Below are 57,671 nucleotides of genomic sequence, written 5' to 3'. Positions count from 1 at the left end.
CAGCCATTGCACTTGACGCCTCAGGCACACCCGACAGTCAGCGTGTCTCATCCAACGTATTGTGCTTTATGCACAGCATCAGTTGTTCTGTCCGAATAACGCGCAAAGCAGGGTATTAAGTAAAAGCCCTTGTTAGACGTGTTTGCCTTGAGGGCTACTCCCGTTTGGTTTTGACGTGACGCTCTTTTTCTGCCGCTTTCCTGCGTTTTGAATCCTCAATTTCACTGCCAGCCAGCCTGCTTTTTTGTTTGTCGTCTGTTTTATCTTTACGATCCACGGCATAGGGCTGTGGGCTGATGGTGTGGCGAGTCATGGGAATCTCCTTTCGCGTTGTCCTTATCCTTAAGTGTAGCAGCCCCCTTAAGCATCCAACCCATCAACCAGGCGTTTAACCAAACCCGGTCCCTGGTAAATCAAGCCCGTATAGATCTGCAGCAACGAAGCACCTGCTGCCAGCTTTTCACGGGCCATTTCAGGACTGTCAATGCCCCCAACCCCGATTAGGCAGACATCTTTGCCGGCCACTTCATTTAACAGGCGCAGGCAGGCGGTTGATCGCAAGGCCAAAGGCCGCCCGCTTAAGCCACCTGCTTCCTGACCATAAGGTAACGAAGCCACCGTCTCCCGTTCGGCGGTGGTATTGGTGGCGATGATGCCGTTAATTCCCTGACTGACGACTACCTCAGCCATTTGCTTTAAGGCCTCGTCTGTTTCGTCAGGGGACACTTTGACCAAAAGAGGTATGGTGCGTTGGTATTGATCTTCAAGCCGCTTTCGTTCGTCAGTTAATTGCATTAACAAATCAATAAAAAAGTCACCCCGTTGCAGCAAGCGTAAATCGGGGGTATTGGGAGAGGAGATATTAATGGTGACATAAGAAGCCTGCTTGAACACTTTTTGCAGGCAATAGCGATAATCATGAGCCGCGTGCGTCAGCGGCGTATCTTTGTTTTTACCAATATTGATGCCAAGAATGCCCTTATAATCTGCCCGGGCAACATGCTTGACCAACGCATCCACACCCTGATTGTTAAACCCCATGCGGTTAATGATGGCGTTGGCTTCTGGCAGGCGAAACAGACGGGGCTTCGGGTTACCGGGTTGCGGCTTTGGCGTGACAGTCCCCAGTTCAATAAATGAAAAACCCAGTTTGGCCAGTGCATCGAGGTGCTCGCCATTTTTATCAAATCCCGCGGCCAAACCGATTGGGTGGGGAAACTCAAGGCCCAAGGCATGAATGGGCCGTTGTTCAGGGCGTTTAAAACAGGCCGAAGGCATAAAGCGCAGGGCACGCAAGGCCAGCGCGTGCGCGCGCTCCGTGTCCAGTTTAAACAGCAGCGGGCGAATCAGATGATACATATAAGCAGACTCCAGCTAATTCAAAAAGAAAGGCAAACTGGGGTAATATAATACCCGCTTTAAGACTACGCCAGAAACCTGACTTAAAAAAGGATACTCATGATTACCATTGACCCCACCCAACTCGACGCAGCTGGCAAAAAATTGCTTTTTGATTTAATCAATCAAGCAGAAGATAATGAAATTGCTGCGGGGAAACACACCTTGTCTTGCAGTGAAAACACGCAGGATATTTTTCTTGTGCACCCCCTGCTCATTACTGAAAAAACTGCAACCTGTGTTCATGCAGAGGTATTGGCTAAACCATTTGAAAGCGGAAGTTATGGTTCGGTCATGTTAAGTCTTGGCAAAATCAAGAGCGAAAATGACATGTCGTTTCAGGAGCGGGCGCCTGAAAAGCAACAAGTCATCAAACGCATTGCCTTAAGTCGGATGCCCGAAAAGCGAATCCATAAAGAAGCGCTGCGTACGCAGTTGGCTAATGAATCGTTACGGTGTAAAGAACCGGTATTCAGTCAGGCGTATGGATTCCTGCGCATGCGAAAGGCGGGTGATATGGACTTGTTTAAACTGCACCGGCGCCTCCTAAAGAATAGAATTGAATTAAGTCTGCTTCAATACCTGGATATTTCCTTAGCGCTTGTCAAAGCGGTGGACGAACTCCATGAGAAAGGCCGTATTCATCGCGATCTTAAACCAGAAAATATTATGATTACCCTCTCGCCCCTAACCGTCAAATTAATTGATTTTGCCTTCTCCTGCCCCAAGAGTAAAAAAGAGGGTAAAACCATAAAAGGCACGCTCCCCTTCCTACCGCCAGAGGCATTTTATAAGATAAAGGTTAGCGTAGCAGGCGATATTTTTTCACTGGGCATGACCCTCGCCGAATTCTGGGGTGACTGCTCCCTGGATCATATCAAAGAACGGGATTTCGACTGTTTTGAAAAATACTACAGCCACCGCAAAGCAGAGAAGCTTAAACTCTTTACCGGGATGACCGTGCCGTCAGAAATTGCTGACCCATTAAACGAGCTACTGCATGGTATGATCCGTTTTGATCCGGACAAACGCCCCCCCCTTAAAACCGTTATGAGCACCCTGGCAAGTCTCATTGAACTCGAAAAACAATACCTGGCGCAACAGTCAGACCATCAAGACGATGTGCAGGAGGTAAGCGAGAAAGACGAAACGCCTGGCCCTGAATTGCCTGTTCGAGTCGGTTAAACAGGGCATTCCTGCGCCCAGACACGCAGCATGGCATTGCCGCTGGGTTGCAGATGATAATTGACGCTGCGAACCTCGACCCCATAGTTATGCTGCTGCAGTTCAAGCAGCACAGGCCCCAACAAAGGCGAGGGTTGGCCGTGGCGGTCGATTAAAGGAAAAATTCGCACTTCTTTAGCGACCCGTGCCAGCTCTTCAATAGCCTGTGCATGGAACGCCACATCCTGATTGTCGAGTTCGGCAAACAGATAATGCGAGCTTAAGGCATAATCGAAGGTAAAATCTTTAAAGGGCAACTTGATTTCGGTGATGCCGATGTAGCGCTTTTCCTCTTTGCCGCGTAAATAGTCTGCGAAAAAAGCAGCGAGGCCGCTGCGTCTTTTTTCAACCAATTCATTGAGACTATTTTCATAGCGGCTAAAGTCAAACTTCTCTTTTTCCTGCGTTACTTTTTTAAGCATATCGGCAAAAATCAGGGATACTTTGGAGTTGAGCGTATCGATGTCCAAGCTGAAAAGAGGATCGCAACTGACGCACTGGGCGGCTTTTCCAGTCAATTCGGCATTGATTGCGCTGGGGCCGCAGCCAAATTCAAGGATTTTTCCCTGCAAGTCCGCTTCGGTTAAGTCAAACATTTCCCTGTATTCATCGACATGATGACCCCAGATTACCAGCTTGTTCATAAATCTGCCCCTTAATGCCCAATGCCTGCTAAAAATGAAGTTGCAACTTGATTTTGATTGGGTATAGTCTAGCCTATTTGTTTAAGTAACAGGAAGTCAACTATGCATACTGGATTACACTACTCACTCGGCGAGACTTATGATCTGTTACGCGACAGCGTCCGTCAGTTCGCGCAACGTGAAATTGCTCCCCTTGCCGCACAAATTGACGCGGACAATGCGTTCCCCAATCACCTCTGGCGAAAATTGGGCGAGATGGGGCTGTTAGGCATTACGGCCAGCGAGGAATACGGCGGGGCCAACATGGGTTATCTGGCGCATGCCATTGCCATGGAAGAAATTTCCCGCGCGTCAGCCTCCGTGGGCTTAAGTTACGGCGCTCATTCCAATCTCTGCGTCAACCAGATTTATCTTAATGGCAATAACGAGCAAAAACGAAAGTATTTGCCTAAACTTATAAGTGGAGAGTATGTCGGCGCGCTAGCCATGAGTGAATCCAACTCAGGCTCCGATGTGGTGAGTATGCAGTTAAACGCCCAACCCCGGGGTGATCATTACCTTCTCAACGGCACGAAAATGTGGATTACCAACGGCCCGGATGCCGATGTTTTAGTCGTTTATGCCAAAACTGACAAACAGGCCGGCAGCAAAGGCATTACCGCCTTTCTGATCGAGAAAGGCATGGACGGTTTCAAAACAGCGCAGAAACTGGATAAATTGGGTATGCGCGGTTCCAATACCTGCGAACTGGTTTTTGAAGATTGCCGGGTACCGGCTGAAAATATTCTTGGCGACTTAAACCGCGGGGCTCACGTGTTGATGAGCGGTCTTGACTATGAGCGAACCATACTGGCTGCAGGCCCCGTGGGCATCATGCAGGCCTGCCTTGATGTGGTGATCCCTTATGTTCACGAGCGTAAGCAATTCGGCCAGCCCATTGGTGAGTTCCAGTTTATCCAGGGGAAACTGGCCGATATGTATACTGGATTAAGCGCCTCGCGCTCCTACCTTTATACGGTGGCAAAAGCCTGTGATCAGGGCTTGGTGAATCGGATTGATGCAGCCGGTGTCATCCTTTATACCGCCGAGAAAGCCACACAAATGGCACTGCAAGCTATTCAAACTCTGGGCGGGAATGGCTATATTAATGAATACCCCACGGGGCGTTTATTGCGGGATGCCAAACTGTATGAAATTGGCGCAGGTACCTCCGAGATACGGCGCATGTTAATTGGTCGTGAACTATTTAAAGAAACTTCATAAGGAAAAGGAAAATGAGTATGGATCAGAATGATATCGTCATCGTTGCTGCCAAACGCACCCCCATGGGTAACATGCTGGGCGCCCTGTCAGCATTGACAGCACCGGAATTAGGGGCCATTGCTCATCGTGCAGCACTCGAACAGGCTGGCCTTTCTCCCTCTGATATTGATGAAGTCATCACCGGTTGCGTTTTGCAGGCAGGGATAGGGCAAGCACCCGGACGCCAGGCAGCGATTGGCGCTGGCATTCCTCATTCTACCGGAGCAACAACAATCAATAAAATGTGCGGTTCTGGCATGAAAGCGGTGATGTTTGGTCATGATTTAATCAAATCCGGCTCCGCCAATATTGTATTAGCCAGCGGCATGGAAAGCATGAGCAATGCCCCTTACCTGCTTGACAAAGCTCGGTCCGGCTACCGTTTAGGTCATGGTCAGATTAAAGATCACATGTTCCTCGATGGGTTGGAAGATGCGTATCAGCGCGGCCAGTTAATGGGCTGTTTCGCGGAACAGACTGCTGAACACTTTGGTTTTACCCGCGCAAAGCAGGATGAATACGCATCCCGCTCATTGACTCGTGCCCTGCAGGCGCAACAGGACAATGGCTTTACTGATGAAATCGTACCCGTCACCATCGCGGACCGTAAGGGTGAGATCATCGTGTCCAAAGATGAAAGCCCCGACGCCGGCAAATTGAACAAGATTGCCACATTACGCCCCGCCTTTAAAGCCGATGGCACCGTGACCGCTGCCAATTCAAGTTCCATTTCCGATGGCGCGGCAAGCCTCATCCTGATGACGGCTGAACAGGCAAAAAAACGCGGTGTGAAGCCCCTGGCACGCATCGTTGCCCATGCAACCCATGCCCAGGCGCCCGAGTGGTTTACAACGGCCCCGGTGGATGCTATCCGTAAGGTCATGAGCAAAGCCGGCTGGACTAAAAATGAAGTCGACCTGTTTGAAATCAACGAAGCCTTTGCGGTGGTTGCCATGGCGGCCATTACTCAGCTTGAACTGGATGAAGACAAGGTCAATATTCATGGCGGCGGCTGTGCTTTGGGACATCCCATCGGCGCATCGGGTGCACGCATTTTAGTCACGCTTATCCATGCGCTGAAACAACGCCAGAAAACCCGCGGCATTGCGGCCCTTTGCATTGGCGGCGGTGAAGGAACGGCCATGGCCATTGAACTGGTTTAGTTCCCGCCTCTAATCCGATAGACTATGCCCGCCTTGCGACTGATGCGGGCATACAAAATAAAAATAACAAAGGATGTACATGCTTCGTCAAAGTCTTATTTATCTTGCCTTAAGCATTCTGGTCATTGTCTTTGCCAAATATGCCCACCTGCTTATTGTCTACATCGATATGTTTTATGCCTATGTGAATTTTAAACTCGCCGCCGTTTTCAATCATACCGGCATTGGTTTATTGATTCGCAAAGTGATTCTTCTGACCATGATTCCAATCCTTTTAGCCTTGGTTCCTGCGCTTATTTATCGACCGATACGGGGCAAACCCATGCCTTATCTGATTGAGTTGACCTGGTGTCTTTGGTTAATTATTGCACTCAGCAACATACTGATTTATTAAGGATTATCATGGCAAAAATAGTCAGCCAGATTAATACGGCAAATCCCGAATATAAACAAAACGCCGCGGCCATGCAGACGCTGGTTATCCAGTTACGCGACATCGTTGAACAAATCGCCCGCGGCGGCGATGACAAGGCACGGTCCCGCCATTTAAAGCATGGCAAGTTGTTACCGCGCGAGCGGCTTCAACAATTGTTAGACCCAGGCAGTCCCTTCCTGGAATTATCGCAGCTTGCCGCCTACCAGGTTTATGACGACTTAGTCCCTGCCGCAGGCCTCATTACCGGCATAGGACGGATTAACGGCACGGAATGCATGATTGTGGTCAACGACGCCACCGTCAAAGGTGGAACCTATTACCCGTTAACGGTTAAAAAGCATTTACGGGCACAGGAGATTGCGCGCCTCAATCACCTGCCGTGCATTTATCTGGTGGATTCTGGCGGTGCGTTTCTGCCGCGTCAGGACGAGGTATTCCCCGATCGCGATCATTTTGGCCGCATTTTTTATAATCAGGCCACCCTGTCTGCTGAAAACATCCCCCAGATTGCGGTCGTCATGGGATCTTGTACCGCCGGCGGCGCTTATGTGCCAGCCATGGCCGATGAGTCGATCATGGTTCGCAATCAGGCCACTATTTTTTTAGGCGGTCCGCCGCTGGTAAAAGCCGCAACCGGTGAGGTCATCAGCGCCGAAGAATTAGGCGGGGCCGATGTCCATTGCCGGCAATCCGGTGTGGCTGATCATTATGCCGAAAATGATGCCCACGCCTTATTCCTGGCGCGTCAGGCCATTGCCTTTCTGAACCGCAAAAAGCCGGATCAGCTAGCCCGCATGGCAAGCCGTGAACCCCTTTACGCCGCTCATGAACTCAATGGCATCGTCCCCGTGGATCCGCGTAAACCCTTTGACATCCGTGAAATCATCGCCCGCTTAGTCGATGCCTCCGAATTTGATGAATTCAAAGCCCTGTATGGCACGACTTTAGTCTGCGGTTTTGCGCACCTGTTTGGTTACCCGATTGGCATTGTCGCCAACAATGGCATTTTATTCGGTGAAAGCGCGTTAAAAGGCGCTCATTTTATCGAACTTTGCACACAACGCGGCATCCCTCTGCTGTTTTTACAAAACATTACCGGCTTCATGGTGGGCAGCAAATACGAAGCCAGCGGCATTGCCAAGCATGGCGCCAAAATGGTGACCGCTGTTGCGAATGCCAACGTGCCTAAATTCACCGTCATTGTTGGCGGCAGTTTTGGCGCCGGTAATTACGCGATGTGCGGACGGGCCTACGATCCTCGTTTTTTATGGAGTTGGCCCAATGCCCGCATTTCAGTCATGGGCGGCGAACAGGCGGCCAATGTGCTGGCCCAGGTTACTCGCGACAAACACAATAAAGCAGGCACCAGTTGGTCAACTGAGGCGGAAGAAGCCTTTAAAGCCGAACTTCGCGACCAGTATGAAGCGCAAGGCAATCCCTATTATGCCAGCGCCCGTCTATGGGATGACGGCGTTATCGCACCGGAAGATACCCGTACGGTGCTGGGGTTAAGTTTGTCTGCGGCCTTGAATGCCCCCATTTCACCGACGCGCTTTGGCGTATTTCGTATGTAAAAGGATAAAACCATGAGCCACCTGCTGCATGAATTGCATGACCGCGTGTCGGTGATTACCTTAAACCGGGTTGAGAAACACAATGCGTTTGATGACGCCCTCCTTAACGACTTGCAAACGGCATTAGACGAAGTCATCGCTAATCCTGACATCAGGGCCATTATTTTAAAAGCCAATGGCAAACATTTTTCGGCAGGCGCCGATGCCGGCTGGATGCAGAAAATGGCCCACTACAGTGAAGAAGAGAATGTCCAGGATGCCCTGGTGCTTGCGCGGCTGATGCATACCCTGCACAAAAGCAGCAAACCCACCATTGCCATGGTGCATGGTTCTGCTTTTGGCGGCGGTGCCGGGTTAGCAGCCGCCTGTGATATCGCCATTGCCGCTCACTCGGCCCGCTTTTGTTTTTCCGAAGTTAAACTGGGCCTTGTGCCCGCCGTCATCAGCCCTTACGTGGTCAAGGCCGTGGGCGCACGCGTGGCGAAATGGTTATTCATGAGTGCAGAAATGATCGATGCCGAGCGCGCCAAACAGCTTAATCTGGTCCATCATTGTATTAATGATGATGAATTATGGGACTATACCTTGGCTTACGCCCAAAAGATGACGGCGCTTGCCCCTGAAGCCGTCTCCGCATGCAAGCCCTTGGTTGACTGCGTTGACGGCCAACCCATTGACGAGGCATTAATCGCCAAAACCGCCGCCATTATTGCAAAAAAACGGGTCTCTGCTGAAGGGCAACGCGGGCTTCGCGCGTTCCTCAACAAAGAAACCCCTAACTGGAATTAAGGATTTTCATGTTTAACCGCATTCTTATTGCAAACCGCGGCGAAATTGCCTGCCGAGTGATTCGAACCGCTAAAAAAATGGGCATTGAAACCATTGCCGTTTATTCGCTGGCCGACGAGAATAGCCGGTTTGTGCAACTCGCCGACCAGGCTTACTGTGTGGGCGATGCCAGCGCCAAAAACAGTTACCTGAATATAGATGCTATCATCGAGGCGGCTAAAGCATCGGGAGCTGAGGCGATTCATCCCGGCTACGGTTTTTTGTCAGAAAATCCTCAATTTGCCCGTGCCTGCGAACAGGCCGGGATTGTTTTCATTGGCCCCAGTGTCCCAGCCATGGAAGCCATGGCATCAAAGCAAGTGGCCAAGCAATTATTGGAAAAAACATCCGTACCGCTGACGCCAGGCTATCATGGCCGCGAGCAAAGCGATACGCATCTGCTGAGTGAAGCTTGCCGTATTGGCTTTCCGGTTTTACTCAAAGCGGCAAGCGGCGGCGGCGGTAAAGGCATGCGTGCCGTCCACCAGGAAAACGATTTTCTGCAGGCGTTGGCAGGTGCCCGGCGGGAAGCCATGGCCAGTTTCGCCGATGACACCATGATCATTGAAAAACTGGTGTTAAACCCGCGTCACGTGGAAGTGCAGGTAATGGCTGACAATCATGGGGGGGTCGTGCATCTTTTTGAACGGGATTGTTCCATTCAAAGACGGCACCAGAAAATCATCGAAGAAGCCCCGGCTCCCCGTTTAAATGACGCCTTACGCCAACGTTTGGCGGCAGCTGCCTGTGAAGTCGCGCGCTCCATTGATTATCGCGGGGCAGGTACGGTTGAATTCCTGGTGGATGGCGATCACGATTTCTATTTTATGGAGATGAACACTCGCCTGCAGGTCGAACACCCGGTCACTGAAATGATTACCGGCTTTGATCTGGTGGAATGGCAGATTAAAATTGCCGCCAATGCCCCGCTTCCTGCCACCCAGGACGCCATTCGCCAGCACGGTCACGCCATGGAGTGCCGTATTTATGCGGAAGACCCGCATCAGGGCTTTATTCCCTCCATTGGTCAGATTCATTTTCTAAAAGAGCCTCACGGAGACAACATTCGCATTGACAGCGGGGTCATCTGCGGTTCGAGCATTACGATGTATTATGACCCCATGATTGCCAAGTTGATCACCTGGGGAAATACCCGGGATGAAGCCATTCAGCACATGCAAAGAGCACTAGGCCATTACGCTATTGGCGGTGTGAAAACCAATATCCCTTTTCTTCAGGAAATAGTGGGTAATGACGCATTCATTGCTGCCAACTTAAGCACCGACTTCCTGCAAAAACAAGCCATTAACCTGGCTGTCCCGGATAAAAAACAGGCCTTGCTCATGGTTGCCGCCTATGAGTATCTAGAGCTGCATCGTCACGAGGATCCAGTATTGCGTCAGAGCTTTGCCTGGCAGTCGCATTTACGCAGTCACTGGTACTGCCGCTATGTGATAGACGGACAGCCCTATTGCCTTAAAATGGAAGCGGTCAATGAGACACAATACCAGGTGACCCTGGAAAACGAAGCGCCCCTGACATTAACCGTACGCCTTGATGGCGATTGGCTAACCCTGGATGACGGAAAGCATCAGCAATCAGCCTGGATTAATCACGAGCAGGGCAAATTTTATTGCTACATCAAAGCTGGCCCGGTGATAATCAGCCCCTACCATTGGGAAGAATTGGGCCAACAAGCCGGCCCCAAAGGCCAGCTGACAGCACCCATGCCAGCGACCGTGGTGGCCATTCTTAAAAACAAGGGCGACAAGGTGAAAGAAGGCGAGCGCCTGATTGTGCTGGAAGCGATGAAGATGGAACATACCATTCACGCTCCGAAAAATGGCACTCTGGCCGAATTGTATTACGAAGTGGGATCTCAGGTGCAGGAAGGCGCGCAATTATTGGCATTACAGGATTAATCAGGCATTTACAGATCGGCGCTGTTCACTCAAAATGAAAAGAACCGTGCCATCATGTCTAAAAACCGGAATGAGCATGAACTACCCAAAACAAGTGACCATCGTTGAGGTAGGTCCACGCGATGGACTGCAGAATGAAATTACCTTTGTCTCGACACGAAAAAAAATTGAACTGATTAATCAACTCAGTCAAAGCGGCTTAAAGCGGATTGAAGCCACCAGTTTTGTTTCACCCAAAGCCATCCCACAACTCTCCGATAATGTCGATGTTTATACTGCCATTGAAAAACCGGCTGGCGTTCAATTTTCAGCCTTGGTCCCCAATACAAAAGGCTTGCAACGCGCCATTGAAGCCGGGGTTAAAGAAATTGCTGTATTTACCGCAGCCAGTGAGGAATTTAACCGACGCAATATTAATTGCTCCATCGCTGAAAGCCTGGGACGTATTGCCGACATTGTTCCTCTGGCAAGAGAACACCATATCAAAATACGGGGTTATGTTTCCTGCGTTGTCGGCTGCCCCTATGAGGGAAAAATTGCCCCTGCAAAAGTACGGGAAGTGACCCAGCAATTGGTTGAACTCGGCATTTATGAGGTAAGCCTCGGCGATACCATTGGTGTAGCAACCCCTCACCAAACGGAAGACCTTCTTGAAGAAATTTTAGATCACCTTCCCAGCGATAAAATTGCCATGCATTTTCATGATACCTACGGTCAGGCCATTGCCAATATCCATACCTCCCTGCAATACGGCATTAACTGCTTTGACAGTTCCGTCGCCGGGTTGGGCGGCTGCCCCTATGCCCGCGGCGCCAGCGGCAATGTGGCCACAGAAGATGTGCTTTACTTGATGCATGGGTTAGGGATTGAAACCGGCGTGGACATTTACAAAATTGTCCATGCCGGCGATATGATTTGCAAAGCCATGTCACGAAAAAATCAATCAAAAGTAGCCAATGCTCTCTTAGCCAATCCCTGTTAAAAGCAGAACGACGCAAAAAGCAAAATCGGGTCTATTGTTAGGTTTATCGTCTAAAATGTACGACCTGAAGGCAAAAAACGCCGATTGGTTATTCAATAAACTTTTTTTTTATTCTAATATACCTCGCTTAAGACGAAGAGCCGACCAAAAACGATCGGCACTTGAAAACCCCACGCCCCTCTTTGAACTACCTATCGGTGAAACATGATGACCAGTAATACGTTGACAATTGGTTTGGTACAGGAAAAATGGTACAGCAACCCGGATGAGCATCGCGACCGCCTCGCTTCTGGTATCGTCACAGCCGCAAAAAAAGGGGCTGAGCTCGTTTGCCTGCAGGAATTAACGTTATCGCCCTATTTCTGCACCCGCTCAGACGTGGACGGCAAACCGTACATGGAAGATATTCACACCGGACCGACAGTACAATTTGTCAGTGAAATGGCCAGAACTGCGAACGTATGCATCACCGCCTCGCTGTTTGAACAGGCTGGTTATAATACCGCGGTGGCTTTCAATGAACGGGGTGAACTCATCGCTGTTACCCGCAAACAACACATACCCAGTGGCGAAAAATACCACGAAGATTATTATTTTAAACCGGGTGATTCAGACTACCCTGTTCATACCATTGCCGGGCATCGTGTGGGTTTGCCCACCTGTTATGATCAGTGGTTTCCGGAATTATCGAGAATTTATGGTTTAAAGGGCGCTGAAGTCCTGGTTTATCCCACCGCAATTGGCGGCGAACCCACGGCACCGGGGTTTGACAGCCAGCCCATGTGGCAAAAAGTCATGGTGGCTCAGGGGATCATGGCTAATACCTTTATGGTGGCCGTGAACCGGATCGGCTGTGAAGATGATTTGCAATTTTATGGCAGCAGCTTCATCAGTAACCCGCTCGGCGAAATTTTGGTCCAAGCCCCTCGCCATGAACCAGCCGTGCTGGTGGCGCAACTGGATTTCAGTCAACGCGACCTGTGGGGTCGTCTGTTCCCTTTTGCAAGGCAGCGTGAACCTGATACTTACCATGTGTTGACCAAGCCCCGCGGCTTTTTTGAAGGAGAATTAACCTGATGACACACCAAACCTCAACGGACAGCAATTTTTATAATATTTCACATTGGGGTGAAGGTTATTTCACAATCAATCAGCACGGGAATATCGAAATCAGTAAAAACCCGGATGAAACCGGTGTTGAACTGAAAGCGATCGTCAATGCGGCTAACCGCGCCGGCTTGCAGCTCCCCCTGCTGATTCGCTTTACAGACATTCTTCGCGATCGGGTGGCAAAAATTTATGAAGCCTTCACGCAGGCCATTGATGAGATTGATTACCAGGGGCGCTACACGCTGGTCTACCCCATCAAAGTCAATCAGGAATGCTCGGTGGTTAAGGAACTGCTGAAAGCGCCGGATCATCAGGTTGGGCTTGAAGCGGGGAGTAAACCGGAGCTGGTGGCGGTCATCGGCCTTTTAGGCGAGAAGCCCTCCACGATTATTTGTAACGGCTACAAAGACGCCTGCTACATCCGCACGGCCCTGATTGCCCAACAAATGGGCCATCAGGTTTTTATCGTCATTGAAAAGCAATCCGAACTGGAAACCATTCTTAAAGAATCCGCTAAAATGGGCATTCGTCCGCGAATTGGCATCCGCATCCGCTTAGTGACGAAAGGCGCGGGTAAATGGGAAAATACTGGCGGGGCCAAATCGAAATTCGGCTTAAATGCAGAGCAGGTTTTAACCATTGTCAATCAGTTAAGAGACCGTGGCTATCTGGATTACCTGCAATTAATGCATTGTCATCTGGGTTCACAGATAGCCAACATCCTCGATATCCGGCAGTGCATGCTCGAGGTGGCGCGCTATTATGTGGAATTGCGGCGTATGGGCGCCTCCATTGCGACCGTCGACGTCGGTGGCGGCTTGAGCGTCGATTACGAGGGCACGCGCTCCAGTACCGGCTGCTCAATGAATTACAGCCTGAAAGAGTACGCGACCAACATCCTTCTGGCTATGCGCCATCTTTGCGAAGAAAGCGGCATGCCGGAGCCTCATATTATTTCTGAATCCGGGCGCGCCCTAACCGCCCACCATGCCACCTTGGTCACCAATATCACGGATGTGGAACAGATTAAGCGAAAACCGACGCTGCCGCGCATTGCTCCTGAGGACTCTCACGTTATCCACGACATTTGGAATACTTACCTGTCCATTGCCGACAGTTCGCCGAGCGAGGCCTTTAACTACGCCTCCCACTCGCTGGATGAGGCACACTCCATGTTCAAACATGGCGTCATGACCCTTGAAGAAAAAGCCAAAGTCGAGGAACTGTTTACAGCCATCTGCCTTGAAATTCAACAACAGCCCCTCGATGAGAATACGCCAGCTGACAGTGAGCTGCTGGATCTTATCAATGAGCGTTTGGCAGCTAAAATATTTTGCAACCTGTCTTTTTTCCAATCCATGCCGGATGCCTGGGCCATCGGGCAAATTTTTCCGGTGACGCCGATATCTCACCTTAATCAAGAACCGAGCATGCACAGCATCCTGCAGGATTTGACCTGTGACTCCGACGGCACCCTGAAGCAATACACTGGACGCGACTGGATATACAGCACACTGATGCTCCCGCCCTACGATCCCAATAATCCCTATGCCATTGCCTTTTTCCTGGTGGGTGCCTATCAGGAAATTTTAGGGAATCTTCATAATCTTTTCGGGGACACCAACTCCCTGGATGTTAAACTAACTGGCAATGGACAATTTGAAATCAAGGATCTTGTCAGCGGCGACACGGTGACCAATGTGCTGAATTACGCCCATTTTGATACCAAAAAGCTATTGTTATCCTATGAAAAGCAGTTGCTCAATACGGATCTGTCCGAGGAGACCATTCAATTGTATTTAAATGAATTACGCAGTATTTTTACCCAGCAAACGTATCTTGATGGCAATAAAAACAAAGGATAATTATGTCGACTCCAAAACATGATGGTTTCATGATGCCGCCTGAATGGTATCCTCATGCCGGCTGCTGGATGGCCTGGCCCTGCCACCTTGAAACCTGGGAAAAAATAGGCCTTGAACGTGCCCGTCATGCCTATGCCAGGGTTGCCAATGCCATTGCCGCCTTCGAACCGCTGACCATGATTGTCAATCCCGGTGATGAGGATGGGGCACGCGCACTCTGCGACAAAACGATTCGATTGATGACCTTGCCCATCAATGATTCCTGGACCCGCGATACCGGCCCGACGTTTTTGCTGGACCGCGAAAAACAATTAGCCGGTGTCGACTGGATTCACAATGCCTGGGGTGAAAATTACGAGCATTATGCCCTGGATAACCGCATTGCCGGCGCCATTATTAACGCGACCACAGCCCGCTCGTTTAAAGCACCGCTGGTTATGGAAGGCGGCTCCTTTCATGTTGATGGTGAAGGCACCGTATTGACCACTCGCGAATGTTTGCTCAATACCAATCGCAATCCCCATTTAAATGAGCAGGACATTGAATCGTACCTTAATCATTATCTGGGAACTGAAAAAGTCATCTGGCTCAATCGCGGATTGATAGGCGATGAAACCGATGGCCATGTCGACGAAATTGCCTGCTTTATCGCGCCGGGCAAAGTCCTGTGCCTCATTACTCATGATCGCCGGGATGAAAATTACGACATCCTGCATGAGAATTTTGAAGCATTACAATCCGCAGTCGATGCACGCGGCCGCCGCCTTCAGGTTTTCACCGTTGAGCAACCCCCAGCCACTTACTTAAACGGCGAGCGTCTGACTTTATCCTACATTAATTTTTATTTAGCCAATGGCGGCATTGTCATGCCGGCTTTCGGCCATGACAAGCAGGATAAAGCGGCCTACGACCTCTTTCGAGACCTCTTCCCTCACCATCGCATCAGCCCGATTGATGCGCTGGATGTCTTTGCCGGCGGCGGCGGGATTCATTGCATTACCCAGCAGCAACCACGGAGTCAATAATTCTGTTGAGATAGGCCGGAGTATCGTAAACTGATACTCCTGGCCTTCTGGACTTTACGAAAGGAAATCGAACATGAGCAGCATCGTCTGGCAGCCTAAACATCCTGAAACAAGCCGCATGTGGCATTTCATGCGCTTTGCTGAACAAAAGCATCAATGCCGCTTTGCCGACTATCAGGCCCTGCATCATTGGTCCACTACTGAACCGGCCCTTTTTTGGCAAACGCTTTGTGATTTTTTAGCGTTTACGTTCGATACACCACCTGCACAAACAGTAAATGATTATCAGCACTTTCTTGAAGCGCGCTGGTTTGAGGGAGCCACGTTTAATTTTGCAGAAAAACTGCTTAGACGCCGTGATCATCACCCAGCCCTGATCAGTTTGAATGAAGCGGGTGAACGCCAGGCTATCAGTTACCAGGCATTGTACGAGGCGGTTGCGCAATGCGCTGCAGGCCTGAAACAGATCGGCATCAAAGCCGGCGATCGGGTTGCAGCGATTATGCCTAATGTACCCATGACCATTATCGCCATGCTGGCTACGGCGTCCCTAGGCGCAATCTGGTCATCCTGCTCGCCTGATTTTGGTGCTCAGGCAGCTATCGATCGGCTCGGACAAGTCGAACCCAGCGTATTATTTATGAGCGATGGGCACCAGTACATGGGAAAACAGCATGACGCCGCAGCTAAAATCAAGGCCGTCTGTGAGGCTATTCCCTCTCTGAAACACGTTATCCTCTGCCCCATCATTGGCAGCCGCCCGGCGGTTGATGTGAATATACCCCTGGTGAACTGGGATGACTTTCTCGTTGAGAGCGATGTCTGCGACTTTGTTTCCCTCCCTTTTGCTCATCCTTTGTACATCCTTTTTTCGTCAGGTACTACCGGTAAGCCCAAATGCATTGTCCATGGTGCAGGCGGGACATTACTCCAGCATTTAAAGGAACTGGCCCTGCATTGCAACCTGGATGAAAACAGCAACCTCAGTTTTTACACAACCTGCGGCTGGATGATGTGGAACTGGATGGTGTCGGTGCTGGCTTTGGGCGCTACTCTCACCCTGTATGAAGGAGCCCCCTCCTACCCCACCCCTTACCGCCTGTTTGAATTGATTGCAGAGGAGAACATAACAGCCTTTGGTACCAGCGCCAAGTTTTTATCCGCGGTCGAAAAGGCGGATGCCCGGCCTAATCAACACCTGCGGTTCCCTGCCTTGCAAACGATCCTTTCAACAGGCTCTCCCCTGCTGCCGAAAAATTATGATTTTGTCTATGAATCCATCAAAGCGGATGTACAGCTTTGCTCCATCTCCGGCGGCACCGACATCGTTTCCTGCTTTGCCTTGGGCAATCCCCTGTTGCCTGTTCATCGTGGTGAACTGCAATGTTTCGGTTTGGGTATGGCTGTCAATGTCTTTAATGAGGATGGCCAGGCCGTGAGGAAAGAACGTGGCGAACTGGTCTGCACGAAACCCTTCCCCTCCATGCCGATTTATTTTTGGAATGATCCGGACAAGAAAGCCTATCACCATGCTTATTTTGAACGCTTTGACGGTGTCTGGGCCCATGGTGATTTTGCTGAGATAACCGCTCACCACGGGTTAATTATTTACGGCCGCTCCGATGCCGTCTTAAATCCAGGCGGTGTGCGTATCGGCACTGCTGAAATATACCGGCAGGTCGAGCGCATCCCTGATGTCGTCGACAGCATTGTCATCGGTCAGGATTGGGAAGATGACGTTCGCGTGGTCCTTTTTGTTAAATTACGCGAAGGTCTGGTATTGGATGAAGCGCTTAAAACCACTATTCGCCAAACGATTCGCCATCATGCCTCCCCCCGCCACGTGCCTGCCGTGATTCTTCAAGTCCCTGATATCCCTCGCACCATGAGCGGTAAAATTGTGGAGGTGGCTGTTAGGCAAGTCGTCCATGGCCAGACTATTAATAATTTGCAATCACTGGCTAACCCTGAATCACTGGCTTATTTTAAAGATCGGCCTGAACTGAAATAATCAGATTCAGGCCTGAATGGTTCAACAATGTGATAAAATAATTTCCATGTTTCACTTGAGATCATCATCGTGCCTGAAATTCAATACAAAGGAAAAACCGTGGTTGTTGCCAATGAAGAAACGACCGAGACAGATTGGGTCATCGACATCCCATTGAAGGATTTGTTTATTTCGAACGCCAATAAACTGGGTAAACGATTTGCTTTCAGCCTGATTGAAATAGAAAATTATGTTAAGGAGCATGGCCAATTAATAAATTTTTACACCATTCCACGAACTGCTTTTTCAGTCAGTGAAACAAAGGAATTAATGCAAAGAAGCACTTTAATCACACAATTTATTAACCAGTATATTGAGAACAGCCAGGCGCATGCAGCGTTAATCAGCGAAGAAACACTCAAACAAATGGAGTCCCTGGTAGACCATTCCTCCCAGGTTATTAACGATCCCCAATTCCTCAAGGCAATTAAACAAAACTATACCGAGGAGGAGTTGGAGGAATTACAAGAAAATGGCATCAGCATTCATGATCTGGCGCGAGGTCTGGCATTTCAGCAGTTTAAAAGCTATTACCAGGCTTTATCCGTGAAAGAGCAACATGCCATCGATCACTTGCCCGGTATCGCCCAAAAATTGCAACAATATGGGTTGAAAGACAGTTTAAAGACAATTTTTAATCTGCACAGCGACGCCTGCCTTGGCGGTTCGGCTGGCGTCTGCCGCGAAATCATCGAGCGGATGAAGTTGTTCAGGCTGGCGAAAGAAGCATTAGCGGCCATGATTCCCGATGAGGAAATCATGGATAGCGACAGTGAGGTCACTATCCGCTACCTGAATCCCTGAGTTCTTCACCAAGGCTGCTTTATTTGGTGAAAACCTTAAATCCCTTACCCAACTCGCAACGCATTTGGAATTCACGCACCTTGCTGTAATCGGCCGCGCGAAGCAAGGTGATTTTAACTGTAGCGGCGCCACTGGCATGGATTTCAAATTTACTGTAACCAAAAACCGCTATCCCGGGTAAAGCAGGATCGTTTAAGGTGAAATGCCTATCTGACGCGGTTACTTTACTGCCATTCACCAGCATCACGGCATTGGGTGTAATCGATGTCGTGATATCAGCTGATGGGATATCCGCCTCGCAGGCATTCAAGGATGTCACAAAACTCAAGGTTTTGCCCTGCTTGACCGCCTCAGCCACTTCGGCAAAGGAAGATAAATCAGAAGCCTCTGCGGATAAAGCCAACATGGCCGCTGCCAATCCAATCGCCCGTTTCATTCAGTCATTCTCCCTATCACATGAAAGGGTCCTAGACTGCCAAAAAGGTTTATTGCTGTCAAATACTTAAAAAAATGAATGTTCAATGCCATGACGCCTCTGATCAAACGACGCAGTGCATTCAGGCTGAGCCTCGCTATCGACTCTATTTTCGCCTGGGTTTAATACCTGAAAGATTGCCCTGACAACATTTTTTTCAACCGCAGGAAGCTCATTCAATAACTCGATTACTGCCGGTATCGACAGTCTTTTTTCGGGATAAGGATTTAATAGGCCGGCAATAATTATACGCATCTGCAAAGGAACATTATTCGTGACAAACAAGCTTTGCAACTCCTGCTTGATGCGTTGATGAAGCACATCCAGAAAGGCTGTAAAACCGGTTGGGAAATGCAATTCCCCACCCCAGTAAATAACATGGCCAGGAGAGGCTGACCGGAGAACATAATCCAGTATGTCGGAACCTTGAAGAAAAGTTGACAATAACAGACCTAAACGCCACTCATCGATCGCACGGCTGGCATTTAAATGCCCCAGATCCGCGTCCTTTCGATACAATTCTGGGGCTATTGGCTTCGATAAAACCGAACTTTTGTAAAAATCCTGAGACGTATAATGAATGGCACAGCCAAAATCACCTAAAAATACATCCCCCTCGTGAGTTAACAATACATTTTTAAGCTGGATATCGCGATGATAAATGCCTTGTTGATGCAGTATCGATAAGGTTTTAGTCAATTGCCGCGTGATATAAATCAGCAGCAAATTGCTCATTTTTAATTGCAAATCCTGTTTAAACGTCAAGCCAATTTCTACCCGACACCCGCTCTCCACCCAGGCGTCTTCACTATCCTGATTTAAACATGGTGTGATGGGGTGCGACTCATTGAAGGCTTTGATCAAATTCTCAGGCAACTCATATTCGGTGACAATGTCAAATTCTGGCGGCGCTGTCGTGTAACCGCTTACCGGGGTTTTTGATGAGCGGACGGGGTTGGCCTGATAAACGCAGCTGAGCAGTTCATTTTGCAGGGCATAAGGTAAGGGACGACTAACCCGGGCTTGTTCATACAGGATTCGCATGAGATTTTCAGCATCGCCGAAATTAGCCAGGGGCATGATGCTGACAATCACATCGCTGCCAGCCTTATCCTCCACAACAAAGATTTCAGTCGGGATAATGACCCCGTCGATACCCTGCAGGTGCTGGATTAAGTGGTTCTCAAGCTCGGCAATTTCCTTGACATTGAATCTGGAGTGGACCCTGCCATAAGCCTTTTTCATCTTTTTAATCACGAGATAGGTGCCGTCGTTTCGACGGGCTAACCGAACCCGCCCAAACGAGCCCCGTCCCAACTCCACTTTTCCCATTTTTTCCAAACCCGCTTGCTGTTTAAGTTGCCGGGCTTCTTCCCCATCCAGGGTGCCCATTAATTCATATCGCTTGCCTGCGGGTGAAATAATGCAGGTATGGGGCAGGCCATGATGTGTCCTTTTATCCAGGCGCTCTCCGCGTTTAAGGGGCAGGCAGGGGGTAAAAAATGTTCCTTTTCTCATTAACCTCTAACCAAAGACTCACCACGCATGGATTACACGCCTGGCAAGTTAAAAACCATGATGATTGAGTTTTATCATTGAACCAGCCGTATTAAAAGGGTTAAAGCAATAAAAACCTGTTAACTGGGTTTCATCTTGCTTGCTTCCTCAAGAAGAAGGTCTGCCTCTTTGGCAATGTTGCTTTTAAACAGAGAGAACTTACTTTTTTGATAATTTTCAGCCGAGTTCTGGACATTTTTTATTAATTGAATGAACGCTTCTTTCTTTTCTACATGCTCATACTTACTTTCCTGCATGCCATTTAAGGCATCCGCCAGTTTTTGTAAATCCTGGTGCTTTTCCTGATATTTTTTTGCAAGATTATTACTGATATGGCTTTTTACCAGTTCATCCGGTTTAAGTTGCCATAATCCTGTTTCTTTATCTTTTTGAAAATGCCCTTTGATTAACAATTTCTCTGTGGCCTGTTTTAATTTTAAAAAATCCCTGCATTCCTGAATAAGATTCTGCAATACCTGTTGAGATTCCTGGCTTAATGATTCATTTTTTTCCAAATAGGTTTGTAATGTTTTTTCAGCCTTGTCCGGGTATTGAGCGATGAAATCTTTATTAAGGTATATGGTGGAGCCCGAAAAATTAAATTTATCCGGCGGAACCTGGCGAAACCCAATGATGTCAATGGCATCGATGCCGCCCGGCAAGCTGTACTCTTTTTCCTTGGCAGCAAATTGAATGGGAGAGATAGCGCCTGTCCCTTTAACCAGATAAACATAGCCGCCGCCAATTCCCGGACCGCCTTGACTAAAGCTTTTTGCTACCTCCATGCTTTTTGTGCAGGACAATACGCCGGAACCTTCCGATGTCACGCGATGACTGGCTACATCTAAAATTTTCTGGTCTTCTTTAAATTTTTCTTTCAAAATGCCGTTAGGAAGCATACTTCCTGCTTCAAAAAGCTGTTCTGGCGGCGTAATATCGCCTCTGGCGAGAACAATGCATTGATTAACGCGATGGCCACCAATCTGCTCTAAATAAGCCTCATCATAAAACTCATGGTAGGGTAATTTTTTAGGCTCAATTGCCTTGCCAAGAGGGATATCGATATTTGTTTCTGCCGAATTATCTTTTTTGGGTTCAGAGGTGATAGAAACGGTTAACCCAATAAAACCACTTTGACCAAACCTCTTTTCTTCAAGCTTAGCTTGCATAAATCATCCCGCATAAAGAAGCAGATATGATTTATTTTAGCACCTTATGATCAATATTTTACCATATACTCCGTTTTGATTACACGGGAGGGAAAACCCGTTTCAGTACTTGAACACTTAAATTGCCTATTTTCCGCACTTTATGCGCGAAATCCAAAAATCATCTTGATTCAAAAAAAGAATGGATGCTGTGCATAGCGTATGGAACGCAGACAAAGATAGCTTTAACACATCGATTTACATGCGTTTGTTCTAGTTCCCAGGCAAGAATCAATCATGATCTGCTGATTAAAACGGCCTTTAGTCCGGGCTATTCTTTCAAATGCTACACTGACCTCGAATTTGGTCTTATAAGTCAATGGTTTTCTGTAATCAATTTCACATCGGTACATCACCAGAAATATGTCCTTCTGCGCCAGTTGCAAAAAATCTATTCCTCTCTCATATAAAAAAAGATGCCTGGCATGTTCGAAGTAGTGTTGATAATTTGCATTATTGACAATGCCCTGGATATCACACTCATAATCCCTAACCTCTAACTCAATCTTAAACATGTGATTACCTCAGCCATTTTTTTTCGCAGCACTCAGGACTAAATAAGCACTGAATAGACAAAGGAGTGAGGACATTGTCCAAGCACTTTGCGCACTGAAATAATGCATGGCTATGCCTGAAATCAGCGGCCCAAACATCATGCCAAGCGCATAGGCGCTACGCCAGGCCCCTACCCCCAAACCACTGTGGTTAGAACCGCCGTATCGATGGCATAAGGTGACGGAATGAGGCATAAAAAGCATCTCGCCCAACGTGAAAAACCCCAGAGAGCAGAACATCTGCATCCCCGTTGCAGACAGCGCCAGAGCGAATGTCGATGCGCCAAGAAGCAGGCAACCCAGACAGGCGATAATATGCGGGTTAAACCGTTCCATCCGCCTGGACAGTTTGACTTGAAATAAGGTGATTAGGATTGAATCTGTCGCGAAAAAAAAGCCGATAATGAATGAATTATTGATTGTTTCATTTAAATGAACACCCAACACCGTTTTTTGTATTCCATACGTGAGGCCTATGCAAAAGACTGAAAACAACAAGGGCAACAACCTGCCATAAACCGTTTCAACCGTTTTTTCTTTTTTTAACAAGCCGGGCTCTACACATTGACTTTTAATATCAAACCGAAGCCAGGTATATACGCCAACAAATACAAACGCCAGGCCAATCGAAAACAGAGTGGATTTAAAATAATGTTGCGCCAAGAACATAATCAACACCATGGCGACAATACCTCCTGCATTTTCCATGGCATTTTTAAACGATTGAGCCATGGTTAAACTATAATGATTTTCTTTTGATAACAGCAACAAGGTCGAATTATTGCAGGTAAGAAAGAGATTGATGCCAAATCCTGTTAGCGCCACCAACACCACGGTTAAGGGAAACGAATTTATTTTTGCTAAACAGACAAAAGCGAACCCCATCAACAGAAAGCTTGTTCCGATTAACTTTTTTGCGGGTATTTTTCCTGAAACATACCCCCCATATAAACTCCCCAGCAAGGCTCCTATGCCCATTACAAAGCCTAAAATACCAATATCAAGCCTATTAAAATCGCTGCTTACGCTAAAAAAATAAGCAATGTGGTAGGCAATACTGCCTCCTATCGATTCGATAAATGAGAACATTAACAGAAGCTTACAACTTAAGGGTAAATCATTGAATGAAAAGGCCGTTTTAGACGAGCTAATGGTCGAGCTCATTGAATCCCTCGTGTTGATAACGTTCGGCCTCCTTATACTGCATCAGCCCGAACAAATAAAGCAAAACGCTTGCAAAATTTTACTTCCCCGTCCAACCCATGTTATGATCGCGCATCGCGCCGATTTGAATAACTCAGCTTGCGGGCGCTCAAAAGTTGTTCTTCAATTTTTGTAAACACGGCTAAAGCGGGCTTCGTATTCCCCCTTGGCACCCCCCGCTGCGCTACGTCGTTAGGTTATATAAATGATTGAATTAGTTGGATTAAATAAATCCTATGCGGACACCGTCGCGTTACGTGATATTAATCTTTTTATCCAGGAAGGCGAAATTTTTGGCATCATTGGCAAAAGCGGTGCTGGAAAATCAACACTGTTGCGCACCATCAATTTACTTGAGCGGCCCGATCAGGGAGAAGTAATCATTGATAATCAAACCCTGACGAACTTAAGCCATGCCCAGTTACGTCAGGCACGCCATAAAATGGCGATGATTTTTCAGCATTTTAATCTCCTTCACGCTAAAACAGTCTATGACAACATTGCCCTGCCCATGCGTATCCAGGGCATTGATGAAGAACAAATCCGCCATAAAATTGAGGAACTGCTGCCGCTGGTTGAACTGCAGGACAAAAAAGATGCCTACCCCTCCCAATTAAGCGGCGGACAAAAACAACGGGTGGCAATCGCCAGGGCGTTAAGCTGCTCGCCTAAAATCCTGTTATGCGATGAAGCAACATCCGCGCTTGATCCGGAAACCACCGATGCCATTCTCGAACTATTAAAAAAAATCAATAAGCTTTATGGCATCACCATCGTCCTTATCACCCATGAAATGGAGGTGGTTAAACGCATTTGCCATCGTCTCGCGGTGATGGAAGGCGGGCAGATTATTGAGATGACGGCCTTAAACGAGGTCTTCAATAATCCGCTGAGCCAGGCGAGAAAAATGCTTTATGCCCAATTGAGCCCCCAATTACCTGTCTGCTTAACCAGTCATTTGAGTTCTGTGGAAAGCGACAAACCCGTTATCCGCCTATTTTTTCATGGTGAAAGCGCTACCGTTCCTTTCATCAGTAAAACCAGCCGCGAATTGCACATCGACATTAATATTCTGCTTGCCAATATCGATCGTTTTGACGCCGTCACCTGCGGGGTGCTGATTGTTGAATTGCAGGCCAGTCAGACTTTGCTCAAGCAGTTTATACAGCGATGCAATGACGCCAATTTAACCGTGGAGATTCTGGGTTATGTCACTGACACTATTTTATGATTTACTTCAAGCGAGTCTGGAAACCCTTTATATGGTGGTCATCAGCACCCTGCTGGCGTTTGCACTGGGCCTGCCTTTGGGAACCCTGCTGTTCAGCAGCAGCAAGATCAAGCCGCACCCTTTGCTCCATAAAAGCATCAGCAGCCTGATTAACATGAGCCGTTCCATCCCCTTTATCATTTTACTGGTGGCGCTCATCCCGTTTACCCGTTTACTGGTGGGAACCTCCATTGGCATCAATGCGGCCATTGTGCCCCTGACGCTGGGAGCAACACCCTTTTTTGCCAGACTGGTTGAGAATGTTTATCAGAATCTGCCAGCCGGTCTCATCGAAACAGGGTTTTCGATGGGCGCAACAACCTGGCAGATGATTCGGCATATCCTTATTCCGGAAGCCTTGCCTGCCTTGATTCAAGCCATCACGGTAACCGCCATTGCCCTGGTGAATTATTCCGCCATGGCGGGTACGGTTGGCGGCGGCGGACTGGGTGATTTGGCTATTCGCTACGGGTATCAACGATTTAATGTGGGAATTATGTTGGCGACCGTTGCCATTCTGATTATGATTGTGCAACTGTTACAAATGGGTGGTGATAAACTCGCCCGCCACGTCTCGCATCGCTAGGTTTTTAAGCATTTAGGGAGTCAATGTCATGCGCATATTAAGTATTTTAATTCTGGCAGCGAGTTTAATCGCCTGCAGCAAGCCCTCACCCAACACGCTAACCATTGGTACGATTGCCGGACCAGAAACGGATCTGGTCGACGTGGCAAAAGAGCAGGCGCTTAAAGATTATGGGCTGACCATTAAAATTGTCGAATTTAATGACTATAACCTGCCCAATGAAGCGCTGCAGGATGGCAGCCTCGATGCCAATGTGTATCAGCATTTACCCTACCTGCAGGCCGCTATCAAGGCCCATGGCTATAACCTTGAGGCGATAGGCAAAACCTTTGTGTACCCCACGGGCATTTATTCATCCAAATACAAGTCCTTGAAAAAGCTGCCAGAGAACGCCATCATCGCCATTCCCAACGATCCCAGCAATGAAGCCCGTGCCCTCATTCTCCTGCAGAAGGCTAAATTGATTACGCTAAAGCATACCAGCACAGCAACGACCGATGACATCGCTTCAAATCCCAAGCACCTGCAAATCAAAGAACTTGATGCTGCCCAATTACCCCGCGTCTTAAGTGATGTTGATGCCGCTGTTATCAACACCAATTTTGCTGTTCCGGCAGGCTTAAGCCCATCCCGTGACGCACTCTTTTTGGAAAGCAAGGATTCTCCTTATGCCAACCTGATTGTCATTCGTCGTGACAGCGACAAGCGAAGCCAGCTGGAACAATTCGTCAAAGCGATGAACTCCAATGCGGTCAAGGAGAAAGCCAAAGAACTGTTTGGCGATGCAGCGATTCCTGCCTGGGATGAAAAAAATTAATCATCAGTTAAGCTTTAACTGATATAATTTTTATATGGATTAGAACGCGGAAGAGATTATGCCATTGCCAAACTTTGTTCCTTTTGGGAAAATTCGCAATTATTTCAATGCCGAAAAAGAGCTCATCAAACATTTTGGGCCACGCGCTGAAGAAGTTTACTTTGAAATGTACAGCGATAGCGTCAACTTCAATGCCGGATTAACCGGCATTGGTGCGTTTGATACCTTCTCCCAATCCAGAATGCAAAAAGTCACTGACTTTGGCAAACTCAAACTTCCCAACGGCTCCACGCTGGATGAAAAACTGAATGCCGCGACGCCCGAAGTTACGGCGGTTAAAACCCAACTCGAAGACGCACTGAAAGCCGATCAAAACTTAAGCAATGCCATCAAGGCATTTAACAGCCGGGCTAAAGCCTTGAATGCCATTGTGACGGATAATCTTCCGCAGAATCTGGCAAAAAACAATGCGCAATCCGACAGTTTTAACCCGGAAGCCGTGGGTTCTGAATTGCATAAGCTGCAGAGTGAAGGCACCAAGGCCATTAAGGCGCAGCATCAACTGGAATTAAACAGGCTTGACGCTCTTTTTAAAGACAATGCCTTTGTCAATAACTTAAAAACAAGCTTAGGCGTAACGGATGTCGACCTTCCCACAGTCCAGAAGGACATGACAGATGCCCTTAAAAAGCGTCAGGGCGAGGATCTCGATAAATTTGAAAAGGCGGTGAAAGGCGACATCGACAAGCTTTATAAAGCCTCTCAGGATGAGTATTTCCGTATTTCCTTTTTAGCTGATCTCTACCGTAACAAACAAAACAAGGCCGCCATTGATGCGCTGGCAGAAAAAAATCGCAAAACCCAGGAAAACACGGCCATCCATGTCGGCATCGATGCCAATAAGGGGCTGGCCACCTTTAAAAATGTCCGGGTAGAAGACTTAAAAGGTTTCTTAAGTTATACCGGCCGTCAAATTAACATTGAAGAGCAAAAGGGCAAAGACAACAAATCCGAGACGGTCCTGACCATGACTTTACCCAAATGGGGATTGAATTATTACTACGGTTCAGAAGACAAAGTCCTGGGCGACATGACCACCATCGCCGCCGCTGTGCGCGCTTGCGGTCATGACTCCATTATTATGGATGTGAATTATAAATCCTATCAAACCAACAGCAAAGGCGAACCGGACAACAAACATGTGATGGATCTCGCCCGCAAAGCGTATGAAGGCGCACTCAAAGCGGGTTTTCCACCAGATAAAATTACCATAAACGTCAACGGCGAAGCGAAAAAAGCCGAAGACTTATTCGCAGAGTATCCTAATCGATTAAAGCTCATGCAGGATAAGGCCGAAACGGACAACCAACGCCGTGAAGAGTACGTTAAGCGTGCGTCCAGCCCGGAAGCAACACGCGACTTCAAAGACAGAATAAATAAAATTTCCGAAGCGCAGGAAAGACAAGAGGCACAACAGCAGCAACAACAGCAACAACTACCCCCGATTGCTGCGCCCTGATCCGCTTAGATCGGCTATTGTCTAAAAAATTCCACTGTTCCTGACAGTGGAATTCTGTTACTTTGTTCCTGATGCCTTACTCGTCATAAATGGATTTAGGTTGTCTTCAGGCCGCTATCTGGATTGATTATGCCCGTACAACCGCACTCAGCAATGGAGAATGCAATGAGTTCACAGACTTTTGATGATTTTGAGACCGAGGTTGACGATTTCAGCGACAATCCTGATGCCATCATTATTGAAAGCAGTCCCAGTACCAAATTGGAAAGGCGTCGCCGCATTGAAGAATTGGCAGAGGAAAAACGCCTGCGGGAAGAATTGGCTGAATACAATTACGTTTGATGGGTCATTTTTGTTAACCATGTTCCGGATCAACAGGAAGGGATTATTCGTAGCGTCATAACCGCATCAGGCACCAGCGTCCCAACTTATTCCATGTATGACTTACGGCAGATAAATATCAAACCGTACGGTTTTACCTTCAATGTGTCGAGAAGGCTTGGCCAACGGTGCAGTGTGCTGAGGCCACTTGACCACCACCCGCTGCCTGACTTTGCTTTTTGCCAGGGTCAATAAAGCCAGGGCGTCCCTATCTTCGCCAATAAGTTGTTGTAAAATCTGCATGTCTTTTTTCACCAACGCTGATTTTTCACGCGGGGGATGCATGGGATCGATGTAGATGACATCGGGATAGTCAGGCTCTGTCAATTGACCCAGGTACTCCAGTGCATCCTGGTGCTGCACCTGCAAATGCAATACCTCGCAGGAACGCGGATCGCGGCGTGCCAGAGCATCGGCTAACAAAGCAGCCATGACAGCATGACGTTCCAGCATGTGCACTTCGGCACCAAAACTGGCTAATATGGCCGCATCCCGTCCCCATCCTGCCGTCACGTCGAGTATTTTCATGCCCCGTGCTGGCTTACAGGCTTTTACCAAGCCTTGTTGCTTACCGGCATCCCGTCTTCTCTGCCACTGTTTACTGCTGAAATCCGCATATTGGGGTTTAAATCCCTGAATCTGCAATACCAACCGTTCAGCAGTAATCACCAGCCGATTGGGTGATTGATTGTCAAGAGGTATATTTAATGATGCTGCTAACGCCTGGGCCTGGGTCAAGAGGGAATCTTCGGCGTAGCCGACAGCGATTTCATGCATTGGTTTTGGCAAGGAACTCATCCACAAAGGCCGCTAAAGAAGGATAAACGGGAACACGCGGATAAGCCAGTAACAGCGCCCGATCGGTCATCGGCGATAGCACCATAATGGGTGTGGCACCGACTGCTTTCGCCGCCTGAATGTCCGAAACACGATCACCGATAAACAATAAATTGTCAGGCGTGCATTGAAAGCGTTGAGCAAGCTTCAGCAGCATCCCGGGTTGAGGCTTGCGGCAATCACATCCGGAATCAGGCATGTGGATGCAATATTCAATCGCCATGATTTCCCCGCCAGCCGCCCGGACAGCCGCCATCATTTTAGCATGAATGGCCTGCAACTCCGCTTCGCTGTAATAACCGCGCGATACACCGGATTGATTCGTGGCTACACCTATTTGATAACCTGCCCGCGTCAAGCGGGCAATGGCATCAAGGCTTTCAGGGATAGGGACAAATTCATCGACTGACTTGATGTAGTGCAGGGAATCCTGGTTAATGATGCCATCCCGGTCCAATATGATGCATTTTTTCATCCGTTGCTACTACCCGTCAATTGCAACAGCGAGATATCGGCTACACCTTGCAACACACTTTGCAACTGGTTTAGCAAATGCAGTCGATTCATGCGGATTTGCGGATCATCAACCATAACCATAACCTGATCAAAAAACGCATCCACGGGCTCGCGAAGACGCGTGAGTTGACTGAGAATAGCACCGTAATCGCCCTGCTGATAGAGAGGCTGGATGTGTTCTTCAATGCGATTTAAATCGGTATACAGTGCCTGCTCAGCGCCTGCTTCCAATAAAGACGTCACCACCGTTGTTGCTGATGCCATCTGGGCCTGCTGTAAAATATTATTTACCCGTTTACAGGCTGCACTCAATACTGACGCTTCGGGTCGAGTGACAAAATCGGCTAAAGCCGTGACGCGGCGATCAAAATCATACAGCCAGTCATCCTGACGCGCCCTCACTGCCTGCACTAAATGAGCTGAGATGCCTTTATTCTGGTAGAACGATTGCAGACGCTCAAGGATAAAGCCTTTGATTTCGCTCAGGCTCTCGTCCTGCTGGTTGATGACGTCCCCATAAATGGCTTTGCTTTGATTGATTAAATCCTGCAAATCGATGCGGGCGTCCGTCGCAAGTAACAGGCGCACCACGGCTAATGCATGACGGCGCAATTTAAAAGGATCTTTTACACCGGATGGCTTCTGGCCGATGGCAAAAATACCCACCAGCGTATCCAGGCGGTCGGCAAGCGACAAGGCGAGCCCCAAGGGTGTAGCTGGCAGGGCATCGCCAGAAAAACGTGGCAGGTATTGCTCATTTAAGGCAATGGCCACGTCACGGTCCTCCCCATCATGCAGCGCATAATAATAACCCATTAAGCCTTGCAGCTCCGGAAACTCCCCCACCATACCCGTCATTAAATCGCATTTGCTGAGTTCAGCAGCGCGGTTAACCTGGTCTTCGTTTAATTTTAACGGCGCAATCAGGCTACCCGTCAGCGCCTTGACGCGGGCAGCCTTATCAGCGAGGGTGCCTAAACGCGCCTGGAAAACGACTTTTTTAGTCGCGGCAATGTGCTGACTTAACGCTTGCTTTTTATCCTGCTCGAAAAAGAATGCGGCGTCGCTTAAACGGGCGCGCATGACTTTTTCATTACCGGCTATCACTTGAGCGGGGTTGCTGCTGTTGATGTTGGCTACCGTAATAAAATGCGGCAACAATTGCCCTTTATTGTCTTCCAGCGCAAAGCATTTTTGATGCGATTGCATGGATGCAATTAACGCTTCCGGCGGCACCTGTAAAAACGCCTGGTCAAAACTGGCCAATAAGGGGGTTGGCCATTCAACGATGGCTGTCACCTCATCCAGCAGTGAATCCGACATGATTGCCTTGGCCTGGTGCTTAGCCGCCAGGGTCTCAACCGCATTCTTTATCTGTTGGCGCCGCTTCTCAACATCCACAATGACCATGGCCTTAGCCAAGGCGTCCTCATAGTCTTCAGGCTTAAGCAAACGTATGCCTTCGGGGTGATGAAAACGGTGACCATAGGTCGTTTGTCCTGCCGGCACACCCAGTACCGTGCAAGGAATGACCTCGTTGCCAAAGAGCATGATTATCCAGTGAACCGGCCGAGCAAATTCGACATCGCCATCCCCCCAGCGCATGGGTTTGGCAATGGGTAAGGCGGCAATGGCCTGATTCATCAACTCCGGCAGCAGGTCGCGGGTCTTCCCCCCTTTAACCACCGAGTCATGCACTAACCACTCGCCCTTGTCGGTTTTAAGCACAGTCAACTCACCAAGGTCCACACCGCAGGATTTGGCGAATCCCAATAAGGCTTTTGTCGGTTGCCCCTGATTGTCGTAGGCTGTATTGCGGGCAGGTCCTCTCCGCAACAAGCGTTGTTCAGGCTGCTCGTCGGGTAATTGGGTGATGAGTAAAGCTAACCGCCTTGGACTCGCAAAGACACGCAGGCTCTGATAGGTTAACTGCGCTTTATCCAAAGCACCCTTGACGTTGTCCGCCAGGGCAGTCGATAAATTTCTGACTGCTGCAAAAGGTAACTCTTCACAACCTATTTCAAATAAAAAATCATTCAACTTCATGGGACACCTTCAGCATGGGGAAACCCAGGGTTTCACGCGCCTGATAATAAGCCTGGGCTACTGCTCTTGAAAGTTGCCTCACCCGTAAAATGTAACGTTGCCTCTCAGTCACTGAAATGGCGCGCCGCGCATCCAGAAGATTAAAGGCGTGCGAGGCTTTCATGACCATTTCATAGGCGGGCAGCGGTAAATTCAAAGCGATGAGTTTTTCGGCTTCCTGTTCATAATAATCAAATTGTTTAAACAGGGCAGCGACATTGGCGTATTCAAAATTGAAAGCCGACATTTCCACTTCATTCTGATGGAAAACATCACCGTAGGTGACCAGTCCATGCTCCGTATGCGCCCAGGGCAAATCAAACAGATTATCAACGCCCAATACATACATGGCTAAACGTTCAAGGCCGTAAGTGAGCTCACCCGTCACCGGCTTGCAGGGAAGACCACCCACCTGCTGAAAATAAGTGAATTGCGACACCTCCATGCCGTTCTGCCAGACTTCCCAACCCAGGCCCCAGGCGCCTAAGGTGGGGGACTCCCAGTTGTCCTCGACAAAGCGGATATCATCAGCCAGCGGATCAACCCCCAACGCCCGCAGGGAATCCAGGTATTTTTCCTGAATATCCAGCGGCGAGGGTTTCAGGATCACTTGAAACTGATAGTAATGCTGTACGCGGTTGGGATTTTCGCCATAGCGTCCATCCGCCGGGCGGCGCGAGGGCTGCACATAGGCGGCAGACCAGGGCTCAGGCCCGATGGCGCGCAGAAATGTAGCAGGATGAAACGTTCCGGCACCGACTTCCATGTCCAGGGGTTGCAATATTACGCAGCCTCTTGCTGCCCAGAATTGCTGCAACGTCAGAATGATATCCTGGAAAGTACTGGGTTTTGTCATAGTGTTCTCAAATAACTGATTGGCATCCTACATACTGATGACCACAAGGTTCCTCTGGAATACCGGCAGGCGCTTAAAACAGCCTGCCGGAAAAGCATTAACTGGAAGATGCTTTTTTAATCAGATCCTGCAGCGCCTGTTCGCTGGCAGCACCGGGGATGAACGCAGGTGTGGTGCCGGTTTTGAATTGACCAGCTGGTGTTGAAGCAATAATAAACGCAGGCGTACCCATGAGACGCAATTTTTCAGCCAGCTCACGGTTCGCATTCAGGGCATCTTTAACAGCCTGGCTATCCATGTCTGCTTTAAATTTAGTCATGTTCAAGCCGACGGATTTCGCTGTGTCCATAATGATTTTCTCATTCAGACGACCGTCTTGCTTGAGCAGCGCTTCGTGCATGGCTTGGTATTTACCCTGCAAGGCTGCCGCCAGGGCCGCACGTGAAGCCATGTCGGAACTGCTGCCAAAAATCGGGAACTCTTTGAAAACAACGCGCAGGTTGCTGTCTTTCTTAATCAAATCGGCAACGATGGGCGCCATTTTTTTACAGTGAATGCACTGGTAATCAAAAAACTCAACCAGCGTCACATTGCCTTTTGGATTACCTAAAACCGTCATCTTATCGCTGAATAACTGCGAGGCGTTTTCGAGAATAGCAGCCTGAGCCTGTTGCTGCATGCTGGCCTGTTGTTTTTCCTGCAAGGCTTTAGACGCTTCTAACAACACTTCGGGATTATTGACCAAATAATCATGCACAACTTTTTCAATTGCTTTTTTCTGGTCATCTGACATGGTGTTGTCAGCGGCCATTACAACGGGTGATGCGACTGCAGCCAGAAGCGCACCGGCAGTCATTAAACTTTTAAGCTTCACGTGGTTCCCCTTAATTGATGTAATAAACTCAAACCAAAGCGATGTCATTTATTTTTCGCCACACGAACCGTAGCACCGGATGGCTTGAAATTCAAGTCCACGACGCCATCCATTGATCAATCCCTCATGTAAACCCGGTAAAAGGCTTATTTAAAAAGAACAATCTTCCAGAATGGTTAAATTGGCATAAGCCAATACCAGCCATTTGACGCCGTGCTCAGCAAACTTAATCTGTACGCGTGTATGTGCACCATTGCCTTCCACAGACACCACAACCCCTTGACCAAACTTCGCATGCGAAACAGACTGTCCGAGCTTCAGCCCGGCATCACTGGCTGCCACTGCCGCGACAGACGATGATCGTGTCGATAAGGGGGTGGCTGGCTGGTAATTGGTCTTCACGCGTACTTCATCCAGCAATTCGGCAGGCAGCTCGCGCAGAAAACGGGAGGGGCGATGGTATTCTTCCCGCCCATATTGACGCCTGACTTCCGCATAGGAAAGGGTTAACTTTGCCATTGCCCGCGTCATCCCGACATAACAAAGACGACGCTCCTCCTCCAGACGGCCTGGCTCTTCGATGGATTGCTTGCCAGGAAAAACCCCCTCTTCCATGCCGGCTAAAAAGACCATGGGAAATTCCAGTCCCTTGGCAGCATGCAGGGTCATTAAGTGCACGTATCGCTCATGTTCCGCCGCCTGCATGTCGCCTGCTTCCAATGAGGCATGGGCTAAGAAAGCGACCAGCAAGGGTAATTCGTCATCAGCGTCCTGTTCATAGCGGAATTGTTTGGCCGCGTTAATTAATTCCTGCAGGTTATCGAGACGCGACTCTGATTTGTCGCCCTTGACCTTGGAGAAATGCGCGTACAAACCGCTGCCGTTAATCACTTCCGAAATTTGTTCATCCAGCTCGAGGTATTGCGTTTTCGCCTGCATCTCCCGGATGAGATGTATGAATTTTTCAAGCGCTGATGCCGCCCGCTGCGGCAGCCCGCCCTCTGTAATCAACTCGTTTGCTGCCTGCCAGAGTGAGTACTGGCGGCTCTTGGCCAACTGGCGCAATTCCTCCAGCGTTTTTTCACCAATACCCCGTGTGGGGAAATTAACCACGCGTTCAAACGCGGTATCGTCGTCCGGATTGGCCAACAGACGCAGGTAAGCCAGCGTGTCTTTAATCTCTGCCCGCTCAAAAAAGCGCACACCACCATAAATGCGATAAGCAATCCCTGCCCTTAACAAAGCTTCCTCAATGACCCGCGACTGGGCGTTGGAGCGATAGAGAATAGCCATCTCATCGGCGCTATGGCCATTCTGGATAGCCATTTGTATGCGCTCGCTGATAAAACGGGCTTCATCAAGCTCATTGTATGCGGCATAAACCATGATTTTTTCGCCGGCACTGCCGTCCGTCCATAAGGCTTTGCCCATGCGTGACTGATTATTGTTAATCAAGGCATTGGCTGCATCGAGAATGGTGGACGTGGAGCGGTAATTCTGCTCCAGACGCACAATCAGCGTATCGTTGAAATCGTGTGAAAACTGCTGGATGTTTTCGACTTTGGCCCCACGCCAGCCGTAAATGGATTGATCGTCATCACCGACCGCCATCACGGATGCGCCCTGCCCTGCCAGCAAGCGGATCCAGGCATATTGAATCGTGTTGGTATCCTGAAATTCATCCACGAGAATGGCACGGAAACGGTGTTGGTAATGCTGCAGAATGTCGGGATTGTCGCGCAGCAGCTCATGGGTTCTAAGCAGTAATTCAGCAAAATCCACCACGCCTGCGGTCTGGCAGGCCTGCTCATAAGCCTGATAAATCTGAATGAGCGTGCGTGTGGGCCCGAATGATTGCGCATGAATATGCGCTGGACGGAGTCCCTCATCTTTTCTGCTGTTGATAAACGCCTGGGCCTGCTTAACCGGCCATTGTTCATCATCGAGATTCAAGGCGGCGATAACCCGTTTGATAACCCGCGCCTGATCCTCGCTGTCTAAAATGTGAAACTCAGCCGGCAGGCGCGCATCCTGGTAATGCCGGCGCAAAATGCGATGACACAGGCCATGGAAAGTCCCAACCCAAAATCCGGCCAGAGACACCGGCAGCAGGTTGCTTAAACGCGCTTTCATTTCACCGGCCGCCTTGTTGGTGAACGTCACCGCAAGAATGGCATGGGGCGAGAAATGGTGCTCACGAATGAGCCAGGCAATACGGCTGACCAATACCCGTGTTTTACCGCTGCCTGCACCAGCCAGTACCAGCGTATTACCCAAAGGCGCAACAACCGCCTGTCGTTGTCTGTCATTCAGCCCTTTTAGTAAAGCATCCACGGTCATTCGTTCACTTCCAACAAAAGAAAGGCGTTATTATGTTAAATTTAGCAGTCAAACACCAGCTTGGGCGGTTAACTGGCCAAAGACAAATAAATTCCCGGTGAATCTTTGCCAAGTTGCACGGGTGAGGTATAAGATTAATAAAAATACCCGAGTCGTCTATGCATACTTTATATCCAGCCATACAACCTTATAAACGGCATGAACTGGCCGTCGACAGCCTCCATACCCTGTACCTTGAAGAAACCGGCAATCCTGAAGGCCTTCCCGTGATTGCGCTGCACCCGGGCCCGGGAGCAGGCGGCAGCGCCTATTTACGCCGTTTTTTTGATCCGCAGGTATACCGCATCATCATTTTTGACCAACGCGGTTGCGGCCGCTCCCTGCCGCACTCCGAGATTAGGCACAATACCACGCAGGATTTGCTGGATGATATCGATACCATCCGTACCCATCTCAGCATTAACCGGTTTATGCTTTTTGGCGGCGGCTGGGGCTCCTTGCTTGCCCTGCTTTACGCAGAACTTTACCCGCAGCAGGTCTGCGGTTTATTGCTGCACCGTATTTTTTTAGGCAGGCCTCGGGACGTGGCCTGGTTTTATCAACAGGGCGCCAGTCTGATTTACCCGGACTACTGGCAGGAATTTTTAAGCATCGTGCCCACCGACAGACGCAGTGAAATTCCCCAGTACTATGCGGAATGCCTGCAAGGCAATAATGAACTGGCCCGCATGAGCGCCGCCAAAAACTGGGCCTTGTGGCAGGCACGCTGCAGCAGCCTGCAACCGCATTTAAGCGTGATTGATCAGTACAGCGAACCCCATTTTGCCCTCGCCTTAGCGACCCTCGAGTCCCATTACATTGTTAACCACTATTTTATAGAAGAAAATCAGGTATTGAACAACGCGCATAAAATACGCCATGTCCCCACCTACCTCGTTCATGGCCGTTACGACATGGTTTGCCCTTTGGCCGGCGCCTGGGATTTACATCGCGCCTTGCCCACATCCAATTTAAGCATTGTCAGGGATGCGGGGCATTCCGATCGTGAAGCGGGCATTATCGACGCGCTGGTTTGTGCGGCCAAGGAAATGGCCCGTCAGGGATCGGATGCATGCTGACCGTCATTCAACGCGTAAAAGAAGCCCGGGTTGAGGTCAACAATGTAACAATCGGCGCCATTAACCAGGGCCTGTTAGTCCTGTGTGGTTTTGAAACGACTGACAGCTTAACGACCTTATCCACGATGCTTGAGAAATGCCTGAACTACCGCTTGTTCAGCGACGAACAGGGCAAAATGAATTTAAATCTTCGCCAGGTTGAAGGCGGTCTGTTGCTGGTTCCGCAGTTTACCTTGGTCGCCGATACTCGCAAGGGCCTGCGCCCCAGTTTTTCCAAAGCCGCCCCCCCCTCACAGGGGCAAATGCTGTTTGAGGAACTGCTCATTCTGGCAAGACAACATTATTCCCGCATTGAAAGCGGCCAATTCGGGGCGGATATGCAGGTGCATCTTTGCAATGACGGGCCGGTTACCTTTGTCATGTCATTTTAATTTTAAGGTGGTTTGAACCCTGATTCTGGTGTAACATCAGATTTAATCCCTCAAAAAACCGTTAAATTATGCGTTTAATTGCGAGTATAACCACACTGGCAAGTGCTTTATTGCTGTCTGGCTGCTTTCACAAAGGTCCCAATCCTGATGATCCTTACGAAGCAATCAACCGCAAAATTTATCGTTTTAATAATGCCTTTGACGCCACCATTTTAAAACCGCCTGCCCGCCTGTATAAGGCCGTCTTGCCGGATCCGGTAAGGGCCAGCATCAATAACGCATACAACAACATCAATATGATTCCCACCGTGGCCAACGACGTGCTGCAATGGGAATGGCGTTATGCGATTAAAGACACCTGGCGTTTTGTCATCAACTCCACCTTTGGTGTGGCCGGGTTATTTGATGTGGCAGACAAACGTTTTGGCTTACCGCCACACAGCAATGATCTGGGACTCACGTTCGCCAAATGGGGCGATAAAAAATCACCTTTCATTATGATCCCGTTGATGGGCCCAAGCACCATTCGCGACGGCATGGGCATGTTGTTTGAGTACACGGTCATAACGCCTTATCCCTACATCGGCAATGATGCAGTGATCTATGGGTTAATCGGCCTGCGTTACGTTGATCTACGCTCGCAACTGTTTGAAACCGAACGCCTGATGAGTGAAGCGCTCGATCCTTATGCGTTCCTGCGGGATGCTTACCTGCAGCACCGTCATTACCGCATCACCGGCCAACAGGGTGGTGCATTGGCGACAAACGGTAACGACAACAATGACGGCAGTGATTACGTCGATGATGACGACAGCGTTGACGATCTGGGTGCCGATTATGTGGATGATGACGAGGCCAAAGGCTAATCATGACGGTGCATGTTGTCCTCTACCAACCGGAAATTCCTCCCAATACGGGAAATATTATTCGACTTTGCGCGAACTCTGGCGCCCAACTGCATCTTATTCATCCTTTGGGTTTTGCGCTGGACGACAAGCGCATGCGCCGCGCCGGCCTTGACTACCATGAGTGGGCTCATGTCATTCATTATGCGAATGACCTCGAATTCATGGAAAAAAATCAGCACCGGCGTATTTTTGCCTGCTCCACCAAGGGTACCATTGGTTATCATGAAATCCAGTATCAGCCAGACGACATGCTGCTTTTCGGTCCTGAAACCCGCGGACTTCCAGAGCAGGTGCGTCAACGCTACACCGTCATCCGCATCCCCATGCAACCCAATAGCCGCAGTCTGAATTTATCCAATTCGGTCGCCATCATTCTCTTTGAAGCCTTAAGACAAGGGAACTTCAGCCAAACCATTTACACGACAGACCAATAAAAATTGCTTAATTTTAGCACACAATCTCTTGACAGGCCTCAGGTGGCATCTACACTTAAATAGCCAAAATATGTTCAATCTGATTGGAAATAAAACATGAGTATTGTCATTCACCCTACCGCTGTTGTCGATCAGAAAGCAACCCTCGGTCAGTCTGTTACAATTGGACCCTACAGCATTATCAGTCCTGACGTGACATTAGGCGATCATGTCCATATTGATTCTCACGTGGTCATTCAGGGCCACACGCAAATTGGTAGTCACACCACCGTGCATCCCTTCGCCTGTTTAGGCGATGTGCCGCAAGTCAGGAATTATGTACCGGAAGACTCGTTGTTGATTATTGGTGAGCACAATTACATTGGCCAGTATGTGACTATCAATGGCGGCACCTCCAAGGACAAGGGCGTCACGCGCATTGGTGATCACAACATGTTCATGGCCTGCTGTCATGTCGCGCACGACTGCCAGATAGGTAATCATGTCACCATGGCCAATGCGGCTTTGTTGGCAGGACACGTCCAGATTGATGATTATGCGGTTTTGGGCGGCGCGTCAGCTGTCTCTCAATATGTTCACGTCGGCAAGGCAGCGATGATTTCCGGCTGCTCTTCCATCGCCAATGATCTCATTCCTTATGGGTATGTTGAGGGTTTTCGTGCCACACTCGATTCCATTAATATTATCGGCATGAAACGGTTAGGCATCGACAAAAATGAAATTCACGCCTTGCTGTATTTTTTCAAAACTGTGTTTCGAAAAAACGACAATCACGAGTCATTCCTTGAACATCTGGAGCGCTATAAAGCGGAGGATACCATGCATTGGGACAGCATTATGGACATCCTGCGATTTATCGAGCATCGCTCTAAAAAATCACTATGCATGCCGTCTGGTGCAGCGCATTAAGCGTGTGCTTTCCAAAACAAGGCCTGTTTTAAACAGGCCTTGTTATTGTTCCTGCTTGATGCCAGCCAAACAACGCAAATAATGACCGGTGATATCTTCTGATGTTTCCGCCATGATTTCACGGGCACAGGTTGGACTGGTCACATTAATCTCGGTTAAATAATCACCAATCACATCGATGCCGACAAAATAGAGGCCTTTAGCCTTAAGCGTCGGAGCAATTTGTTCACATAACCAGCGATCCCTGGCCGTGATAGGCACCACTTCACCCCGCGCCCCGGCAGCCAGGTTACCGCGCAGTTCCCCACTCGCGGGAATACGGGCCAGGGCATAAGGGACTGGCTCCCCGTTAATCAACAAAATACGCTTATCGCCCTTGCTGACAATCTCCGGGATATATTGCTGCGCCATGATCATGGTCCGCTGCGAATGAGTCAGCACTTCAAGAATGACGGATAAATTTTTTCCTTCCTTATCGACATGGAATATGGAATTTCCGCCCATGCCTTCCAGGGGTTTGTAAATGACATCGCGGTGCTGTTCCCAAAACTGACGCAGCGTCGCGATATCCCGGCTGACTAAAGTCGGCGGGCAACATTGCGGGAAATGGAGGGTGAAAAATTTCTCATTGGCGTCACGCAGACTCTGGGGTTTATTCGCCACGAGAACACCCATTTTTTCAGCCAGTTCCAGGGCATAAGTGGCATAAATGTATTCCATATCAAAGGGGGGGTCTTTTCGCATCAGAATCACATCAAACCCCGCAAGCGGCTTTTCCCCCAGTGCCTTCACGGTTGCCCAATCCGGTTTGGTATCGTCATCCGCCACCTGAATGGATGACACCCGTGCATAGGCTTGCCCATCACGGCAAAGCAAATCATTCAGGGTGAAATAAACACAAGACCAGCCCAGTTGCCGGGCACTGCGCAGCATGCCCACCGTCGTGTCTTTGTACGCCTTTAACAGGTGAGGCGCATCCATGACGACAGCCAATTTCATCATTCACCTCCAACGGCTGCAATTTCCCGGGCTGCGGCCAATGCCGCCAGGCGAGCAATCACGCCATAGGCATAAAAACGATTGGGGCATTCCACCGGATCCAAATCGTCTCTCGGCATATTACAGGCCTGCGCAAAAGCCAAGGGTTCAAAGTGCATGCCCGGGGCATTTAAATTTTCATCACTGCCCCGTCCCTGATGAACCCGATAAAAACCGCCGACAACGAAAGGTCCAATCATATAGACCACCGGCTCAGCTACCGCCCCATCCGGCATGGCTTCAAAACTGTAAACCCCTTCCTGAATGATGACGCGCTCGACTTTCTGACTGCCTTTGCTCGCCGCCATTTTCGTGCGCTGCTTGCGATTGAGTTGGCGCAATTGTTCCGCGTCATGCACCATCATCACGCTCATACCATACGTGCCATTATCGGCTTTAACCACCACGAAGGGTTTTTCTTCAATACCATAAGTCGTGTATTTGTCCTGAATGACTTTCAGGAGTTGCTCCGCCTCATCTGCGAGGTTATCAACGCCCTCCTGCGCCATAAAATCAATGCCATCAACGGCTTTGAAGTAAGGATTGATAAACCAGGGATCCAGATTCACCAGATGCGAAAACTCTTGCGCGACCTCTTCAAAAAATTTGAAATGGCTTGATTTAAGCCGACTGGACCAGCCTAATTTTGCCGTAGGCACGATGCGCTGCTCCAGGCCCTTTAAACTATCCGGTACGCCGGTGGATAAGTCATTATTCAACACCAGCAGACATGGATTAAAATCGCGCAGGCCTAAGCGATTGTTGTCGCGGATAGTCGGTTCGATTAAAAGCTTAATCCCATCGTCTGTGATAATTTCCTGCGTGGCCACTACTTCCGGATCGAGGCTGCCAATACGGACAACAAAGCCGGATTTCACCAGAATATCACGCAACACACTTAAACTTTGCATATAAAAGCGATTGCGCGTGTGGTTTTCAGGCAACAATAAAATTTGCCGACAACCGGGCTGGTAATCAACCAAGGTCGCCTGGGCAGCCTGGATACAAAGCGGCAGGAAATCGCGGTTTAAATTATTGAACCCGGCGGGGAATAAGTTCGTATCCACCGGTGCCAGTTTAAAACCGGCATGCCGTAAATCCACCGAAGAAGTGAGCGAGGGCGGGGTCAGTTGCCACTGCTGACGAAACCAGGACTCAATGGCAGCCACCTGGCTTAAAATGATTTTTTCAACATGGTACAGGGGACCGCAATGGGCGGTGGTTAAATGAGGCACGGGAACATCGTGTGGGTGCATACTTTCTTCCTCGATAAGGGTGTGTGGGGTAGACGATAGTAACTTAACTGGGCGGCAGAATGAAGAATAGTCAGTCCCCTTCAAAAATGGCATAATGGTACTCTTTGACCTGGTTAAGGCACGGCCAGCCAAGCCCTAACCAAGCTTGTTGACTATAGCTTTTTACCAGCCATAACACAATTGCTGCAGTCCGCCATGACCAGCGTTTAGACTAAGGGAGTCGATGAAACGATTTAAGCCGCTTAAAGCCCTGACGCTGCTTCTGTTGCTGGGATTTATCTGGGGATCCGGCTACAGTCTGGCACGTTATGCCATGACCCATGAGGTACCGCCCTTGGGCTACTCCTTCTGGCAAGCGCTGGGGCCAGCCTTACTCCTGACATTAAGCAGTCTGTTCACTAAAGATAAACCGTTATGGCAACGCCAGTATTGGCCTTATTTTTTAGTCTGCGGTCTTTTGGGCATCGCCATCCCCAATACCAACATGTATTTTATCGCCAGCCATTTGCCGGCAGGCCTGCTGGCGGTTCTGGTCAACACGGTCCCTTTACTCGTCTATCCTCTGGCCCTGATAACTCGACAGGAACGCTTTGATGCCTGGCGAATGCTCGCCCTGCTGATGGGCGTAGCCGGCATTATCATGATCATCGCTCCGGGCGGCAGCGGCTTGATTTCCCGCTGGACACTGATGGCGTTAATCAGCCCTTTAGGGTTCGCCCTCTGCTCGATTTACATTGGCAGCCATCAACCCCCGCGGCTTCATGCCATACAGGCGGCCAGCGGCATGTTATTGGCGGCTTCGTTGCTGCTTATTCCATTGGTCATTCAACAGCACGCCTTTTACCCGCTGACGCCGCCCCTTACCCCGGTCAAGCAGGTCATTATTCTTGAAATTCTGCTGTCAGGCGCCGGCTATTTTATTTTCTTTAAACTCATCCGTCTCGCAGGCCCGGTATTTTACAGTTTAACCGGCGGCGTCGTGGCCCTGACGGGGCTCTTCTGGGGTTTTGTCCTGTTTGCCGAAGTCCCGACTTCATTCCAGCGCTTAGCCATGCTCTCTGTCATCACCGCCATTTTTCTGTTGTCCTGGCGGCAATCGCAACAAACCTCAAGGAGTACGGCATGTTGAATGTATGGGTACAACAATACAGCAATCAGATTGAAACGCTTCAATACCTGTTATTGATTATCAATGCCTTGCTGCATCTTTTTTTTGCAGGCGCCGTGGCGCGTGACGCCGGTAATCTTTTTAAGCTTGGGCATCGCACCGCCCTGGTTTCAGCCGCAACCTGGGCTTTTGCCACACTCTTGGGCGGGGTGGTGACGGCTGCCATTTACTGGTTTATTCATCATTCGACACTCACTCGACCCACATTAAACTACAATAGGGAAATGCCATGACTAACAATCCGATTAAAACCATCAACAGCCATGAATTAAAAAAGCGCTGGGACAATAACTCCTCGTTATGCGTCGTCGATGTCCGGGAACTCGATGAGTGGCAGGAAGTCCATATTCCTGGCGCGCACCACATCCCAAAAGATGAGATTGCGGCTCGCATCAAAGACGTAGCGCCCGATCTGGATTCCCCGGTTTATCTGCATTGCAAAGGCGGCGTGCGGTCGTTGACGGCTGCGCAAACACTTAAAGATTTAGGCTACACAGCGCTTTATTCTCTGGATGGCGGAATTATGGACTGGATTAAGGCGGGGTATCCGGTTGACAAATAAAAAAACACCCCTCCTCGGAGGGGTGCATGGACTTATTAGCCGTTAGTTGGTTGTGCCGAAGGGGTGTTATCGTCAACCTTCTCTTCTTTCTCTTCTTTTTTCTCTGCCTTGGCATTTGATCCCCAAATCATGGAGGTCAGGCCGCTTTTTACGGATGCCAGCATGCCTGGATTTTTTGCCCTCTCAGCTCGTTTAAGCTCTTCAGCTTCTTCCTGCAGTTCTTTTTCTGTTTTAGTGTTAGCTGAGACGAATACAGCATCGCTGTAACGATCTTTTAATTGAACCATATGACTATGGTATCGGGTTATATCAAGACCATCGACTTTAAAGGCATGTTGTTTGCGGACTTTATCGCCAATTTTATCATTTTCATAAACAACCGAATTAAAAAATTGCCATGCAGCGACCACCATGGAACCAGCGGTGGCCACATCCAGAATGTTTTCAACCTGATCTTTTTCCAGCTTGTCGCTTTTTTCCGTTTCACCAATCATGCTTTTTAAAAGGCGGCTTAAATAACCGGTTTGCTCGCCGGCATTCTTAATTTCCTCTCTAAGAATATGGACAAAGCCGGTTATAATTTTAGCGCGACGCCCGTCTTCCATTTTGGCGTTTTTTTCAATTTCCAGGAAAACATTTTCAATCACTTCCATCTGAACTTGGCGATGTTTGCGGTTCGCGGGCAAACTATGAATATCGGTGGCTTTATGATGGGCGCAATAAAGTCTTTTTGTTTCTGCCCATGCTGCTTTCAATTCCGAGTATGATTTGTATTGGAAACCCATCTTCTTTCTCCTTAAACTCCATTAATAGGTCCGGTGTCAGATCGCACCGAAAAATTAGTGTATACGAATTAAACCATTTCGTCATGGCTTTTCTTTAAACGGCCTAACCAATTTACAACCTGCTGATATTATGCAAAATTCAGACAATGCTTGCTTTTTTAAAAAGCAACATGCCAAACAAGAAAGCAAAACCATGATCTTAAAATGTACAATTTCACGACGATCCTGAATCAAGATTAAATAATGCTATGCATAAAAGCCCCCCCTGTGCACACAGGATATTGTTCATACTCACCCTTTGCTGCGTTTGACCGACTCCTTAATCCAGGTAATAAAACCTCTTTACCCTTTAGTCAATCTGCTTTAGGATGCGGCAAGCGTTATTGCAGAAAGGATTGACCATGAAGAAAATCATAGCCGCCCTGGTGTTGTTTCCCTTAACCCTGATTGCCGCCCCCAAGCCGCCCCGGCTGATCGTTCAGTTGGTTGTTGATCAGTTACGCGGCGATTTATTGCACCAGTACAGCCAGGATTTTGGCGACGGCGGTTTTCATTATTTACTGACGCACAGCCTGGACTACCAAAACGCCCACCACCCGCACGCCCACACCGTCACCTGCGTGGGGCATGCGACCATTGCCACCGGGGCTTACCCTACCCTGCACGGCGTGGTGGCCAATGACTGGTTTGACCCGGCGCTTAAAAAAAGCGTTTACTGCATGGAAGACCAAAACAGCCCCATTCTACCGACGCCGCATACCACCAAAACCGTTGACGGGCGATCCCCCCGCAACCTGCTCGCATCAACGTTAAGCGATGAACTGGTATTATCCCAAAAAGGGCGGGCCTTTGGCGTCTCCTTTAAAGACCGTGCGGCCATTACCCTGGCCGGGCATGCCGGTAAAGCGTTCTGGTTCGATAAAGAAAATGGCGGCTTTGTTACCAGCCAGCATTATTATTCTGCCTACCCGGCCTGGGTGGCTGACTGGAATAGCCATTATCAACCGGCACAACAAACCTGGACGTTAAGCAAACCTGTCCAGCAGTATCATTATGCTAAAGCACCCGGATTAACTCACCGTTTCCCTGCTTTTGGCTACCATTTCCCACATCATCTCGGCAAACCCGGTTCTGACAGTTACTACAAATTTCTGTCCATGAGTCCTTATGCGGATGAATTGACGGCTGATTTCGCCATTCAACTGCTTCAACAGGAAAAGCTGGGAACGCGGCCTGATCAAGTCGATTATCTGGGCATCAGTTTTTCCGCAGTCGACGCCGTAGGTCATCAATTCGGCCCCAACAGCCTGGAATCCGAAGACAACCTGCTGCGCTTGAATCAGACTCTGGGACAACTGCTTAAGGCCATTGATGAGCAGGTCGGCCTTGAAAACACATTAATTGTCTTAACTGCCGATCATGGCGTCAGCGACTCCCCTGCCTTCTTAGCCAGCCATCAGATGAAGGAAAACAAGCGTCTTGACGTGCCCGCTGTTAAAAAACAGATAGCGGCAGCCTTAGTCAACCACTTTCAGCTACCCGCCGCCACGCTGCTGCAAGTGGATGGCCCCTATGTTTACCTTGATCATCAACTCATTCATGATCATCAACTCAGCGTCAATACGGTCAGTACTTATCTTGCTGAAGTGCTACGCCAGCGTCAGGATATTTTTCAAGCCTATCCGCTTCCTCTGCGTGGTACGGAATACGATTGGTTAAGCGCCAAGGTGGATAAAATGGCTTTCCCGGGCCGTGCGGGCGATTTATATCTGGTACCACCTCCCTATCAAGCCATGGAAAATCATGCCGAAGCCCGGGTTGATCATGGCTCCCCCTGGAATTACGACAGCTATGTGCCGCTGCTGTTTGTCAACCCGGCATTTAAACCCCAGCGCCTGACTCGGCCGGTGGAAACCATTGACATTGCACCAACACTGGCTGCTCTGCTGCTTATCAAAGCACCGTCAGCCACCATTGGGCACCGTCTTGAAGAGGTGACTAAAGCCTATGAAAAGAACGCTTGAAAGCTGTGAAAACTGAACTACCCTGAAAGGATAAAGCGGTTAGGAGAGGACAATGAATAACGTCAAGACATTCGTTTTATTGGCAGCCTTAACCGCCCTGTTCATGATCATTGGGCGTTTGCTCGGCGGTCAGGCTGGCATGATGATAGCCCTGGTACTGGCCATTGTGATGAACATGGGCGCCTATTGGTATTCGGATAAAATCGTGCTGCGCATGTACAATGCAAGGCCTCTTGATCCATCGCATCCGGTGTACGGCATTGTGTCGCAACTGGCGAAAAAAGCGCAAATTCCTATGCCCCGGGTCTATCTCATCGATAACCCAACGCCCAATGCCTTCGCCACCGGCCGAAATCCCGAGCATGCCAGTATTGCCGTCACCAGCGGTATTCTGACGCGCATGACCCCGGAAGAATTAACAGGGGTCTTAGCCCATGAAATGGCCCACGTCGTTCACCGGGATACCCTCATCAGCGCCATTGCCGCAACCTTAGCCGGTGCCATTGGCAGCCTGGCCAACATGTTTATGTGGACTTCCGTTGCCAACCACAGCAGTGACGATGAAAACACCCACCCTGTCGTCGCCTTACTGATGATGATTCTCGCCCCATTGGCGGCCGGATTGATTCAAATGGCTGTATCGCGTTCGCGGGAATACGAGGCCGATGCCTTTGGGGCACAGCTGACCGGTCATCCTTTATGGCTTGCCAGCGCCTTAGCCAAATTAGAAACGGCCAGTCAGCAGGAGGATTTTACCGAGGCCGATGCACATCCCAACACCGCCCATATGTTTATTGTCAACCCGTTGAGTGGTCAGAAAATAGCCGAATTATTTTCTACTCATCCCATTACTGCCGAACGGATTAAACGTTTACAGGCGATGGCAGCAGGTAATTAACAAGATGCCTTGCGTTATGCCGGCATTCTAAGGATAATTTGCTAATTTTTAGATGAAAGACGGGTAAAGCATGGGACAGTTCAGAGAGTTTATTATTCATCATTGGGCCATGGTAACAGCCTTGATTGTTGTCTTAGTCATGATCTTTATTAATGAATTGAAGGCACAGCGTAGCCGCGGCAAAGAACTCACGCCGCAGGCTGCCATTAAATTAATCAATTATGACAATGCCGTGGTCATTGATCTGCGCGATGCGGAAAATTACCGTAAAGGGCATATTATTGATTCGATTCGTGCCAGCCAGGACGATTTTGAACAAAATAAAATGGACAAGTATAAAGACAAATCGATTATTCTGGTTTGCGGACGCGGTTTGCAATCAGCGGCCCTGGCTGCTAAATTGCGCACGCAGGGATTTGTCAATCCGGTGGTGCTGGCAGGTGGCATCAGCGCCTGGCAAGCTGCCGACTTACCCCTGGTAAAAGGAAAATAAGCGATGACCACCATTGTCATTTACAGCACTGGCTATTGCCCTTACTGCTATCGGGCCAAGCAACTGCTGGACAGCAAAGGCGTCCACTATGACGAAATCCGCGTTGACGACAATCCCGCGCTTCGCGAGGAAATGATTCAGAAAAGCGGGCGTCGTACCGTCCCGCAGATTTTTATCAATGGCCAGCACGTGGGTGGCTGTGATGATTTGTACGCTCTTGAACACCAGGGGCATTTGGATAAACTTTTAAAAGGCTGACAACTATGACTGAACAAGCAAATCAACCGCAACATGCTGAAGCGCAATTTATGATTCAGCGCATCTACATGAAAGACGCTTCGTTTGAAACCCCTAATACCCCTGCTGTTTTCCAGCAGAAATGGGAACCTGAACTGACGCTGGATTTAAATACAGCCAGCAGCCAGCTTGAAAACAATATTTACGAAGTGGTTCTGACTGTCACCGCCACCGTAAAAAATCAAAATGCCGTGGCTTTCCTGGCTGAAGTCAAGCAAGCCGGTATTTTTACTATTGAAGGCGCACCCAAGGAACAACTGGATCACCTGCTCGGCAGCTTCTGCCCCAACATCCTGTTTCCTTATGCACGCGAAACCATTACCGCACAAGTGATTCGCGGCAGTTTCCCGCAACTGGTGTTAGCGCCCATCAATTTTGATGCGCTGTACATGCAGCAATTACAGGAAAAACAAAACGCAGGCCAAACTCAAACCGAATCTGCTCATTGATCATGACTGAAAAAACGATTGCCATTCTGGGAGCCGGTTCCTGGGGAACCGCCGTAGCCATTCATTTAGCCCGGCATGGCAATCGGGTTCTGCTTTGGGGGCAAAACGCCCAATACATGGCGCAGATGCAGAGCGACCGCTGCAATTCGCGCTACCTTCCAGACAGCCACTTTCCCGATACGCTCGAAGCAACGGCCGATTTAGCGGCTTGCCAGCACCTTGCTGAGGATGTGATAATTGCTGTCCCTTCCCATGCTTTTGCGTCGTTGCTGGCTAAATTGCAGGCACCAAAACGAGGCATTGCCTGGTTAACCAAAGGCGTCGATCCGGCCAGTAATCGCTTACTGAGTGAGTTAGTCACAGAACGTTGGGGAGAAAACTACCCGCTTGCCCTCATTTCCGGTCCATCCTTTGCCAAGGAACTTGCTCAGGGTTTACCCACTGCGGTGACATTGGCAGGCAACCATGGCGAATACCAAAAAGACCTGCAGCATGCACTGCACCACAACAATCTGCGTGTCTATCTCGGTAATGACATCATCGGGGTCCAACTCTGCGGGGCTGTCAAAAATGTTCTGGCGATTGCCTGTGGGATCAGTGATGGTCTGGGTTATGGAGCGAATGCCAAAGCAGCGCTGATTACCCGTGGTTTAGCGGAAATGCGGCGTTTGGGACTGGCTCTCGGCGCACGCGAAGACACTTTTATGGGGCTTGCTGGCGTAGGCGATCTGGTACTGACCTGCACAGACAACCAATCCCGTAACCGGCGCTTTGGCCTTTATTTAGGGGAAGGCATGGATTTGGTGTCTGCTGAAGCAACCATCGGTCAGGTCGTAGAGGGCAAGCATAATGCGGCTCAGGTCTGCAAATTGGCGCAGGATCACCAGGTGGATATGCCCATCTGCACACAGATTAATACCCTTTTACAGTCCCAAATAACCCCTCAGCAAGCAGTAACCAATCTCATGAGTCGACGCGTGGGTGAAGAGTAGCAGGTTATTGTTCAAGCACTTGCCAACCTTGGAGCGGGTGATGGGAATCGAACCCACGCCGTCAGCTTGGGAAGCTGAAGTTCTACCATTGAACTACACCCGCATAAGGTAGCCCTCTAATTTATAGTAATATGCCTGTCTTTGAAATACTTTCTTTCATTTTTAATCCATGCCGATATCCTGTGACTGCCCGCTCGCCTCAAACGATAATTTAAATCTATCTAAATTATAAATTCAATCGATTTTAATTATCAAATTGTTATTTTTATAATCACATTTTCTCCATTGTAGTAGGTGTGATGATGCAAACCAAATCCGATGCGATACAACGTGTATTTAATAAGAAAGGAATCACCCTTAAGGAACCGGTCAAACAGGCGAAACAGCATACCTTCGATGGGGGAATGACCAATCAATTTTTAACCGTAGATGCTCTCAACGGCCAACGTTATCTCATTCGCATCAACGGTAAATTATGGCCTCCTTTCACGCGCGAAGGCGAACATCATAACCTTTTGCAATTAAAGAAAATGGGAGTTAAGACCACTTTATTGAGCAACAACCCAGAGGAAGGTTTTCAAATTTGTCGCTTACAGGATGAAGCCAATCGCTTTACCGCAATCGACCAACAAGCGTATCGCTCCAAAGCGCTTTATTCCCTGGCTAAAACCATGCAGGGCTATCACCAGTTGACGAATTTTAAAAATCACTATTCTTTTCCTCAAACCTTAAGCAGTGCGTCCCGCCGTCTAAATTACGGTGGGGGTAAAGAAATTCAGGCGCTTCATGCGCTGGTATTGCGCATTTTTTCACTGATCACCCAGGATGTTGATAATTGGGTCGCCTCTCATAATGATTTACTGCCCTCAAGCATTTACCTGCGAAATGGTCAAACGATTATTGTTGATTGGGAGTGTTCGGGTAAAAACCACCGCAGCTATGATCTAGCCTTTTTTTCGCTTAAATCCCTGCTCTCCCCGCTTGAGGAAGCCCATTTACTGAAAGCTTATGATCCCGCAGGGGAAAACAACATGGAATATTGGTTACCCTTAATGAAGGTTGGCGTGAATTACCTGTTGCTGCTCTGGGCAATAAATTCCACTCGTGATGAATCCGTTCAAAATGCTCTTTTTCTGTTTAAAAGCCTGCAAAGCAATCTGCAGACTTGTTTTTCTCACCAATCAGCCAAATTATTGCACGCGGAAAAACGATTTTTCCTCTTTAAACCACATAGCCCACAATTAAAGAAACCGGAGCCAGACAAATCCAATCAGGAGAATGTCAATTCCGATTTGCCTTCTTTGGCAAGCTCATCATAAAATTCTTTTGGCAGCAGGGATGCTAATAGTGAACTATCCCAGAGCTCTTTACGATAAGTATTCTGGATCCATTTTATTTTTCCGGTTAGGTTGACATAAAATGCGCCCAGAATGTCCTCTGATGAGACGGTACCCACGATATTGACTTCTTTTTTATTTTTTGACAATTCAGCAGCGCCGTGTTGCCCCCTTAATGTGAATGTCGCTTCCAGATCAATCCCTGTCTCGCCCTTGAAGTCGATGACATAAATATAGGATTCAGCCCAAATGGGTTTAGTCGCGAGAATTGCTTCGTTGCGTGTCACAATGGTCGGTAGGGCATAATTTTTGGCAACCTGAAAGGATTTGGTGGTCGAAACCCCAATGGCCCCATTCATGTCCTGAATATAATCCTCTAAAAATTCGGATGAGGCATTTTCTTTAATGCCCTGTTTGAAACAGTGAGATGTATCTTCCGCTGAACCCCTGAATAAGAGTCCTTGATAATAGCGAATAGGCTTTTTATCAAATGACTGCCATTCCTTTTCCCAATCTTCTTTAGACTCTGCTTTATGAATTGCATCTAACAAATAATTATTGAAGGAATAATCATTCCATTTGTTATTTTTATTCATAAAGTGACATTTAATAATCTTTCTTGCTTCGTTGTCATCATCAACGGCCGCTAATTTTTTTTGTAATTGCTCTAATGCCGGATAAAGGCTTTGGCTGTGCCGAAAGTACCCAAAAAAATCGGATTGATAGACGCGCTTTTCAGTTGATTTAAATGAAAAATGCGTCCGCTTAGCCTACGTTATGTAATTGGAAAGGGCTTGGTCAAACAAAGGAAGGTATCGATTCGGCATAAATAAATCTACCATTAATGCGAGCATGGCTCTGGATGGTGATGTAATCCTTATTGATTACAGTCAAGCTTAATCAAATGAACATATTGTATCATAAATGAACGAATATGAGCAGGTACAGGCAAGAAGGCGTAGCTGCACGGACGAATCATCCCCCGTGCTACTAAGGGCGGCGACCAGTTCAAAGCACACCATACATGGACACCCATGATTCGCGAGAATATGAAAGCGGCGGGACACTTCTGCTACATGCCACGACTTGTTCAGAATACATACGTGCATGAATCAACACACCAATGGTGCGCGAGAATATGAAAGCGGCGGGACACTTTTGCTACGTGCCGCGACTTGTTCGCGGCATCCATACGATCTCAGTCAGTAACCCATTTCTTCTATTTGCCATTCTGAATGAAAATTTTAACTCCCAGCCAATGAATTAATTTCATCATTAATCTGGCCATTTCCTGGATACCGCGAACAAGTCGCGGTATGTAGGCACTGCGGTGAATGATCAATACAAAGGGTACAGACAAGAATTATGGATGACGAAGTGCCCCCGGATTTGGGGAAGAGCCGAAATTTTGAAAATTATAGATTAAGAGTTAGAGTGCTTTGCGGATGAGTGAAGTGCCCCCGGATTTGGGGATGAGCCATGTTAGTCGTACGTCTTAGTTCAGTTAGAACGAGTTAGTTATCAAACTAATCTAATTGGTGCCCAGGGCCGGAGTCGAACCGGCACGGGATTTAACTCCCGAGGGATTTTAAGTCCCTTGCGTCTACCTGTTTCGCCACCTGGGCATTTTTGGAGGCTGAGGCCGGAATCGAACCGGCGTACACGGCTTTGCAGGCCGCTGCATAACCACTCTGCCACACAGCCAGTCTTTAGCAGAAAAAAAAAGCGACGTTGGGTCGCTTTAATTTGGAGCGGGAAACGAGACTCGAACTCGCGACCCCAACCTTGGCAAGGTTGTGCTCTACCAACTGAGCTATTCCCGCATCTCTTGAGGTGACATTCTACCGAAAATTCATTTCCTGTCAACTCATTCAATTAACTTTTTTTGTGAGTTCAGGCCAGGCAATGGACAAATAAATAACCATTGACCAAATCGTTAAAATTGCAGCCACATACAGGAGTACAAAACCCAAAACACCCCACCAGGATTGGGCAGGATAAAACGCAATCAATAAAACCAAGGCAACCATTTGCACAGTCGTTTTTACTTTTCCAATGTAACTGACGGTGACGCTGGCCCGGCGTCCGATTTCAGCCATCCATTCACGCAGAGCGGAAATCACAATTTCGCGACCCACGATAACAATGGCCGGTAATGTAATGTAATCGATGTCCCTGGCGCCGACTAGCAACAACAGTGAACTGGCGACCAGTAACTTGTCGGCGACCGGATCTAAAAAAGCGCCAAAGGGCGACATTTGCTCTAATCGTCTCGCCAGATACCCATCCAGCCAGTCGGTAAAACTGGCCAAGGCGAAAATAGCCGCCGCCAGGCCGTGTGCAACCGGGGAAGGCAGATAAAAGGTCACAATAAAAACCGGTATCAATACGATCCGAGCCAGGGTAAGAAGATTGGGCAGGCTGGTTAAGGTCGTCATAACTCGCTTTTCCTCGGAAACGGCGGTAAGTGGATAAATTCGGCGAACAATTGAAAATCGTCAAACACACGGAGCGCACCCGCGGCTTCGAGGGCCTCGCGCTGCTGGTGATAAAAATCAACCCCTACCGCATCCATACCGATGCTTTTCGCCATGTCAATATCCGTCACGGAATCCCCAACCATGAGCGCCTCGTTGGGCGACAGGGAGAATTCATCTAAAATTTCTTCAAGCATCTGCGGACAGGGCTTTGGCGGAACCTGACCCGCCGAACGGGTGACTTTGATTAAGGCATCAAGCCCTGACAGTTGCAGCGCCCGCTGCAAGGATTGTTGTCCTTTATTGGTGGCAATAGCCACCTCCACGCCTGCCGCTGTCAACCGTTCAACGACTAATTTAGCACCCGGAATCAAATAAACATCGGCATGCCGCGATACCAGGGACTGCTGAACCGCCTGCAACAATTGCTGATGCTGCTGCAGGGTCAGGTGAGGAAAGACAATCTTCATTGCTTTCACCAAGCCCAATTCTACGGACTGGCGGGCTAATTGTTCGTCCAATTCCCCAAAATTTAAACGACGCGCCTCAACGGCGACATTATTTAAAATTTGTCCGAGTGTATCACCTAAGGTTCCTTCCCAATCGAAAACTACCAAGCGGTATCGCTTACTCATGAGATAAAAAGCTCCTTGAGCGTAAATATTTCAACGTGTTGGCAAAGCGTTCATCAAGGTTGGCTTCAAACACGTGCTTAATGCCATTTAGGTTAAATTGAATTGCCCGCGCATGCAAATAAAGCCGGTTTTGATCCAATTCTACATCGCCTGTGTTGATGACTTCACCATATTTTTCATCACCAATAATAGGATGGCCAAGGTGCGCGCTGTGGACACGGATTTGATGCGTTCTTCCGGTTTTTGGCGACGCCTCCACCCAACAGGCGCAGGTGTAATTTTCAAGAAGTTTGAACTGGGTTTGCGAGGCTTTGCCTGCCTGATTGACAGTGACCATCCGTTCGCCGGATTTAAGAATATTTTTTTCAAGCGAGGCGTCAACGATTTCCATTTTTTTACCGGTCCAGGGATGCGCCAGCAGAGCCCAGTAGGTTTTTGTGACCTCTCTGGCTTCGAGCAAAGCCTGAATGGCACGTAAAACACTGCGTTTTTTAGCCAGCAGCAGGCAACCGGAGGTTTCGCGGTCCAGGCGGTGAACCAACTCGAGATAAGCCAGGTCAGGACGCATTTTGCGCAATGCCTCAATCACGCCAAGGCTTAGGCCGCTACCGCCATGAACAGCAATACCTGCGGGTTTATTGATGACCAACAGCCGCTCATCTTCAAAAATCACGCTGTCTTTCAACCGCTGCTCGAGCTTTAGGCCCACAAAAACCGGTTTTTCCTGGGCTGTGCGCACCGGCGGAATCCGGACCTTATCGCCGGCGGCAAGGCGGGTTGAAACCTGAGCTCTTTTTTTGTTTACACGGACCTCACCGCCGCGGATAATGCGGTAAATATGGCTTTTGGGTACGCCTTTCAGCACACGCATCAGGTAGTTATCAAGACGCTGTCCGGCTTCCTCAGCCTGGATTTCGGTGTATTTTACATCACTCATTCTGCTTAAACCTATTTGCTGTAGCCGATTTTTTTGCTATTATTAATGACTGTGGGGAATAATTTCCCCCGCCCGAATTATAACGCATAAACGAATAAAAATATTTAGCAGCCGATGGTATCAACGCGGCTGTTTTAGGATTCACGAGTTTTTGTTGTTGAATTCTATAGTTAAAAACGCGCTTCCCTCAGGCTAAGACAGAAGGAAGTAACCCAATACAGAGCCAAATTGAAGACGAACTCATTCAGATACCCGCGCATGCCAGACATGCCTCACATTAGTCATTACTTACCATGCAATCAACCCGCTATGGATCACGACTGTATAGAACAGTCCGTGATGCCCCTGTTTTTTGCAGCGTCGGTAATGGCCGATGATCCCCATCAGCATGCACCGTACTACGAGTCGGTCGTATGCACGCGGTCTGTCCTTCGTATTGGGAATGCTTAAAGAACCAGGTTGTGATGTAAGCAAGGCGACAGCGCAGTCATGTTTCAACTTGAAACACGACTGAATAAATTGGTCTCATGCCCCTGTTATGGGCGAGCCTGTCCTGTTAAGTCGCCGGCTATCATGCAAACCTGGAGGCCTTTGAACTGTCTTAACCTGTATGTGTTGCGCCCTTATTGGGGTAACCGATGGAAAAAATGTTAATCAATGCGACTCAGGCCGAAGAGGTACGGGTTGCTCTGGTGAAAGATAATCATCTCTATGATTTGGATATTGATTGTCCTTCTGAAATTAAGAAAAAAGGCAATATTTACAAAGCCGTCGTCACGCGGCGCGAGCCCAGCCTTGATGCTGTATTTGTCGAATACGGCGCCAAACGGCAGGGTTTTCTTCCCTTAAAAGAAATTGCGCCTGAATACTTAAGTAAAAATTTGGACGACTACAATGATGAGAACAAACCGCCTATTACCTCACTGATTCGTGAAGGACAGGAGCTTCTCATTCAGGTGGATAAAGAAGAACGCGGCAATAAAGGCGCCGCCCTGACGACGTTTATTACGCTGGCCGGCTGTTATTTAGTCCTGATGCCGAACAACCCTAACTCCGGCGGTATTTCACGCCGCATCGAAGGGGATGATCGCGATGAACTCAAAGAAACCTTAAATGCCCTGCAGCTTCCCGATGAAATGGGTTTGATTATTCGCACAGCCGGTGTCGGCAAGAACCTGGATGAGCTGCAAAGCGACCTGGATATGCTCTGCAATCAATGGCAGGCTATCCGCCAGGCTTACAGCACGCAACTCGCCCCCTGCCTCATTCATCAGGAAGGCGATGTCATTATTCGTTCTATTCGCGATAATCTGCGCAAATCCATTGGCGAAATCATCATTGATGATCAAATTTCCTATGTCAAAGCCAAGCAATACATCGAACAGGTAAAGCCTGATTTTCTGCCTAATCTCAAGCTGTACAACAACACCGTGCCGCTGTTTAATTTCTATCAGATTGAAAGTCAGATTGAAACGGCTTACCAACGCGAAGTGCTGCTCCCTTCTGGTGGAGCGCTGGTCATCGACAGAACCGAAGCCCTCGTGTCCATCGATGTGAACTCGGCCAAAGCCACGAGCGGCTCCGATATCGAAACAACCGCGTTGAATACCAACCTTGAAGCGGCGGATGAGATTGCACGGCAACTGCGTCTGCGCGATTTGGGTGGCCTCGTGGTCATTGATTTCATTGACATGAGCTCCAGCAAAAATCAACGCGACGTTGAAAACCGTCTGAAAGAAGCCTTAAAAGCGGATCGTGCCCGCATTCAGGTCGGGCGTATTTCCCGCTTCGGCCTCCTGGAAATGTCGCGCCAGCGTTTGAGATTGTCTTTGGGCGAAACAGCACAGGAAGTTTGTCCTCGCTGCGAAGGCCGCGGCACCGTACGCAATATTCAATCCCACGGACTATCCATTGTCCGTCTGATTGAAGAAGAAGCCTTAAAAGAAAAGACCGCTGAAGTGCAAGTGCAACTGCCGGTCGAAATGGCCACCTTCATCATCAATGAGAAACGCGATTTTTTGCTGAACATTGAAAAACGTCATGGCGTGCAGGTTTTAATTATTGCCAATCCCTACATGCAGACACCGCAGTATGAAATTACCCGACTGAAGGAAGACAATGTCGGCAAAAACAAAAAGCCAAGTTACACCTTGATTCAGCCGCCAGAGCTCACCTTGGTCCGCACCGATCAAGACAGTGTCAAAGTGGATGAGCCAGCTGTGAAATCATTCACCTCCCACAAAGTAACCAAGACCAATCAAAACGGGTTTATTAAGCGCTTGTGGAACAGTTTGTTTGGTGGAGAAGAAGCGGCGCCGGCCACCAGTCACCGGACTGAAAAACCCGCTCACAGCGGACAACCCCGTCATCAACATACCTTGCATAGTGGGGAGCGCCGCAGCCACAATCAAAGCAACCGCCGCCGACGTCCCTCCGGAAACACGCAGCGTAATGCTCAACACCAACAGCCACAGCAACAGCAGCAACGCAAGAAAAGCCAGAGTGGCGGTCATCAAAACGGACGTGTTCTTCCCATGAAGCAGGAAGGCGCAAAAAAAAAAGAAGCAGTTAACCGAGAGTCCACAGACAATTGATTAACGTTTAGGCCATGGCGGCGCCATGGCCAGTTCTTTCTGCCGTGGCTAAACCGCGGCAGTTCAGTCAACGTGCCCCGCAAGGGAGACTATTTCACGCGTCCTGTTAATAATCCGCACAATTTATTCTCGTGACCTGAGGCTTTAAGCCGTTTCAATCCGCTACGCTCAAGCTGTCCTTGTCCGCAACCGAGGATGCCCGCCTGCGTGAACTCCCTCTTGTCTTACTCGCGAAAGCGGGTACCATTCGGATCCCGGATGGTGGATACCTGCGGCTACAAGCCAGGTTGCAAAAGACCCTACCACTGAATGGATGCCCGCCTGCGCGGGCAGGACAGGGAGTGGATGAGATTCATTTTTTGGGCAGGCCCCTTGCCTAAAGCCTGCAAGGCAGATTAAGGGCTTTTTTCCCTGCTTAAGCCAAGACACATCCTCGTCTCAACATATATTCATCAGGGCTAACGCACCTGATTTTTAAAACGCTGTAAGAAAAAGATCAAGTGGGTGTAAGAAAAAGATCAGGG

55 protein-coding genes and 4 tRNA genes are annotated in these 57,671 nt (G+C 48.8%); 34 read left to right on the top strand and 25 right to left on the bottom strand.

Annotation, left to right across the window (positions count from 1 at the left end; translation table 11 throughout):
• Nucleotides 1–154: 154 nt before the first annotated feature.
• The gene (locus Lery_RS15170) at nt 155–313 is read right to left on the bottom strand and encodes a hypothetical protein (protein WP_156412462.1); all 159 of its coding nucleotides are present in this window, start codon (nt 311–313) and stop codon (nt 155–157) included.
• Nucleotides 314–360: 47 nt separating this feature from the next.
• On the bottom strand, nt 361–1,359 hold the full coding sequence (locus tag Lery_RS00285; RefSeq protein WP_058525245.1) for a quinone-dependent dihydroorotate dehydrogenase: 999 nt from the start codon (nt 1,357–1,359) through the stop codon (nt 361–363).
• 99 nt (nt 1,360–1,458) lie between these two features.
• Between Lery_RS00285 and Lery_RS00280 the strand changes: the two genes are divergently transcribed.
• Nucleotides 1,459–2,583 carry a protein kinase domain-containing protein gene (locus tag Lery_RS00280; protein ID WP_058525244.1) on the top strand — a complete coding sequence of 375 codons (1,125 nt, stop codon included), beginning with the start codon at nt 1,459–1,461 and terminating at the stop codon, nt 2,581–2,583.
• Here Lery_RS00280 and Lery_RS00275 read toward each other — a convergent pair.
• Nucleotides 2,580–3,266: a hypothetical protein gene (locus Lery_RS00275; RefSeq protein ID WP_058525243.1), complete on the bottom strand. Its 687-nt coding sequence runs from the start codon at nt 3,264–3,266 to the stop codon at nt 2,580–2,582. The genes Lery_RS00280 and Lery_RS00275 overlap by 4 nt on opposite strands.
• Nucleotides 3,267–3,368: 102 nt before the next feature.
• Between Lery_RS00275 and Lery_RS00270 the strand changes: the two genes are divergently transcribed.
• The 12 genes from Lery_RS00270 to Lery_RS00215 all read left to right on the top strand — a co-directional run bounded on the left by Lery_RS00270 (nt 3,369) and on the right by Lery_RS00215 (nt 18,327).
• Entirely contained in the window at nt 3,369–4,529 is a 1,161-nt protein-coding gene (locus Lery_RS00270) for an isovaleryl-CoA dehydrogenase (RefSeq protein WP_058525242.1), read from the top strand.
• Between the two features lie 17 nt (nt 4,530–4,546).
• Nucleotides 4,547–5,731 (top strand): thiolase family protein, encoded by a 1,185-nt coding sequence (locus Lery_RS00265; protein ID WP_058525241.1) that lies wholly within the window; start codon nt 4,547–4,549, stop codon nt 5,729–5,731.
• A 79-nt stretch (nt 5,732–5,810) separates the two neighbouring features.
• Nucleotides 5,811–6,125, top strand: a complete 315-nt coding sequence (locus tag Lery_RS00260) for a hypothetical protein (protein WP_058525240.1) — start codon at nt 5,811–5,813, stop codon at nt 6,123–6,125.
• An 8-nt stretch (nt 6,126–6,133) separates the two neighbouring features.
• Nucleotides 6,134–7,741, top strand: a complete 1,608-nt coding sequence (locus tag Lery_RS00255) for a carboxyl transferase domain-containing protein (RefSeq protein ID WP_058525239.1) — start codon at nt 6,134–6,136, stop codon at nt 7,739–7,741.
• A gap of 12 nt (nt 7,742–7,753) precedes the next feature.
• Nucleotides 7,754–8,530: an enoyl-CoA hydratase-related protein gene (locus Lery_RS00250; RefSeq protein WP_058525238.1), complete on the top strand. Its 777-nt coding sequence runs from the start codon at nt 7,754–7,756 to the stop codon at nt 8,528–8,530.
• A gap of 8 nt (nt 8,531–8,538) precedes the next feature.
• Nucleotides 8,539–10,491, top strand: coding sequence for an acetyl-CoA carboxylase biotin carboxylase subunit (locus Lery_RS00245; protein WP_058525237.1), 1,953 nt, complete (start codon nt 8,539–8,541; stop codon nt 10,489–10,491).
• Nucleotides 10,492–10,567: 76 nt separating this feature from the next.
• Nucleotides 10,568–11,473, top strand: coding sequence for a hydroxymethylglutaryl-CoA lyase (locus Lery_RS00240; protein WP_058525351.1), 906 nt, complete (start codon nt 10,568–10,570; stop codon nt 11,471–11,473).
• A 207-nt stretch (nt 11,474–11,680) separates the two neighbouring features.
• Nucleotides 11,681–12,550: a carbon-nitrogen hydrolase gene (locus Lery_RS00235; protein ID WP_058525236.1), complete on the top strand. Its 870-nt coding sequence runs from the start codon at nt 11,681–11,683 to the stop codon at nt 12,548–12,550.
• A complete protein-coding gene (speA, locus tag Lery_RS00230) occupies nt 12,550–14,448 on the top strand; it encodes a biosynthetic arginine decarboxylase (RefSeq protein WP_058525235.1) in 1,899 nt (632 codons plus the stop codon). Before Lery_RS00235 ends, speA begins: the two co-directional genes overlap by 1 nt.
• A gap of 2 nt (nt 14,449–14,450) precedes the next feature.
• The gene (locus tag Lery_RS00225; RefSeq protein ID WP_058525234.1) at nt 14,451–15,473 is read left to right on the top strand and encodes an agmatine deiminase family protein; all 1,023 of its coding nucleotides are present in this window, start codon (nt 14,451–14,453) and stop codon (nt 15,471–15,473) included.
• Nucleotides 15,474–15,546: 73 nt separating this feature from the next.
• Nucleotides 15,547–17,484 carry an acetoacetate--CoA ligase gene (locus Lery_RS00220; protein WP_058525233.1) on the top strand — a complete coding sequence of 646 codons (1,938 nt, stop codon included), beginning with the start codon at nt 15,547–15,549 and terminating at the stop codon, nt 17,482–17,484.
• Between the two features lie 69 nt (nt 17,485–17,553).
• The gene (locus tag Lery_RS00215; RefSeq protein ID WP_058525232.1) at nt 17,554–18,327 is read left to right on the top strand and encodes a hypothetical protein; all 774 of its coding nucleotides are present in this window, start codon (nt 17,554–17,556) and stop codon (nt 18,325–18,327) included.
• A gap of 19 nt (nt 18,328–18,346) precedes the next feature.
• On the opposite strand, the gene Lery_RS00210 is transcribed toward Lery_RS00215, so the two are convergent.
• From Lery_RS00210 to Lery_RS00190, 5 genes are all read right to left on the bottom strand, one after another.
• Nucleotides 18,347–18,763: a VirK family protein gene (locus tag Lery_RS00210; RefSeq protein ID WP_058525231.1), complete on the bottom strand. Its 417-nt coding sequence runs from the start codon at nt 18,761–18,763 to the stop codon at nt 18,347–18,349.
• A gap of 66 nt (nt 18,764–18,829) precedes the next feature.
• Nucleotides 18,830–20,320, bottom strand: coding sequence for a protein kinase domain-containing protein (locus tag Lery_RS00205; protein ID WP_058525230.1), 1,491 nt, complete (start codon nt 20,318–20,320; stop codon nt 18,830–18,832).
• Between the two features lie 119 nt (nt 20,321–20,439).
• On the bottom strand, nt 20,440–21,528 hold the full coding sequence (locus Lery_RS00200) for a hypothetical protein (protein ID WP_058525229.1): 1,089 nt from the start codon (nt 21,526–21,528) through the stop codon (nt 20,440–20,442).
• A 224-nt stretch (nt 21,529–21,752) separates the two neighbouring features.
• Nucleotides 21,753–22,082, bottom strand: a complete 330-nt coding sequence (locus Lery_RS15840; RefSeq protein WP_058525228.1) for an acyl-CoA thioesterase — start codon at nt 22,080–22,082, stop codon at nt 21,753–21,755.
• Nucleotides 22,083–22,091: 9 nt separating this feature from the next.
• A complete protein-coding gene (locus Lery_RS00190) occupies nt 22,092–23,285 on the bottom strand; it encodes an MFS transporter (protein ID WP_058525227.1) in 1,194 nt (397 codons plus the stop codon).
• A 244-nt stretch (nt 23,286–23,529) separates the two neighbouring features.
• Here Lery_RS00190 and Lery_RS00185 point away from each other — a divergent pair, with 244 nt between their 5' ends.
• The 5 genes from Lery_RS00185 (at nt 23,530) to Lery_RS15460 (ending at nt 27,858) form a co-directional block, all read left to right on the top strand.
• Nucleotides 23,530–24,555 carry a methionine ABC transporter ATP-binding protein gene (locus Lery_RS00185; protein ID WP_058525226.1) on the top strand — a complete coding sequence of 342 codons (1,026 nt, stop codon included), beginning with the start codon at nt 23,530–23,532 and terminating at the stop codon, nt 24,553–24,555.
• Nucleotides 24,533–25,180 carry a methionine ABC transporter permease gene (locus tag Lery_RS00180; RefSeq protein WP_058525225.1) on the top strand — a complete coding sequence of 216 codons (648 nt, stop codon included), beginning with the start codon at nt 24,533–24,535 and terminating at the stop codon, nt 25,178–25,180. Before Lery_RS00185 ends, Lery_RS00180 begins: the two co-directional genes overlap by 23 nt.
• Before the next feature lie 28 nt (nt 25,181–25,208).
• On the top strand, nt 25,209–25,997 hold the full coding sequence (locus Lery_RS00175; protein ID WP_058525224.1) for a MetQ/NlpA family ABC transporter substrate-binding protein: 789 nt from the start codon (nt 25,209–25,211) through the stop codon (nt 25,995–25,997).
• Between the two features lie 58 nt (nt 25,998–26,055).
• Complete coding sequence (locus tag Lery_RS00170) at nt 26,056–27,516, top strand: hypothetical protein (RefSeq protein WP_058525223.1); 1,461 nt, start codon at nt 26,056–26,058, stop codon at nt 27,514–27,516.
• A 165-nt stretch (nt 27,517–27,681) separates the two neighbouring features.
• Nucleotides 27,682–27,858: a PA3496 family putative envelope integrity protein gene (locus Lery_RS15460; RefSeq protein WP_165481473.1), complete on the top strand. Its 177-nt coding sequence runs from the start codon at nt 27,682–27,684 to the stop codon at nt 27,856–27,858.
• A 102-nt stretch (nt 27,859–27,960) separates the two neighbouring features.
• Here Lery_RS15460 and Lery_RS00165 read toward each other — a convergent pair whose 3' ends face one another.
• From Lery_RS00165 to uvrD, 6 genes are all read right to left on the bottom strand, one after another.
• Nucleotides 27,961–28,674, bottom strand: coding sequence for a class I SAM-dependent methyltransferase (locus Lery_RS00165; protein WP_058525222.1), 714 nt, complete (start codon nt 28,672–28,674; stop codon nt 27,961–27,963).
• Nucleotides 28,667–29,209, bottom strand: coding sequence for a D-glycero-beta-D-manno-heptose 1,7-bisphosphate 7-phosphatase (gmhB, locus tag Lery_RS00160; protein WP_058525221.1), 543 nt, complete (start codon nt 29,207–29,209; stop codon nt 28,667–28,669). Before gmhB ends, Lery_RS00165 begins: the two co-directional genes overlap by 8 nt.
• Nucleotides 29,206–31,296: a glycine--tRNA ligase subunit beta gene (gene glyS, locus Lery_RS00155; RefSeq protein WP_058525220.1), complete on the bottom strand. Its 2,091-nt coding sequence runs from the start codon at nt 31,294–31,296 to the stop codon at nt 29,206–29,208. The genes gmhB and glyS overlap by 4 nt, the downstream gene beginning before the upstream one ends.
• The gene (gene glyQ, locus Lery_RS00150; RefSeq protein WP_058525219.1) at nt 31,283–32,191 is read right to left on the bottom strand and encodes a glycine--tRNA ligase subunit alpha; all 909 of its coding nucleotides are present in this window, start codon (nt 32,189–32,191) and stop codon (nt 31,283–31,285) included. Before glyQ ends, glyS begins: the two co-directional genes overlap by 14 nt.
• A 97-nt stretch (nt 32,192–32,288) precedes the next feature.
• A complete protein-coding gene (locus Lery_RS00145; protein WP_058525218.1) occupies nt 32,289–33,065 on the bottom strand; it encodes a DsbA family protein in 777 nt (258 codons plus the stop codon).
• Nucleotides 33,066–33,215: 150 nt separating this feature from the next.
• Nucleotides 33,216–35,405 carry a DNA helicase II gene (gene uvrD, locus Lery_RS00140; RefSeq protein ID WP_058525217.1) on the bottom strand — a complete coding sequence of 730 codons (2,190 nt, stop codon included), beginning with the start codon at nt 35,403–35,405 and terminating at the stop codon, nt 33,216–33,218.
• Nucleotides 35,406–35,563: 158 nt separating this feature from the next.
• On the opposite strand from uvrD, the gene pip reads away from it, so the two are divergent.
• The 5 genes from pip to lpxA all read left to right on the top strand — a co-directional run bounded on the left by pip (nt 35,564) and on the right by lpxA (nt 39,205).
• A complete protein-coding gene (pip, locus tag Lery_RS00135) occupies nt 35,564–36,523 on the top strand; it encodes a prolyl aminopeptidase (protein WP_058525216.1) in 960 nt (319 codons plus the stop codon).
• The gene (gene dtd / locus Lery_RS00130; protein WP_058525215.1) at nt 36,517–36,954 is read left to right on the top strand and encodes a D-aminoacyl-tRNA deacylase; all 438 of its coding nucleotides are present in this window, start codon (nt 36,517–36,519) and stop codon (nt 36,952–36,954) included. Before pip ends, dtd begins: the two co-directional genes overlap by 7 nt.
• 68 nt (nt 36,955–37,022) lie before the next feature.
• Nucleotides 37,023–37,820: an MlaA family lipoprotein gene (locus Lery_RS00125; RefSeq protein WP_058525214.1), complete on the top strand. Its 798-nt coding sequence runs from the start codon at nt 37,023–37,025 to the stop codon at nt 37,818–37,820.
• Nucleotides 37,821–37,822: 2 nt separating this feature from the next.
• The gene (gene trmL / locus Lery_RS00120) at nt 37,823–38,296 is read left to right on the top strand and encodes a tRNA (uridine(34)/cytosine(34)/5-carboxymethylaminomethyluridine(34)-2'-O)-methyltransferase TrmL (RefSeq protein ID WP_058525213.1); all 474 of its coding nucleotides are present in this window, start codon (nt 37,823–37,825) and stop codon (nt 38,294–38,296) included.
• A gap of 96 nt (nt 38,297–38,392) precedes the next feature.
• Complete coding sequence (gene lpxA, locus Lery_RS00115) at nt 38,393–39,205, top strand: acyl-ACP--UDP-N-acetylglucosamine O-acyltransferase (RefSeq protein ID WP_058525212.1); 813 nt, start codon at nt 38,393–38,395, stop codon at nt 39,203–39,205.
• Nucleotides 39,206–39,247: 42 nt separating this feature from the next.
• On the opposite strand, the gene gshB is transcribed toward lpxA, so the two are convergent.
• Nucleotides 39,248–40,204 carry a glutathione synthase gene (gshB, locus tag Lery_RS00110; protein ID WP_058525211.1) on the bottom strand — a complete coding sequence of 319 codons (957 nt, stop codon included), beginning with the start codon at nt 40,202–40,204 and terminating at the stop codon, nt 39,248–39,250.
• The gene (gshA, locus tag Lery_RS00105; RefSeq protein ID WP_058525210.1) at nt 40,204–41,499 is read right to left on the bottom strand and encodes a glutamate--cysteine ligase; all 1,296 of its coding nucleotides are present in this window, start codon (nt 41,497–41,499) and stop codon (nt 40,204–40,206) included. The genes gshB and gshA overlap by 1 nt, the downstream gene beginning before the upstream one ends.
• Nucleotides 41,500–41,722: 223 nt before the next feature.
• Here gshA and Lery_RS00100 point away from each other — a divergent pair, with 223 nt between their 5' ends.
• Genes Lery_RS00100 through Lery_RS00090 form a run of 3 tightly spaced genes read left to right on the top strand, consistent with a single transcriptional unit; the run spans nt 41,723 to nt 43,229 of the window.
• Entirely contained in the window at nt 41,723–42,628 is a 906-nt protein-coding gene (locus Lery_RS00100) for a DMT family transporter (protein WP_058525209.1), read from the top strand.
• The gene (locus Lery_RS00095) at nt 42,622–42,900 is read left to right on the top strand and encodes a hypothetical protein (RefSeq protein ID WP_058525208.1); all 279 of its coding nucleotides are present in this window, start codon (nt 42,622–42,624) and stop codon (nt 42,898–42,900) included. The genes Lery_RS00100 and Lery_RS00095 overlap by 7 nt, the downstream gene beginning before the upstream one ends.
• Complete coding sequence (locus Lery_RS00090) at nt 42,897–43,229, top strand: rhodanese-like domain-containing protein (RefSeq protein ID WP_058525207.1); 333 nt, start codon at nt 42,897–42,899, stop codon at nt 43,227–43,229. The genes Lery_RS00095 and Lery_RS00090 overlap by 4 nt, the downstream gene beginning before the upstream one ends.
• Before the next feature lie 35 nt (nt 43,230–43,264).
• On the opposite strand, the gene Lery_RS00085 is transcribed toward Lery_RS00090, so the two are convergent.
• Nucleotides 43,265–44,014 (bottom strand): hypothetical protein, encoded by a 750-nt coding sequence (locus tag Lery_RS00085; protein ID WP_058525206.1) that lies wholly within the window; start codon nt 44,012–44,014, stop codon nt 43,265–43,267.
• A 401-nt stretch (nt 44,015–44,415) separates the two neighbouring features.
• Here Lery_RS00085 and Lery_RS00080 point away from each other — a divergent pair, with 401 nt between their 5' ends.
• The 6 genes from Lery_RS00080 to Lery_RS00055 all read left to right on the top strand — a co-directional run bounded on the left by Lery_RS00080 (nt 44,416) and on the right by Lery_RS00055 (nt 49,167).
• On the top strand, nt 44,416–46,038 hold the full coding sequence (locus Lery_RS00080) for an alkaline phosphatase family protein (RefSeq protein WP_058525205.1): 1,623 nt from the start codon (nt 44,416–44,418) through the stop codon (nt 46,036–46,038).
• 52 nt (nt 46,039–46,090) lie between these two features.
• Nucleotides 46,091–46,936 (top strand): zinc metalloprotease HtpX, encoded by an 846-nt coding sequence (htpX, locus tag Lery_RS00075; protein WP_058525204.1) that lies wholly within the window; start codon nt 46,091–46,093, stop codon nt 46,934–46,936.
• A gap of 70 nt (nt 46,937–47,006) precedes the next feature.
• Nucleotides 47,007–47,429 carry a rhodanese-like domain-containing protein gene (locus Lery_RS00070; protein ID WP_058525203.1) on the top strand — a complete coding sequence of 141 codons (423 nt, stop codon included), beginning with the start codon at nt 47,007–47,009 and terminating at the stop codon, nt 47,427–47,429.
• Nucleotides 47,430–47,432: 3 nt separating this feature from the next.
• Nucleotides 47,433–47,687, top strand: coding sequence for a glutaredoxin 3 (gene grxC / locus Lery_RS00065; protein WP_058525202.1), 255 nt, complete (start codon nt 47,433–47,435; stop codon nt 47,685–47,687).
• Nucleotides 47,688–47,692: 5 nt separating this feature from the next.
• The gene (gene secB / locus Lery_RS00060; RefSeq protein ID WP_058525201.1) at nt 47,693–48,175 is read left to right on the top strand and encodes a protein-export chaperone SecB; all 483 of its coding nucleotides are present in this window, start codon (nt 47,693–47,695) and stop codon (nt 48,173–48,175) included.
• Between the two features lie 2 nt (nt 48,176–48,177).
• Complete coding sequence (locus tag Lery_RS00055; RefSeq protein WP_058525200.1) at nt 48,178–49,167, top strand: NAD(P)H-dependent glycerol-3-phosphate dehydrogenase; 990 nt, start codon at nt 48,178–48,180, stop codon at nt 49,165–49,167.
• Nucleotides 49,168–49,196: 29 nt separating this feature from the next.
• Here Lery_RS00055 and Lery_RS00050 read toward each other — a convergent pair.
• A tRNA-Gly gene (locus tag Lery_RS00050) sits at nt 49,197–49,270 on the bottom strand.
• 196 nt (nt 49,271–49,466) lie between these two features.
• Here Lery_RS00050 and Lery_RS00045 point away from each other — a divergent pair.
• Nucleotides 49,467–50,486, top strand: coding sequence for a phosphotransferase (locus tag Lery_RS00045; RefSeq protein ID WP_082657077.1), 1,020 nt, complete (start codon nt 49,467–49,469; stop codon nt 50,484–50,486).
• On the opposite strand, the gene Lery_RS00040 is transcribed toward Lery_RS00045, so the two are convergent.
• The 7 genes from Lery_RS00040 to Lery_RS00010 form a co-directional block, all read right to left on the bottom strand.
• Nucleotides 50,438–51,100, bottom strand: a complete 663-nt coding sequence (locus Lery_RS00040; protein ID WP_058525198.1) for a hypothetical protein — start codon at nt 51,098–51,100, stop codon at nt 50,438–50,440. The two genes, Lery_RS00045 and Lery_RS00040, sit on opposite strands and share 49 nt — an antisense overlap.
• Before the next feature lie 940 nt (nt 51,101–52,040).
• Nucleotides 52,041–52,129 (bottom strand) — tRNA-Leu (locus tag Lery_RS00035).
• Nucleotides 52,130–52,134: 5 nt separating this feature from the next.
• Nucleotides 52,135–52,208, bottom strand: a tRNA-Cys gene (locus Lery_RS00030).
• 43 nt (nt 52,209–52,251) lie between these two features.
• A tRNA-Gly gene (locus Lery_RS00025) sits at nt 52,252–52,327 on the bottom strand.
• Between the two features lie 48 nt (nt 52,328–52,375).
• Nucleotides 52,376–52,942, bottom strand: coding sequence for a CDP-diacylglycerol--glycerol-3-phosphate 3-phosphatidyltransferase (pgsA, locus tag Lery_RS00020; RefSeq protein WP_058525197.1), 567 nt, complete (start codon nt 52,940–52,942; stop codon nt 52,376–52,378).
• Nucleotides 52,939–53,616 carry an HAD family hydrolase gene (locus tag Lery_RS00015; RefSeq protein ID WP_058525196.1) on the bottom strand — a complete coding sequence of 226 codons (678 nt, stop codon included), beginning with the start codon at nt 53,614–53,616 and terminating at the stop codon, nt 52,939–52,941. Before Lery_RS00015 ends, pgsA begins: the two co-directional genes overlap by 4 nt.
• Nucleotides 53,609–54,553, bottom strand: coding sequence for an RluA family pseudouridine synthase (locus Lery_RS00010; protein ID WP_058525195.1), 945 nt, complete (start codon nt 54,551–54,553; stop codon nt 53,609–53,611). Before Lery_RS00010 ends, Lery_RS00015 begins: the two co-directional genes overlap by 8 nt.
• A gap of 638 nt (nt 54,554–55,191) precedes the next feature.
• Here Lery_RS00010 and Lery_RS00005 point away from each other — a divergent pair.
• The gene (locus Lery_RS00005) at nt 55,192–57,147 is read left to right on the top strand and encodes an Rne/Rng family ribonuclease (protein ID WP_058525194.1); all 1,956 of its coding nucleotides are present in this window, start codon (nt 55,192–55,194) and stop codon (nt 57,145–57,147) included.
• Nucleotides 57,148–57,671: the final 524 nt, after the last annotated feature.

Source organism: Legionella erythra (assembly GCF_001467615.1).
Lineage (GTDB): Bacteria > Pseudomonadota > Gammaproteobacteria > Legionellales > Legionellaceae > Legionella_C > Legionella_C erythra.
The sequence above is the reverse complement of the archived record's forward strand: the minus strand, read 5'-3'. Positions and strand labels throughout refer to the sequence as shown.

Bases quoted from the DNA above. Each gene is read 5' to 3' on its own strand.
- Lery_RS00275 (WP_058525243.1), bottom strand. From the start codon at position 3,266: ATGAACAAGCTGGTAATCTGGGGTCATCATGTCGATGAATACAGGGAA.
- uvrD (WP_058525217.1), bottom strand. From the start codon at position 35,405: ATGACCGTGGATGCTTTACTAAAAGGGCTGAATGACAGACAACGACAG.
- speA (WP_058525235.1), top strand. From the start codon at position 12,550: ATGACACACCAAACCTCAACGGACAGCAATTTTTATAATATTTCACAT.
- Lery_RS00015 (WP_058525196.1), bottom strand. From the start codon at position 53,616: ATGAGTAAGCGATACCGCTTGGTAGTTTTCGATTGGGAAGGAACCTTA.
- Lery_RS00270 (WP_058525242.1), top strand. From the start codon at position 3,369: ATGCATACTGGATTACACTACTCACTCGGCGAGACTTATGATCTGTTA.
- Lery_RS00210 (WP_058525231.1), bottom strand. From the start codon at position 18,763: ATGAAACGGGCGATTGGATTGGCAGCGGCCATGTTGGCTTTATCCGCA.
- Lery_RS00280 (WP_058525244.1), top strand. From the start codon at position 1,459: ATGATTACCATTGACCCCACCCAACTCGACGCAGCTGGCAAAAAATTG.
- Lery_RS00125 (WP_058525214.1), top strand. From the start codon at position 37,023: ATGCGTTTAATTGCGAGTATAACCACACTGGCAAGTGCTTTATTGCTG.
- Lery_RS00070 (WP_058525203.1), top strand. From the start codon at position 47,007: ATGGGACAGTTCAGAGAGTTTATTATTCATCATTGGGCCATGGTAACA.
- dtd (WP_058525215.1), top strand. From the start codon at position 36,517: ATGCTGACCGTCATTCAACGCGTAAAAGAAGCCCGGGTTGAGGTCAAC.
- Lery_RS00190 (WP_058525227.1), bottom strand. From the start codon at position 23,285: ATGAGCTCGACCATTAGCTCGTCTAAAACGGCCTTTTCATTCAATGAT.
- Lery_RS15460 (WP_165481473.1), top strand. From the start codon at position 27,682: ATGAGTTCACAGACTTTTGATGATTTTGAGACCGAGGTTGACGATTTC.
- lpxA (WP_058525212.1), top strand. From the start codon at position 38,393: ATGAGTATTGTCATTCACCCTACCGCTGTTGTCGATCAGAAAGCAACC.
- Lery_RS00005 (WP_058525194.1), top strand. From the start codon at position 55,192: ATGGAAAAAATGTTAATCAATGCGACTCAGGCCGAAGAGGTACGGGTT.
- Lery_RS00245 (WP_058525237.1), top strand. From the start codon at position 8,539: ATGTTTAACCGCATTCTTATTGCAAACCGCGGCGAAATTGCCTGCCGA.
- gshA (WP_058525210.1), bottom strand. From the start codon at position 41,499: ATGCACCCACACGATGTTCCCGTGCCTCATTTAACCACCGCCCATTGC.
- Lery_RS00100 (WP_058525209.1), top strand. From the start codon at position 41,723: ATGAAACGATTTAAGCCGCTTAAAGCCCTGACGCTGCTTCTGTTGCTG.
- Lery_RS00265 (WP_058525241.1), top strand. From the start codon at position 4,547: ATGGATCAGAATGATATCGTCATCGTTGCTGCCAAACGCACCCCCATG.
- glyS (WP_058525220.1), bottom strand. From the start codon at position 31,296: ATGAAGTTGAATGATTTTTTATTTGAAATAGGTTGTGAAGAGTTACCT.
- Lery_RS00170 (WP_058525223.1), top strand. From the start codon at position 26,056: ATGCCATTGCCAAACTTTGTTCCTTTTGGGAAAATTCGCAATTATTTC.
- Lery_RS00095 (WP_058525208.1), top strand. From the start codon at position 42,622: ATGTTGAATGTATGGGTACAACAATACAGCAATCAGATTGAAACGCTT.
- Lery_RS00080 (WP_058525205.1), top strand. From the start codon at position 44,416: ATGAAGAAAATCATAGCCGCCCTGGTGTTGTTTCCCTTAACCCTGATT.
- Lery_RS00090 (WP_058525207.1), top strand. From the start codon at position 42,897: ATGACTAACAATCCGATTAAAACCATCAACAGCCATGAATTAAAAAAG.
- pgsA (WP_058525197.1), bottom strand. From the start codon at position 52,942: ATGACGACCTTAACCAGCCTGCCCAATCTTCTTACCCTGGCTCGGATC.
- Lery_RS00165 (WP_058525222.1), bottom strand. From the start codon at position 28,674: ATGCATGAAATCGCTGTCGGCTACGCCGAAGATTCCCTCTTGACCCAG.
- trmL (WP_058525213.1), top strand. From the start codon at position 37,823: ATGACGGTGCATGTTGTCCTCTACCAACCGGAAATTCCTCCCAATACG.
- grxC (WP_058525202.1), top strand. From the start codon at position 47,433: ATGACCACCATTGTCATTTACAGCACTGGCTATTGCCCTTACTGCTAT.
- Lery_RS15840 (WP_058525228.1), bottom strand. From the start codon at position 22,082: ATGTTTAAGATTGAGTTAGAGGTTAGGGATTATGAGTGTGATATCCAG.
- htpX (WP_058525204.1), top strand. From the start codon at position 46,091: ATGAATAACGTCAAGACATTCGTTTTATTGGCAGCCTTAACCGCCCTG.
- Lery_RS00225 (WP_058525234.1), top strand. From the start codon at position 14,451: ATGTCGACTCCAAAACATGATGGTTTCATGATGCCGCCTGAATGGTAT.
- Lery_RS00200 (WP_058525229.1), bottom strand. From the start codon at position 21,528: ATGCAAGCTAAGCTTGAAGAAAAGAGGTTTGGTCAAAGTGGTTTTATT.
- Lery_RS00185 (WP_058525226.1), top strand. From the start codon at position 23,530: ATGATTGAATTAGTTGGATTAAATAAATCCTATGCGGACACCGTCGCG.
- Lery_RS00205 (WP_058525230.1), bottom strand. From the start codon at position 20,320: ATGAGAAAAGGAACATTTTTTACCCCCTGCCTGCCCCTTAAACGCGGA.
- Lery_RS00045 (WP_082657077.1), top strand. From the start codon at position 49,467: ATGATGCAAACCAAATCCGATGCGATACAACGTGTATTTAATAAGAAA.
- secB (WP_058525201.1), top strand. From the start codon at position 47,693: ATGACTGAACAAGCAAATCAACCGCAACATGCTGAAGCGCAATTTATG.
- Lery_RS00085 (WP_058525206.1), bottom strand. From the start codon at position 44,014: ATGGGTTTCCAATACAAATCATACTCGGAATTGAAAGCAGCATGGGCA.
- pip (WP_058525216.1), top strand. From the start codon at position 35,564: ATGCATACTTTATATCCAGCCATACAACCTTATAAACGGCATGAACTG.
- Lery_RS00040 (WP_058525198.1), bottom strand. From the start codon at position 51,100: ATGAATAAAAATAACAAATGGAATGATTATTCCTTCAATAATTATTTG.
- Lery_RS00255 (WP_058525239.1), top strand. From the start codon at position 6,134: ATGGCAAAAATAGTCAGCCAGATTAATACGGCAAATCCCGAATATAAA.
- glyQ (WP_058525219.1), bottom strand. From the start codon at position 32,191: ATGACAAAACCCAGTACTTTCCAGGATATCATTCTGACGTTGCAGCAA.
- Lery_RS00250 (WP_058525238.1), top strand. From the start codon at position 7,754: ATGAGCCACCTGCTGCATGAATTGCATGACCGCGTGTCGGTGATTACC.
- Lery_RS00240 (WP_058525351.1), top strand. From the start codon at position 10,568: ATGAACTACCCAAAACAAGTGACCATCGTTGAGGTAGGTCCACGCGAT.
- Lery_RS00220 (WP_058525233.1), top strand. From the start codon at position 15,547: ATGAGCAGCATCGTCTGGCAGCCTAAACATCCTGAAACAAGCCGCATG.
- Lery_RS00175 (WP_058525224.1), top strand. From the start codon at position 25,209: ATGCGCATATTAAGTATTTTAATTCTGGCAGCGAGTTTAATCGCCTGC.
- Lery_RS00285 (WP_058525245.1), bottom strand. From the start codon at position 1,359: ATGTATCATCTGATTCGCCCGCTGCTGTTTAAACTGGACACGGAGCGC.
- gshB (WP_058525211.1), bottom strand. From the start codon at position 40,204: ATGAAATTGGCTGTCGTCATGGATGCGCCTCACCTGTTAAAGGCGTAC.
- Lery_RS00010 (WP_058525195.1), bottom strand. From the start codon at position 54,553: ATGAGTGATGTAAAATACACCGAAATCCAGGCTGAGGAAGCCGGACAG.
- gmhB (WP_058525221.1), bottom strand. From the start codon at position 29,209: ATGAAAAAATGCATCATATTGGACCGGGATGGCATCATTAACCAGGAT.
- Lery_RS00055 (WP_058525200.1), top strand. From the start codon at position 48,178: ATGACTGAAAAAACGATTGCCATTCTGGGAGCCGGTTCCTGGGGAACC.
- Lery_RS00180 (WP_058525225.1), top strand. From the start codon at position 24,533: ATGTCACTGACACTATTTTATGATTTACTTCAAGCGAGTCTGGAAACC.
- Lery_RS15170 (WP_156412462.1), bottom strand. From the start codon at position 313: ATGACTCGCCACACCATCAGCCCACAGCCCTATGCCGTGGATCGTAAA.
- Lery_RS00260 (WP_058525240.1), top strand. From the start codon at position 5,811: ATGCTTCGTCAAAGTCTTATTTATCTTGCCTTAAGCATTCTGGTCATT.
- Lery_RS00235 (WP_058525236.1), top strand. From the start codon at position 11,681: ATGACCAGTAATACGTTGACAATTGGTTTGGTACAGGAAAAATGGTAC.